62 protein-coding genes, 2 tRNA genes and 2 pseudogenes (1 of these 66 running past the window's edge) are annotated in these 53804 nt (G+C 71.3%); 35 read left to right on the top strand and 31 right to left on the bottom strand.

Translation table 11 applies throughout. The features are described from left to right. The 3 genes from E1298_RS47690 to E1298_RS50120 form a co-directional block, all read right to left on the bottom strand. Positions 1–769, bottom strand: the 5' portion of a protein-coding gene (locus E1298_RS47690) for a serine/threonine-protein kinase (protein WP_165975266.1). Its footprint begins 1103 nt before the window's first position; the window shows 769 of its 1872 coding nt (coding positions 1–769); the start codon lies at positions 767–769; the stop codon falls past the left edge of the window. Positions 770–862: 93 nt separating this feature from the next. Further along, the gene (locus tag E1298_RS50125; RefSeq protein ID WP_243725353.1) at positions 863–1057 is read right to left on the bottom strand and encodes a hypothetical protein; all 195 of its coding nucleotides are present in this window, start codon (positions 1055–1057) and stop codon (positions 863–865) included. A 270-nt stretch (positions 1058–1327) separates the two neighbouring features. Then, positions 1328–1483, bottom strand: coding sequence for an SDR family oxidoreductase (locus tag E1298_RS50120; protein ID WP_243725352.1), 156 nt, complete (start codon positions 1481–1483; stop codon positions 1328–1330). Positions 1484–1675: 192 nt separating this feature from the next. Here E1298_RS50120 and E1298_RS02740 point away from each other — a divergent pair, with 192 nt between their 5' ends. The 6 genes from E1298_RS02740 to E1298_RS02715 all read left to right on the top strand — a co-directional run bounded on the left by E1298_RS02740 (position 1676) and on the right by E1298_RS02715 (position 6116). Continuing rightward, complete coding sequence (locus tag E1298_RS02740; RefSeq protein ID WP_207944396.1) at positions 1676–2362, top strand: TetR/AcrR family transcriptional regulator; 687 nt, start codon at positions 1676–1678, stop codon at positions 2360–2362. Positions 2363–2515: 153 nt separating this feature from the next. Then, on the top strand, positions 2516–2845 hold the full coding sequence (locus E1298_RS02735) for a PadR family transcriptional regulator (RefSeq protein ID WP_131889125.1): 330 nt from the start codon (positions 2516–2518) through the stop codon (positions 2843–2845). 2 nt (positions 2846–2847) lie between these two features. Continuing rightward, positions 2848–3225: a DUF1048 domain-containing protein gene (locus tag E1298_RS02730; protein ID WP_131889124.1), complete on the top strand. Its 378-nt coding sequence runs from the start codon at positions 2848–2850 to the stop codon at positions 3223–3225. 411 nt (positions 3226–3636) lie between these two features. Next, positions 3637–4629 (top strand): ATP-binding cassette domain-containing protein, encoded by a 993-nt coding sequence (locus E1298_RS02725; RefSeq protein WP_131889123.1) that lies wholly within the window; start codon positions 3637–3639, stop codon positions 4627–4629. After that, entirely contained in the window at positions 4626–5429 is an 804-nt protein-coding gene (locus E1298_RS02720) for an ABC transporter permease (RefSeq protein WP_131889122.1), read from the top strand. Before E1298_RS02725 ends, E1298_RS02720 begins: the two co-directional genes overlap by 4 nt. A 210-nt stretch (positions 5430–5639) precedes the next feature. Next, positions 5640–6116, top strand: a complete 477-nt coding sequence (locus E1298_RS02715; protein ID WP_131889121.1) for a MarR family winged helix-turn-helix transcriptional regulator — start codon at positions 5640–5642, stop codon at positions 6114–6116. A gap of 7 nt (positions 6117–6123) precedes the next feature. On the opposite strand, the gene E1298_RS02710 is transcribed toward E1298_RS02715, so the two are convergent. The 4 genes from E1298_RS02710 to E1298_RS02695 form a co-directional block, all read right to left on the bottom strand. Then, positions 6124–7212 (bottom strand): NAD(P)/FAD-dependent oxidoreductase, encoded by a 1089-nt coding sequence (locus E1298_RS02710; protein WP_131889120.1) that lies wholly within the window; start codon positions 7210–7212, stop codon positions 6124–6126. 139 nt (positions 7213–7351) lie between these two features. Beyond that, complete coding sequence (locus E1298_RS02705; RefSeq protein WP_131889119.1) at positions 7352–8959, bottom strand: MFS transporter; 1608 nt, start codon at positions 8957–8959, stop codon at positions 7352–7354. Between the two features lie 180 nt (positions 8960–9139). Beyond that, the gene (locus E1298_RS02700; protein WP_131889118.1) at positions 9140–10237 is read right to left on the bottom strand and encodes a winged helix DNA-binding domain-containing protein; all 1098 of its coding nucleotides are present in this window, start codon (positions 10235–10237) and stop codon (positions 9140–9142) included. 16 nt (positions 10238–10253) lie between these two features. Continuing rightward, a complete protein-coding gene (locus tag E1298_RS02695) occupies positions 10254–10676 on the bottom strand; it encodes a VOC family protein (protein ID WP_131889117.1) in 423 nt (140 codons plus the stop codon). A 449-nt stretch (positions 10677–11125) separates the two neighbouring features. Between E1298_RS02695 and E1298_RS02690 the strand changes: the two genes are divergently transcribed. Together E1298_RS02690 and E1298_RS02685 are read left to right on the top strand one after the other, a co-directional pair. After that, entirely contained in the window at positions 11126–11704 is a 579-nt protein-coding gene (locus E1298_RS02690; RefSeq protein WP_131889116.1) for a hypothetical protein, read from the top strand. Between the two features lie 104 nt (positions 11705–11808). Then, positions 11809–12603 (top strand): GNAT family N-acetyltransferase, encoded by a 795-nt coding sequence (locus E1298_RS02685; RefSeq protein WP_207944395.1) that lies wholly within the window; start codon positions 11809–11811, stop codon positions 12601–12603. Here the strand turns inward: E1298_RS02685 and E1298_RS02680 are convergent. Next, the gene (locus tag E1298_RS02680) at positions 12596–13579 is read right to left on the bottom strand and encodes an ArsR/SmtB family transcription factor (RefSeq protein WP_131889114.1); all 984 of its coding nucleotides are present in this window, start codon (positions 13577–13579) and stop codon (positions 12596–12598) included. The two genes, E1298_RS02685 and E1298_RS02680, sit on opposite strands and share 8 nt — an antisense overlap. Before the next feature lie 59 nt (positions 13580–13638). Between E1298_RS02680 and E1298_RS02675 the strand changes: the two genes are divergently transcribed. Next, positions 13639–14874: an MFS transporter gene (locus E1298_RS02675; protein ID WP_207944394.1), complete on the top strand. Its 1236-nt coding sequence runs from the start codon at positions 13639–13641 to the stop codon at positions 14872–14874. 96 nt (positions 14875–14970) lie between these two features. Continuing rightward, the gene (locus E1298_RS02670) at positions 14971–16572 is read left to right on the top strand and encodes an ABC-F family ATP-binding cassette domain-containing protein (RefSeq protein WP_131889113.1); all 1602 of its coding nucleotides are present in this window, start codon (positions 14971–14973) and stop codon (positions 16570–16572) included. A gap of 25 nt (positions 16573–16597) precedes the next feature. Here the strand turns inward: E1298_RS02670 and E1298_RS02665 are convergent, their stop codons facing one another. Beyond that, complete coding sequence (locus E1298_RS02665; protein WP_131889112.1) at positions 16598–17578, bottom strand: helix-turn-helix transcriptional regulator; 981 nt, start codon at positions 17576–17578, stop codon at positions 16598–16600. A gap of 90 nt (positions 17579–17668) precedes the next feature. Between E1298_RS02665 and E1298_RS02660 the strand changes: the two genes are divergently transcribed. Next, positions 17669–18088 carry a VOC family protein gene (locus E1298_RS02660; RefSeq protein WP_131889111.1) on the top strand — a complete coding sequence of 140 codons (420 nt, stop codon included), beginning with the start codon at positions 17669–17671 and terminating at the stop codon, positions 18086–18088. A 7-nt stretch (positions 18089–18095) separates the two neighbouring features. Here the strand turns inward: E1298_RS02660 and E1298_RS02655 are convergent, their stop codons facing one another. Continuing rightward, positions 18096–20378: an ATP-binding cassette domain-containing protein gene (locus E1298_RS02655; protein ID WP_131889110.1), complete on the bottom strand. Its 2283-nt coding sequence runs from the start codon at positions 20376–20378 to the stop codon at positions 18096–18098. A gap of 82 nt (positions 20379–20460) precedes the next feature. On the opposite strand from E1298_RS02655, the gene E1298_RS02650 reads away from it, so the two are divergent. From E1298_RS02650 to E1298_RS02630, 5 genes are all read left to right on the top strand, one after another. After that, complete coding sequence (locus E1298_RS02650; RefSeq protein WP_131889109.1) at positions 20461–21267, top strand: TetR/AcrR family transcriptional regulator; 807 nt, start codon at positions 20461–20463, stop codon at positions 21265–21267. A 170-nt stretch (positions 21268–21437) separates the two neighbouring features. After that, a complete protein-coding gene (locus E1298_RS02645; protein WP_207944393.1) occupies positions 21438–22049 on the top strand; it encodes a hemerythrin domain-containing protein in 612 nt (203 codons plus the stop codon). Between the two features lie 131 nt (positions 22050–22180). After that, positions 22181–22642, top strand: a complete 462-nt coding sequence (locus tag E1298_RS02640; protein ID WP_131889107.1) for an SRPBCC domain-containing protein — start codon at positions 22181–22183, stop codon at positions 22640–22642. After that, positions 22639–22998 (top strand): ArsR/SmtB family transcription factor, encoded by a 360-nt coding sequence (locus E1298_RS02635; protein ID WP_131889106.1) that lies wholly within the window; start codon positions 22639–22641, stop codon positions 22996–22998. Before E1298_RS02640 ends, E1298_RS02635 begins: the two co-directional genes overlap by 4 nt. Before the next feature lie 17 nt (positions 22999–23015). Next, complete coding sequence (locus E1298_RS02630) at positions 23016–23459, top strand: SRPBCC family protein (protein ID WP_131889105.1); 444 nt, start codon at positions 23016–23018, stop codon at positions 23457–23459. 79 nt (positions 23460–23538) lie between these two features. Here the strand turns inward: E1298_RS02630 and E1298_RS02625 are convergent, their stop codons facing one another. The 8 genes from E1298_RS02625 to E1298_RS49255 are packed head-to-tail and all read right to left on the bottom strand — an operon-like array spanning position 23539 to position 28433. Further along, positions 23539–24078: a dihydrofolate reductase family protein gene (locus E1298_RS02625; protein ID WP_131889104.1), complete on the bottom strand. Its 540-nt coding sequence runs from the start codon at positions 24076–24078 to the stop codon at positions 23539–23541. 44 nt (positions 24079–24122) lie between these two features. Further along, a complete protein-coding gene (locus E1298_RS02620) occupies positions 24123–25910 on the bottom strand; it encodes a complex I subunit 5 family protein (protein ID WP_207944392.1) in 1788 nt (595 codons plus the stop codon). Next, positions 25907–26254, bottom strand: a complete 348-nt coding sequence (locus E1298_RS02615) for a sodium:proton antiporter (protein WP_131889103.1) — start codon at positions 26252–26254, stop codon at positions 25907–25909. Before E1298_RS02615 ends, E1298_RS02620 begins: the two co-directional genes overlap by 4 nt. Next, positions 26251–26940, bottom strand: coding sequence for an MnhB domain-containing protein (locus E1298_RS02610; RefSeq protein ID WP_131889102.1), 690 nt, complete (start codon positions 26938–26940; stop codon positions 26251–26253). The genes E1298_RS02615 and E1298_RS02610 overlap by 4 nt, the downstream gene beginning before the upstream one ends. Further along, positions 26937–27269 (bottom strand): DUF4040 domain-containing protein, encoded by a 333-nt coding sequence (locus E1298_RS02605; RefSeq protein WP_243725351.1) that lies wholly within the window; start codon positions 27267–27269, stop codon positions 26937–26939. The genes E1298_RS02610 and E1298_RS02605 overlap by 4 nt, the downstream gene beginning before the upstream one ends. After that, positions 27262–27549 carry a monovalent cation/H(+) antiporter subunit G gene (locus tag E1298_RS02600; RefSeq protein WP_131889101.1) on the bottom strand — a complete coding sequence of 96 codons (288 nt, stop codon included), beginning with the start codon at positions 27547–27549 and terminating at the stop codon, positions 27262–27264. Before E1298_RS02600 ends, E1298_RS02605 begins: the two co-directional genes overlap by 8 nt. Positions 27550–27564: 15 nt before the next feature. Beyond that, complete coding sequence (locus E1298_RS02595; protein WP_131889100.1) at positions 27565–27816, bottom strand: monovalent cation/H+ antiporter complex subunit F; 252 nt, start codon at positions 27814–27816, stop codon at positions 27565–27567. Beyond that, complete coding sequence (locus E1298_RS49255; protein ID WP_207944391.1) at positions 27813–28433, bottom strand: hypothetical protein; 621 nt, start codon at positions 28431–28433, stop codon at positions 27813–27815. Before E1298_RS49255 ends, E1298_RS02595 begins: the two co-directional genes overlap by 4 nt. A 151-nt stretch (positions 28434–28584) precedes the next feature. Here E1298_RS49255 and E1298_RS02585 point away from each other — a divergent pair, with 151 nt between their 5' ends. The 9 genes from E1298_RS02585 to E1298_RS50115 all read left to right on the top strand — a co-directional run bounded on the left by E1298_RS02585 (position 28585) and on the right by E1298_RS50115 (position 32763). Then, positions 28585–28854: a hypothetical protein gene (locus E1298_RS02585; RefSeq protein WP_131889099.1), complete on the top strand. Its 270-nt coding sequence runs from the start codon at positions 28585–28587 to the stop codon at positions 28852–28854. Positions 28855–28965: 111 nt separating this feature from the next. Next, a complete protein-coding gene (gvpJ, locus tag E1298_RS02580) occupies positions 28966–29406 on the top strand; it encodes a gas vesicle protein GvpJ (RefSeq protein WP_131889098.1) in 441 nt (146 codons plus the stop codon). Next, positions 29403–30185 carry a GvpL/GvpF family gas vesicle protein gene (locus tag E1298_RS02575; protein ID WP_131889097.1) on the top strand — a complete coding sequence of 261 codons (783 nt, stop codon included), beginning with the start codon at positions 29403–29405 and terminating at the stop codon, positions 30183–30185. The genes gvpJ and E1298_RS02575 overlap by 4 nt, the downstream gene beginning before the upstream one ends. A 7-nt stretch (positions 30186–30192) precedes the next feature. Beyond that, the gene (locus E1298_RS02570) at positions 30193–30426 is read left to right on the top strand and encodes a gas vesicle protein GvpG (RefSeq protein WP_243725357.1); all 234 of its coding nucleotides are present in this window, start codon (positions 30193–30195) and stop codon (positions 30424–30426) included. A 15-nt stretch (positions 30427–30441) separates the two neighbouring features. Next, positions 30442–30699, top strand: a complete 258-nt coding sequence (locus E1298_RS02565) for a gas vesicle protein GvpO (protein ID WP_131889095.1) — start codon at positions 30442–30444, stop codon at positions 30697–30699. 6 nt (positions 30700–30705) lie between these two features. Continuing rightward, complete coding sequence (locus tag E1298_RS02560; RefSeq protein ID WP_424923054.1) at positions 30706–31221, top strand: gas vesicle protein; 516 nt, start codon at positions 30706–30708, stop codon at positions 31219–31221. After that, positions 31218–32108 (top strand): GvpL/GvpF family gas vesicle protein, encoded by an 891-nt coding sequence (locus E1298_RS02555; RefSeq protein ID WP_131889094.1) that lies wholly within the window; start codon positions 31218–31220, stop codon positions 32106–32108. The genes E1298_RS02560 and E1298_RS02555 overlap by 4 nt, the downstream gene beginning before the upstream one ends. Beyond that, positions 32105–32308 (top strand): gas vesicle protein, encoded by a 204-nt coding sequence (locus E1298_RS02550; RefSeq protein WP_243725350.1) that lies wholly within the window; start codon positions 32105–32107, stop codon positions 32306–32308. Before E1298_RS02555 ends, E1298_RS02550 begins: the two co-directional genes overlap by 4 nt. Next, positions 32305–32763, top strand: coding sequence for a gas vesicle protein K (locus E1298_RS50115; protein ID WP_243725349.1), 459 nt, complete (start codon positions 32305–32307; stop codon positions 32761–32763). The genes E1298_RS02550 and E1298_RS50115 overlap by 4 nt, the downstream gene beginning before the upstream one ends. Here the strand turns inward: E1298_RS50115 and erm are convergent. Continuing rightward, on the bottom strand, positions 32717–33607 hold the full coding sequence (gene erm / locus E1298_RS02540; RefSeq protein ID WP_131889093.1) for an ErmE/ErmH/ErmO/ErmR family 23S rRNA (adenine(2058)-N(6))-methyltransferase: 891 nt from the start codon (positions 33605–33607) through the stop codon (positions 32717–32719). The two genes, E1298_RS50115 and erm, sit on opposite strands and share 47 nt — an antisense overlap. 472 nt (positions 33608–34079) lie before the next feature. Between erm and E1298_RS02530 the strand changes: the two genes are divergently transcribed. Beyond that, positions 34080–35018, top strand: a complete 939-nt coding sequence (locus E1298_RS02530) for an alpha/beta hydrolase fold domain-containing protein (RefSeq protein WP_131889091.1) — start codon at positions 34080–34082, stop codon at positions 35016–35018. Between the two features lie 113 nt (positions 35019–35131). Here E1298_RS02530 and E1298_RS02525 read toward each other — a convergent pair whose 3' ends face one another. Continuing rightward, a complete protein-coding gene (locus E1298_RS02525) occupies positions 35132–36589 on the bottom strand; it encodes a benzaldehyde dehydrogenase (protein WP_131889090.1) in 1458 nt (485 codons plus the stop codon). A gap of 225 nt (positions 36590–36814) precedes the next feature. On the opposite strand from E1298_RS02525, the gene E1298_RS02520 reads away from it, so the two are divergent. The 4 genes from E1298_RS02520 (at position 36815) to E1298_RS02505 (ending at position 39727) form a co-directional block, all read left to right on the top strand. Beyond that, positions 36815–38302, top strand: coding sequence for an MFS transporter (locus tag E1298_RS02520; RefSeq protein ID WP_131889089.1), 1488 nt, complete (start codon positions 36815–36817; stop codon positions 38300–38302). Between the two features lie 34 nt (positions 38303–38336). After that, entirely contained in the window at positions 38337–39317 is a 981-nt protein-coding gene (locus E1298_RS02515; RefSeq protein WP_131889088.1) for an isopenicillin N synthase family dioxygenase, read from the top strand. Positions 39318–39547: 230 nt separating this feature from the next. Continuing rightward, a tRNA-Cys gene (locus tag E1298_RS02510) sits at positions 39548–39623 on the top strand. Between the two features lie 31 nt (positions 39624–39654). Beyond that, positions 39655–39727 (top strand) — tRNA-Arg (locus tag E1298_RS02505). Positions 39728–39764: 37 nt separating this feature from the next. Here E1298_RS02505 and aac(3) read toward each other — a convergent pair. The 9 genes and pseudogenes from aac(3) to E1298_RS02460 all read right to left on the bottom strand — a co-directional run bounded on the left by aac(3) (position 39765) and on the right by E1298_RS02460 (position 46858). Next, positions 39765–40628, bottom strand: coding sequence for an aminoglycoside 3-N-acetyltransferase (aac(3), locus tag E1298_RS02500; protein ID WP_131889087.1), 864 nt, complete (start codon positions 40626–40628; stop codon positions 39765–39767). Between the two features lie 174 nt (positions 40629–40802). Beyond that, positions 40803–41816: an SMP-30/gluconolactonase/LRE family protein gene (locus E1298_RS02495; RefSeq protein ID WP_131889086.1), complete on the bottom strand. Its 1014-nt coding sequence runs from the start codon at positions 41814–41816 to the stop codon at positions 40803–40805. Between the two features lie 735 nt (positions 41817–42551). Next, positions 42552–43028 (bottom strand): SRPBCC domain-containing protein, encoded by a 477-nt coding sequence (locus E1298_RS02485; RefSeq protein WP_131889085.1) that lies wholly within the window; start codon positions 43026–43028, stop codon positions 42552–42554. A 25-nt stretch (positions 43029–43053) separates the two neighbouring features. After that, a complete protein-coding gene (locus tag E1298_RS02480) occupies positions 43054–43413 on the bottom strand; it encodes an ArsR/SmtB family transcription factor (protein ID WP_131889084.1) in 360 nt (119 codons plus the stop codon). A gap of 216 nt (positions 43414–43629) precedes the next feature. After that, positions 43630–43984, bottom strand: a pseudogene (locus E1298_RS49250) (Tn3 family transposase); the annotation flags it as partial. 194 nt (positions 43985–44178) lie between these two features. Then, the gene (locus E1298_RS49245) at positions 44179–44373 is read right to left on the bottom strand and encodes a Tn3 family transposase (RefSeq protein ID WP_207944389.1); all 195 of its coding nucleotides are present in this window, start codon (positions 44371–44373) and stop codon (positions 44179–44181) included. Further along, the gene (locus E1298_RS49240) at positions 44370–45065 is read right to left on the bottom strand and encodes a hypothetical protein (protein WP_207944388.1); all 696 of its coding nucleotides are present in this window, start codon (positions 45063–45065) and stop codon (positions 44370–44372) included. Before E1298_RS49240 ends, E1298_RS49245 begins: the two co-directional genes overlap by 4 nt. A gap of 465 nt (positions 45066–45530) precedes the next feature. Next, positions 45531–45992, bottom strand: a complete 462-nt coding sequence (locus tag E1298_RS02465; protein ID WP_131889083.1) for a VOC family protein — start codon at positions 45990–45992, stop codon at positions 45531–45533. Continuing rightward, positions 45989–46858, bottom strand: coding sequence for a sigma-70 family RNA polymerase sigma factor (locus tag E1298_RS02460; RefSeq protein WP_131889082.1), 870 nt, complete (start codon positions 46856–46858; stop codon positions 45989–45991). The genes E1298_RS02465 and E1298_RS02460 overlap by 4 nt, the downstream gene beginning before the upstream one ends. Positions 46859–46995: 137 nt before the next feature. On the opposite strand from E1298_RS02460, the gene E1298_RS02455 reads away from it, so the two are divergent. The 3 genes from E1298_RS02455 (at position 46996) to E1298_RS02445 (ending at position 48428) form a co-directional block, all read left to right on the top strand. Further along, complete coding sequence (locus E1298_RS02455) at positions 46996–47409, top strand: VOC family protein (protein WP_131889081.1); 414 nt, start codon at positions 46996–46998, stop codon at positions 47407–47409. Positions 47410–47576: 167 nt separating this feature from the next. Next, a complete protein-coding gene (locus E1298_RS02450) occupies positions 47577–47966 on the top strand; it encodes a VOC family protein (protein ID WP_131889080.1) in 390 nt (129 codons plus the stop codon). A 27-nt stretch (positions 47967–47993) separates the two neighbouring features. Then, entirely contained in the window at positions 47994–48428 is a 435-nt protein-coding gene (locus E1298_RS02445; RefSeq protein ID WP_165975265.1) for a YdeI/OmpD-associated family protein, read from the top strand. 1246 nt (positions 48429–49674) lie between these two features. On the opposite strand, the pseudogene E1298_RS02435 reads toward E1298_RS02445, so the two are convergent. Next, positions 49675–50130 (bottom strand): annotated as a pseudogene (locus tag E1298_RS02435) (transposase family protein); the annotation flags it as partial. Positions 50131–50380: 250 nt separating this feature from the next. On the opposite strand from E1298_RS02435, the gene E1298_RS02430 reads away from it, so the two are divergent. After that, on the top strand, positions 50381–50788 hold the full coding sequence (locus E1298_RS02430; RefSeq protein WP_131889079.1) for a VOC family protein: 408 nt from the start codon (positions 50381–50383) through the stop codon (positions 50786–50788). Positions 50789–51298: 510 nt separating this feature from the next. Here E1298_RS02430 and E1298_RS02425 read toward each other — a convergent pair. Continuing rightward, a complete protein-coding gene (locus E1298_RS02425; RefSeq protein WP_131889078.1) occupies positions 51299–52573 on the bottom strand; it encodes a vanadium-dependent haloperoxidase in 1275 nt (424 codons plus the stop codon). Between the two features lie 708 nt (positions 52574–53281). On the opposite strand from E1298_RS02425, the gene E1298_RS02420 reads away from it, so the two are divergent. Continuing rightward, on the top strand, positions 53282–53804 hold a 523-nt coding region (locus E1298_RS02420; protein WP_131889077.1), incomplete at its 3' end, for a GNAT family N-acetyltransferase.

Below are 53804 nucleotides of genomic sequence, written 5' to 3'. Positions count from 1 at the left end.
CCGCGACGAGCTCGCGCAGCCGCCCGGACATGTCGCCGAGGTCGGGCTCCTGGTTGAGGATGCGTTCCGAGACGGCGGGCAGCAGATCGTTGCCGAACGGCGGCCGGCCCGTGGCCATGAACACGATCGTCCCGGCCCAGGCGAACACGTCCGAGGCAGGCCCGGCGGGCTCGCGGCGCAGTTGTTCCGGTGCCATGTACGCCGGGGTTCCGACGACGACGTTGGTGACCGTCTGGGTCACGTCCAACGCCTTGGCGATGCCGAAGTCGATCACCCGTGGACCGTCCGGGCCGAGCAGCACGTTGGCGGGCTTGAGATCGCGATGCACGATCCCGACCTGGTGTATCGCGACCAGCGCGGTCGCCGTCCCGATCGCGATCCGGTCCAGCGCGCCGCCGGTGAGCGGGCCGCGCTCTCTGACCAGCTCGTGCAACGACGGCCCCGCCACGTACTCGGTCACGATGTACGGCCGGTGGCCGGCCACGTCGGCGGCCAGCACCTGCGCCGCACAGAACTGGGCCACCCGCTTGGCGGCCGAGACCTCGCGGACGAAACGGCTGCGCGCGGCCTCGTCCTGAGCCAAGGCGCTGTGCAGCAGCTTGACGGCGACCAGCTCACCGGGCTGACCGGTCCGATGGCCCAGGTAGACGGAGCCTTGGCCGCCGGCGCCCAGCCGGCCGACGAGTTCGTAGTCCCCAAGCCGTCGCGGGTCACCCGCTAGCAGGGGAGCGGCGTTGGCGGTAGTCCTTCGATCTCCCTCGACAGACATGTGCCAGAACCTAGACCGCTGATCCCGGGACCGGTCTCGGCCTTGTCCTGGGACCAAGATTCTCATGGCGGCCGGTCACCACGGGCGCTCGGCTCATCGGGAGCGCAGGGCGGCCTCCAGGACCTCGTGGACGGTCTTGGCGGGGCGGCCGATGACGGCTTCGAGTGAGGGGGCGGTGGCGTTGAACTCGCCATTGCGCGATGCCGCGAACATCGTCAGGGAGAACTCCGCCGCCGGTCGCGGCATCCCGCTGGCGACTGCTGCGGATGTCCACTCGTCGTCGTCCATGACGACCCGGGCGATGGTCCGGCCGGTGATGCGGCACGGCGAGCGTGCCGGTCTCCAATGCCGCGCCGATGTAATAACCCAAGGTGGAGGCATAGAACCCGTTGCGCAGGGCGGTGTAGGGGACTTCTTGCTGCTTGAGGTGCTCCTCGGTAGCCGCGTGGACCTTCTGCGGCGGGAAGAGCGACAGGGGAGAGGCAGCCTGGTGGCTGGTGTACAGGATGCGTTGGGCGCCCGCTCCCCGTGCTGCGTCGATGGCGGCCCTGTTGGCGGTCAGGGCGCCGTCGCCTCGAATGGCCGCGGAGACGACCAGGACGCGCTCGGCACCTCGCGCACACTGACGGCGATCCTGTCGGCCGGTACCCGCTCCAGCAGGCGGTTGACGATCAGCGACCCCAGGTGCCCGGTGGCTCCGGTGACGATCAGCATCGATGGCTCCAGTCTGGGATGTCTCCAACGGAACACAGAGAACGGTAACACTGATATTTCCGTTGGGTGCAATCGCGTGGACGTCCCGGAGTCCGACGGGCGCTGCCCGTATCTCCGCGCAGGTCAGCAGCGGCGGATCGGCAATATCGTCGATAACATCGCCTGTCACGTGTGGGCGATACCATCGTCTGCGTGACATCGAACGCGCAGCGGCGGGACATCACCCGGGACCGCATCATGAAGGCAGCGGCCGCCCTGCTGCGCGACCACGGGCCGGCCGCGGTGACCACGCGCCGCGTTGCCCACCAGGCCGGGCTGCAGCCTCCCGCCCTCTACCGCTTCTTCCAGGGCAAGGACGACCTGCTGGATGCCGCCGCCGAGCACGTCTTCGCCGAGCATGTGGCGAGCAAGCAGACCACCGCGCCCTCGGACGACCCGGTAGAAGACCTCCGCGCCGGATGGAACACCCAGATCAGCTTCGGCCTGGCCAACCCCTACGTCTACGGCCTGCTGCTCGACCCGGCCCGCGCACGCCACACCCCGGCACAGGCCAAGGGTGTACTGATCCTCGCCGAGCGTGTGCACAGGATCGCCGCCGCCGGACGGCTTCGGGTGAGCGAGGAACGCGCCGTCAATCTCATCCGCTCGGCGGGGATCGGAACCGTCCACACCCTGCTGACCTTGCCGCCAGAACAAAGCGACCCGCACCTGGCGGACGCCGCCTTCGACGCGGTCGCACGCGCCATCCTCGCGGATCAGCCCGCCGTCCCCACCCAGGACCCGGCGGCCGTCATCGCCGCCTTCCGCATCCTGCTGCCCGAACTGCCCAGCCTCAGCAAAGCCGAGGCCGCCCTCCTCGACGAGTGGCTGCGACGCTGATCCAGCACCGCGAACGGTGTGGGCGGGGAATGTGCGTACGCGCGGCGGCGGCTCTGGCTCGCGGCTCCACTATTCGGTGTTGCTAGGTACTAGTACTTGGTGTTACTGTCTACCTGTAGTCAGCATCACCGAGTAGCTGAGAGGGGGTGCTCTATGGGCAAGCAGATGACGGAGATGCTCAAGGGGACGCTGGAGGGCATCGTCCTGGCGATCCTGTCCGGCCGGTCCGCGTACGGCTACGAGATCACGGCGTGGCTGCGCGATCAGGGCTTCTCCGACATCGCCGAAGGCACCATCTACGCGCTGTTGGTCAGGATCGAGCAGCGCGGCCTGGTCGACGTGAAGAGGGTTCCGTCCGAGAAGGGGCCGCCGCGCAAGGTGTATTCCATCAACGCTCAGGGACGGGAATATCTCGAAGAGTTCTGGAGGACCTGGAGCTTCCTCGCAGAACGGCTCGAACAGCTCCGTGAAGGAGGCAGGTAATCATGTCCGATGACGAAAAGGGCGGCTTCATCTCAAAGGTGATCGGCCCCAAGCGGCGGTGGCGGGAGTACAAGGCGCGTGTGGCGCGGCTTCCCGAGAACTATCGAACGGCGGTCGACGCGATCGAGCGGTACATGATGCACTTCGTGCCGACCGACAGCGAGAGCAGTGTGACGATGTTCGAAGACCTCGCCGACCTGTTCGAACAGGCCGCGGCGGACGGAACCCCGATCCGCGAGATCGTCGGGCAGGATCCGGCGGAGTTCGTCGGGACGTTCGTCGAGAACTACTCCGAGGGCGGCTACGTCCCCGCCCGTGCGCGGAAGCGGCTGACCGATGCCATCGCGCGCGCCGAGCAGGAGCAAGTGGATCCCCGATGACCGCGCGCACGACCCGCGTACGGGGTTTCTGAGAACTCATACCCGAAGCTGGACGGTGGACCGGACGGTCAGGCGACCGGACCGGCCGACCTCAACACCTCCAACGAAACGATCCGGGTCGGTGCCGTTGACGACCCCGGCGTCTTCATGTTCTCAACGGCAACATCGGTGAGATGGCCGGTGAGCTGCGGCTGAACGCGGCCACCGGTGACATCGGCGGCTGGCCGACGCTACCGCCAAGACCGCCTAGAGCGCGGCCACCTGCACGCACTCCAAGAAGGCGTGCTGCGCAACCCCTGAACACCTGAGCAAGGCCCCCAGACCGCCGACGCGGTCATCGAGGCGCGCGCAACTACGGCGATATCGACATCCATCGATCCTGCCCCTCGAACATCAGCAAGGAGACCCCCTATGGGCGACGCGATCACAGCCGAAGGACTAGTCAAGAAGTACGGGAAGGTGACGGCGCTGGACGGCATGGAGCTGTCGGTTCCGCGCGGGACGGTGCTGGCCCTGCTGGGGCCGAACGGCGCCGGCAAGACCACGACGGTGCGGGTGCTGACCACGCTGCTGCGGCCGGACGCCGGGCGCGCCGTCGTCGCGGGCTGCGACGTCGTCCGCGAGGCCGCAAGGCTGCGCTCTCACATCGGGGTGTCCGGGCAGTACGCCGCCGTCGACGAGCACCTCACCGGCGCGGAGAACCTGGAGATGGTCGGGCGGCTTTACCATCTGGGCGCCAGGCGCAGTAAGAAGCGCGCCCGCGAGCTGCTGGAACGCTTCGACCTCACGGAGGCGGGCGACCGTCCGGTGAAGGGCTACTCCGGCGGCATGCGGCGCCGGATCGACCTGGCGGCGGCCCTGGTCGCCGACCCGCCGGTGCTGTTCCTGGACGAGCCGTCCACCGGTCTCGATCCGCGCGCCCGGTCGCAGCTCTGGGATGTGATCAGCGGGCTGGTCAAGGGCGGTACCACGCTGCTGCTCACCACCCAGTACATGGAGGAGGCCGACCGGCTGGCCGACCAGATCGTGGTGGTCGACCAGGGCCGGGCGATCGCGCGCGGCACCGCCGACGAGCTCAAGGAACGGATCGGCGGCAACCGGATCGAGCTGTCGGTCGCCGACCGCGGGCAGCTGGCGAAGGCGCGGGAGGCGCTGGCCTGGCTCGCCGTCGGCGCCATCGAGACCGACGCCGAGGGGCTCCAGGTCACGGTCCCGGTCACCGACGGCCCCGAGTCGCTGCGCCTGGCCCTCGGCCGGCTGGCCGAGCAGGGCGTCACCGTCCGGGACGCCGGACTGCGGCGACCCACGCTGGACGACGTCTACCTCACCCTCACCGGACACCGGGCACCCGGTGCCCAGCACGCCGACGCCAACGCCGCGCAGGCCCAGGAGGTCACCCGATGAGCGCGCTCACCCTCCCGATCATCGACGGGCTGACCATCGCCAAGCGCAACGCCATCAAGATCAAGAGGTCTCCGGAGCAGCTCCTTGCCGCGATCGCGCTTCCCATCGTGCTCATCCTGCTGTTCGCCTACATCTTCGGCAGCGCCATCGACATCCCCGGCATGTCCTACAAGGAGTTCCTGCTCCCCGGCATTTTCGTCCAGGCCGTGATCATAGGCGCGCAGACCACCGGGTACACGCTGACGCTGGACCTGCAGAAGGGCATCTTCGACCGATTTCGCACGCTGCCGATGGCGCGGTCGGCGGTGCTGATCGGCCAGACCCTCAGCGACCTGCTGATGAACCTCAGCAGCCTGACGGCGATGGCGCTGATGGGCCTGGCGGTCGGCTGGCGGGTGCACACCTCCCCGCTTGAGGTCCTGGCCGGGTTCGGGCTGCTGCTGCTGTTCGCCTACGCCTTCTCCTGGTTCACCGCCACCGTCGCGCTGACCCTGCGCACCCCGGAGAGCTTCAGCGGCATCGCCAACATGGTCTCGCTCCCGCTGGTGTTCCTCTCCAACGCCTTCATCGACAGCTCCCAACTGCCCACACCGCTGCGCGTCGTCGCCGAGTGGAACCCGGTCTCCAGCTTCACCCAGGCCGCACGCGAGCTCTTCGGCAACACCAGCACCGCGATGAAGACCTCCGACGCCTGGCCCGTCCAGCACGCCGTCCCGGCCTCGCTGCTCTGGGTCGCCGTCATCCTGACCGTGTTCGTCCCGCTGGCCACCCGCCTCTACAAGAAGTCGGTCAGCAACTGACCACGGCCGGCCGCTCGGCACAGCAGCGGCCGCCGCAGCCGGCCGGGCCTCCAACCCCGAACTGGAGGCCCGGCCGGTCGAGCCGGGCCCGCATGGCATTCACGGCTTGCGGTGCGACGAACGGGTGGCCGCCACACCTCAGCGGGCACGGCGCTGGTGTCCAGTTGTTCGTGTCGCGAATCAGAAGTGGCTCTGGTCTACGATGGGTGAATGGGAAAGGCCGAGGGTGCGCAGATGGGGGTCGTCACCGCGCTGGTGCGCGCCTCCTTTCTCGTCAATGCCGTGTATGCGGAGTCGAGCCGGGAGTTCGGCCTGACCCCGCAGCAGGGGCAACTGCTGTGCGTCCTGATGCCGCAGCCGTACGGCATGGGCGAGCTGGGCGGCGTGCTGGGGCTGGCGAAGTCGAGCCTGACCGGCCTGGTGGACCGCTGCGCCCAGCGCGGCCTCGTGCGGCGCGAGCCTGATCCGGAGGACGCGCGCGCTGTTCGCGTGGCGCTCACCGCCGAGGGCGGCGGGATCGCCGAGGAGTTCTACGCCGAGACCTGCCGCCGGGTCGAGAAGCTGACGACGAACCTCGGCGACGACGACCGGGGCATGCTCGCCGCCCTGCTCAGCCAGGTGGTGCACGACAACGAGGTACCGGTCGTCTTCATGGAGGTCGACACCCGCACGATCTGCCCGCGCTGACGCCGGGTCAGGCCGTGCCGAACAGCTCGGCGAACCGTCCGATGAACAGGTCCGCGCCCTTGTACTCGCTGACCGTTCGCGCGGACAGGACGGCCGGGCCGTCGGGGGAGGGCATCTGCCCGACGCCGCCGCCCGGACCGAGCGGGAGCAGGATCGACGGGATCTCGGACGGCCGGTAGACGGCCGTGGGCGCCTCGCCCTTCACCTGGGCGAGGATGTTGTCCGCCACGACCCCGGCGTGCTTCATGGCGTGCCCGGCCATTTTGGCCTCGTCCAGGTCGGTGATGTCGCCGAGCGCGTAGATGTGGCCGTGACCTGCGACGTTGAGCGTCTCGGTCACACGGACCCGTCCCTGTGGCGTGCGCGTGGCGACCCGTCCGTCGGCCAGGTAGTCGCCGTTGACGCTGACGCCGTAGCAGCGGAACCAGATGTCGGCGGAGATCTCACCGCGATCGCTCGCGACGGTGAACGTCTCCGCCACGCCCGGCGCGGTCGGCGGCTGCGCGGCGAGGGAGGTGTCCAGCCGCAGTTCCACGCCCAGCGCGTCGAGCTGCCGGTGGAGATCGTCTCGCATCTCCGGCGCGAAGCCGGGCATCAGCCGGCCGCCCTGCTCGACGATGGTCACGTGCTTGTCCGGCCACACCGCCTTGATCTCGCCGGACAGCTCCAGGCCGACCGGCCCGGCCCCGACGATCAGGACCCGTCCGGCGCTCGCGAGCTCCTTGTGCGTGCCCCTGAGTCGCTCCAGTGCCTCTCCGGCGGAATCGGCGTCCATCTTGGCCGGGTACGGGTAGTCGGAGCCGGAGGCGAGGACGAGATAGTCGGCGTCGACGCGCTCGCCCGAGGCCAGGGTCACGCCGCCGGGATCCACCGAGACCACGCGGTCGCGGATCACCGTGCCGCGCCGGAGCAGCCTGTCGTACGGAAAGAACATGTTGCCCGCCCAGTCCGGCTGCACCAGCGCGCGCAACGCCCCCGCCGAGTGGACGAACGCGTCCTTCGGTTCGATGAGGACGACGTCGGCGTCCTGATCCAGCGCCTTGGCGACGGCGGCGCCGCCGTAACCCCCACCTATGACCGCAACGAGACGTCCCATTCTTCACTCCCGATAACGTCGCTATTCGTGGCACGAACTATAGTGGTTCGTATCACGAACAGCAACGCAGCGGGGTCGCCGGACGTCGTCAAAGCCTCCGCGGCGGGTGAGGGGATGGGAATGGGCTGTCGTAACGGTGCTAGGCGGAGGTGCTCGCCTCGGCCGTGTCGTGCGCGCCGGCCAAGGGTTCGGCTGGACGGCGTCGTACCAGGGCGCACGCGGCGGCGCCGATCGCGATCACGGCGATGGGCAGTGCCAGGGTCGGCCGCATCGCGTGGACGAACCCGTGCTCGAACGCCGACGCGGCCACCTGCTGGATATGGTGGGCGAGATTCGCCGGTATTCCCGGCTGCGGCTTGAACGCCCCGCCCGTCTGCCCGGCGCCTACCTCCGAACCGCCGTTGTCGAAGCGGGCCATGAACTGGCCGCGCACGCCGGGCGGAAGGCCGGCGGCCCGCTTGGCCGCCTCCTCGTGGAGCGAGGCGGCGAGGCGGTTCTGCAGTACCGCGCCGACCGCGGCGCTGCCGACGACCGTGCCGATCTGCCGGATCGTGTTCAGCACGCCGGACGCGGCCCCGGCCATCCTGGGCTCCACGTTGTACATCGCGACCGTGACCATCGGGCCGAACACGCAGCCGATGCCGACCCCGGCCACGATCAGGGCGGGCTGGAACTCCCACCACGCGCGGCCGACGCCCGTGACCCAGGTGAGCCAGGCCATGCCGGCCGCGAACAGGGCCAGGCCGCTCATCAGGATGTACTTGCCACCGGCCCGGTCCGCCATCCGGCCCGCGACCGGTGACAGGAACGCCGACACCACCATCGCCGGCGCCATCACCAGCCCGGCCTTGAGAGCGCTGAAGTCCAGCACCGACTGCAGGTAGAGCATCACCGGCAGGAACAGACCGATCATCCCGACCTGGACGGTCGCGGCCACGAAGCTCATGACCGCGTAGTCGCGGTCGCGGAAGAGCGCGAAGGGCAGCAGCGGTTCGCGGCCCTGCCGGGCGCCCTGGTAGATCAGGAACACCACCAGCAGCAGCGCGGCCCCGCCCAGCAGCGCCCAGATCCCGGCGTTCCAGCCGTACCGCTGGCCCTCGGTGAGCCCGAAGGTCAGGCACAGCAGCATCGCGGTGGCGAGCGCCACACCCGGCAGGTCCAGCTTGTGGCCGGTGCCGTGCCGGACGTCCGGGACGAGCGTGACGGCCATTGCGAGCACGGCCGCGCCGATCGGGACGTTCACGAAGAAGATCCAGCGCCAGCCGGCCGTGCTGACCAGGAGCCCGCCGAGCGTGGGCCCGGCGATCGTGGCCACGCCCGCGACCGCGCCCCACACACCGAGCGCCGTGCCGCGGCGCTCGGCCGGGAACGTGCCGATGATGATCGTCATCGTCTGCGGCGTCAGCGCCGCGGCGCCCAGCCCCTGCAGGGCCCGTGCGGCGATGAGCTGCGCCGGATCCTGCGACAGGCCGCACAGCACGGACGCCGCCGTGAACAGCGCGACGCCCCCGATGAACATGGTGCGCGGCCCGCGGACATCACCCAGCCGGCCGAAGGTGATCAGCAGCGCGGCCAGGACGAGGATGTAGACATTGATCACCCACAGCACCGCGTCCAGCGACGCGTCCAGGTCGTCGATCATGCTGGGGACGGCGACGTTGACGGCCGTCAGGTCCAGCAGCGTCATGAAGAATCCCAGGCTGAGCGTCAGCAGCACCGCCCAGGGATTGCCGCGCCATCTGCTCATTCCTCTCCCTCCCGCGGTGTGTCGGTTCTTCGGGGCCTGGAGGCTCCGCAGCCGTCGCTCATGGTGGCGATGCTAGCATAGTAGCTAGCTACCAAATTAGCTCCGAAGAAGCCGTGCGCGCCCGTTCCGCCGCCCGGATCCGCCGGGTGAGGTGAGGCCCTGCCGGCCCGCCGGTGTCGCTCAGCGGGGCGACGCGGCGATCCGCACGCGGTGGCTGCCGTTGTCGGACAGGAACGACGCCAGCGCCCGCCCCTGCTCGGCCACGGCGGTGCGGTCGGCTCGGGTGAAGCGGCGCAGCGGGGTGACGACCACGGTGTCGGCCTCGACGGTCCAGGTCGCGGAGACCCGGCCGTCGACCAGGACGACGCGGGCACCGGCGACCGACAGGCCGCGGTCGGCGTCGTCGATGATCCGGCTGCGGTCGTGGTAGCCGAGAATCGCGTTGTCGAACGCCGGCAGGAACCGCACCGGGGCCGGTGTGCCGGGATCGGGACGCGGCGCGTCGGGGAGGTCCAGCAGCTCCCGTCCCCGCTCGTCGCGGAAGGCGACCAGCTCCTCGCGTATCGCGGCGACGGCGGCCGGCAGCCCGGCGAGGCCGCTCCAGGCGCGCAGGTCGGACGTGGTGGCCGGGCCGAACGCGGCGAGGTAGCGCCGCACGAGCGCCTGGCCCACGGGGTCGGAGGCGTCCGGGGACGGAGGGTCGATCTCGCGCCCCAGCCAGGACGAGAGCATGGCGTTGCGCACTCCCGCCTTCGTGCGCCAGAGCCCGCGCGGCGGCAGCTGCACCATCGGGATGACGGTGACCAGCATTTCCCCCAGTGCCCGCGGCCCCGGCTCCGGCCAGCGGTCGGCGAGCGCCCGCCCGAGCCCGGTCATCGAGCGGGGCTCGCCGTCGGCCATCACCGCCCGTCCCGCCGCCGCGAGCTCGCCGAGGTCCACCCCGGCGAGCTCTTGGCGGTAGACCCCGAGGACGCGCTGGCGCAGCATGGCGTCGTGGCGGGCCCGCCAGGCCAGGACGTCCTCGGCGGTGAGGAGGTGGACGGTGCGGCGCATGAGGTGGGTCCGCACCACGTTCCGCCTGGCCAGCAGGTCCGACAGCGCCGCCGGGTCGAACGCGCGCAGCCGGGACCAGAGCCCGACGAACGGCTCCTGCGGCTCCTGTGCTTGCAGACCGCCGAGGTGCGCGACGGCGTCGAGGACCGGCATGTCGGCGTGTTCCAGCAGCAACTGACGGGCGAGCGTCGCGCGATTGAGCGCCCGCGTGTCGAGGACGGTCATGCTCTATGCCTACCGCTCAGCCGTTGTATTCGCTCGCGACGTCCACGACCCAGACGACGCCGAAGCGGTCCTTGAGCATGCCGTAGAGGGGAGCCCACTGCGCGGGCGCCAGCGGCTGCACGATGGTCGCTCCTGCCGAGAGCCTCTCCCAGTACGCGGTGACCTCCTCGGTGCTCTCGCCGCGCAGGGAGACGAAGAACGAGTTCTTACCCTGGTCCCAGGGCATCTGCGAGGGCACGTCATAGGCCATCACGTGGAAGCCGTTGTCCGCGATCACCTGGCCCCACATCACCTGGTCGGCCTCGGCGGGGTCCTGCACGCTCCCAGCGTCCTTGTAGGTGACGACGGCGAGGTCGCCACCGAACACGGACCGGTAGAACTCAAGCGCCGCACGCGCGTCGCCCCGGAAGTTCATATGAGTCACGGACTTGACAGACATCTTGGGCTCCAGCCTTCGGTTTCGTTCCTGGACGCCGGGGAGTACCCGGCCTGAGACCATAGTCGCAGGGGAAGCGGTCAGATCCTGTCCGCTACTCGCCGCCCGGAAACCCGATAAGCCAGGTCCACCGGACGCGCGGTGCGGTGCCATTGGAACGAACCAATTTGCTTGAAATGCACGGAAATGCCCGGCTAAACTCATCGTCCATGATCGCTCTCCGCCATGATTCGCATCGCCCCCCGCCGAAGTGCCCGGCAATTTCGCCCGGTTGGGAAACGGCATCTCCGGCGGTGCTCAATTTATTCAGGCGGCGGCACGCCACGCGGGCCCTGGCCGGGGTCCTTTGCCTGGTCGGCCTGATCGGCCTGGGAGCATGTGATTCCTCCTCGTCCACTGCGGAGTCCTCGCGCTCCGCCCGGCCGTCAAAGGCACCCGTTCCGTCCGCGCCGATGGCCGTTGAGAAAGACCCTTCCGGTCTTGTCACGCGAGTGCCCGATATTGGTCAGGTGGCCTCCAGATCGATCCCGCCTGAGGTGGCCAAGGGCCGGTACCTGGCTGGTCCCTACAACGACCCGAGGGGGGTCCAGTCCTTCTCTTGGAAGGTCTTCGATGCCCGGCAGAACCGCAACCTCACACTGGAGGTGGCCAGAAAGCCGAGTATCGCGGAGGCGAAAGTCAAGGCCATGTACGTCCGGAGCGCGGTCGCGGGCGCTCATGTGCAGGAAGGGCGCCAGGTGACCGACACCGGCCCGGCCGAAACGATCCCGAACCTCGCGGACGAATGCCTCGGCTTCCGAATCTCGCGCAAGAATGCCGCGAGCGCGATTCCGCAGGATGGCGGCCAAAAATACTCGATGAGCGGCCGGTATCTCTACTGCCGCTTCAAGAATGTGAACATCGTGATCGACTGGGAAGGCTTGGACTACGCCCGCCCGAGGACGATCGACTCCGGAACCGGGTTGAACCAGGCCGCCGCCGACCGCGATACACGGCGTCTCGCCCAGGCCATTGTCGGGGCGTTGCGCTAGCGCGAGGATACCCGCCTCCTCGACCAGGGCCCGTGGCGTACTAAGGTCTGAGGGTGGATGTTGGCAGGTCACCTCTCTTTTGCGATACCGCCCTCGCCGAGCGCGTGGAGCGGGTCGAAGCGCAGTTGGTCGCCAAGGGCAGTGAGGCCGCACGCCGCCGCAGGGCGGACGCGGTGGGCTTCGTCATGCCCGTCGCCGGTGGCGTGGCGAGCTTCGCCGAAGAGAACTCGCCGCTCAACAAGGTCGCTGGCCTCGGATTCGGCGGGGTGCCGAGCGCGGCCGTCCTCGATGAGGTCGAGCGGGCCTTCGCCGATTGCGGCTCTCCTGTGCAGGTCGAGCTCGCCCACCTGGCCGATCCCGAGATCGGCGCCCTTCTCACCGGACGGGGCTACCGGCTCGTCTCGTTCGAGAACGTGCTCGGCCTGGCCCTCAAGGGCGAGCGCGGACGGGTCGCGCCGCCGGGGGTCGAGGTCCGTCCGAGTGGTGACGAGGAGTTCGAGCCCTGGCTGGACGTCATCGTCGAGGGCTTCGCCCACCCCGACACACAGGGGGTCCGCTCGCACGAGGATTTTCCACGCGAGGTCCTCGCGAACGCCATGCGCGATCTCACGGCCGCGGCCGGGGTCGTGCGCTACGTCGCGCTCCATGACGGGGCCGTCGCCGGCGCCGCGAGCTTTCGCGTGGCGGACGGCGTCGCGCAGCTCACCGGTGCGGCGACCGTGCCCGCGCACCGCCGCCGGGGTGTCCAGACCGCGCTGCTGGCGGCCCGGCTCGCCGATGCCGCGGCCGCCGGATGCGACATCGCCGTCATCACCACGCAGCCGGGGTCGAAGTCGCAGCAGAACGCGCAGCGCCAGGGCTTCGACCTGCTGTACACCCGGGCCATACTGATCAAGTAGCCCGGTCGCCGTCCTGCTGGGCGCCGACCAGGACGTCGCCCGCGGTCGTGCGGTAGTACAGGACGGAGCGCCCGGCGCGGCGGCGCTGGACCAGGCGCGCATCGAGCAGGATCCTCAGGTGGCGCCCCACCGATCCGAGGCCCTGGCCGGTGAGGGCGACGAGCTGGGTCGTGCTCTTCGGCGAGCCGAGCTGGACGAGGACGCCCGCGCGGGCGGGGCCGAGCAGGCGGCCCAGGGCCTCGGGGGCGGGGGTGCCGGTCTCGGCCAGGGCACCCGAGCACGGGTAGACCACGGCGAAGCGGCTCCAGTCGTCGGTCCAGGAGGCCCAGCCGTGGCGGGGCGTGACCGGGACGAACATCAGCTGCGCCTTGCCCAGGTCGCGCGGCGGGTTGTCGTGCGTGTTGACCTGTAGGCGGCTGCCGCCGAGCCAGCGCATGCCGGGGCGCAGGTCGTCCAGTGCCCCGGCCCAGCCGCCCCGGGACAGCTGCGCGGTGCGCGCGACGATGTCGGCCTCGATGATCCGGCGGCGGCGCGGCCAGGAGGGGAGCACCAGCCGCGTCCAGATCCACTCCAGCAGGTCGGCGGCCCGTTCGGGCAGGTCGGAGCGGTGCAGCTCGGCGGGGACCGGGCCGCCCAGCGACAGGACGAGGTCGTCGCGGGCCCTGCCCGGAGGGGCGCCGCGGACCAGGGCCACCTCGTCCGCGAAGGTGCCCTCGCCTTCGTGGGCGGGCGTGGGGGTCAGGAAGTCGGCGTTCCAGGTGGGTCCGAGGGCGGCCCGGACGAGCAGGGCGGTGATCGGGTCGCCGGACAGCCGTTCCCGGTAGGCGGGGAGGTGGACGTCGAGCCACGCGCGCTCGGAGGGGTGCGCCGCCGTTCCCCGCTCCAGGGCCTTGAGGGTCGCGATCGTCTCGGCCAGCGGGGACACGACGAACCGGCTCCCCGCGAGAGTGTCGGTGTTGATCTGCCACCAGCCCATGGTTTCGCCCCCCTGCGAAACTCTAACGCCCGGGGGCCGGTGCGCCGGAGACTCCGGCCATGCGCACGTATCGAGAGCTCTTCCGGACACCGGAGTTCACGCCGCTGTTCCTGGCGTCCGCCGCGCAGGTGGCGGCGCAGACGGTGAGCGGGCTGGCCCTGGCCACGATGGTGTACTCGGCGACCGGGTCGCCGCTGCTGTCGTCGCTGGCGATGTTCGGACCGTCCCTCGCCCAGGTGATCGGCGCGGCGACGCTGCTGTCGGCGGCCGACCGGCTGGCTCCGCGCGCCGCGCTGACGGGGCTGTCGCTGCTGTTCGGCCTGGCCACCGCGGCCCAGGCCGTCCCGGGGATGCCGGTTTGGGGGATCTTCGCGATCGTCCTGGGCCTGGGGGTGACGGCGTCGCTGGGCGGCGGGGTGCGGTACGGGCTGCTCAACGAGATGCTCGCGCGGGACGGCTACCTGCTGGGCCGCTCGGTGCTGAACATGTCGAACGGCATGATGCAGATCGTCGGGTTCGCGGCCGGGGGAGTGCTCGTGGCCACCCTGTCGCCGCGCGGGACGCTGCTCACCGGCGCGGCCCTGTATCTGGGGGCCGCCGCCGTCGCCCGGTTCGGCCTCGCCCGCCGTCCGCCGCGCGCCGGGGGACGGCCGTCGCCCGCCGACACCTGGCGCAACAACGCCCGGCTCTGGTCGTCCAGGCCCCGCCGTTACGTGTATCTCGCGCTCTGGGTGCCGAACGGGCTGATCGTCGGCTGCGAGTCCCTCTTCGTCCCGTACACGCCCGAGCACGCGGGGCTGCTGTTCGCCTTCGGCGCGCTCGGCATGCTGGCCGGGGACACCCTGACGGGACGGTTCGTCCCGAAGCACTGGAGGCGGCGGCTCGACGCCCCGCTGCGGCTGCTGCTGGCGGCCCCGTTCCTGATCTTCGTGCTGCGCCCGCCGCTTCCGATCGCGGTGGCGGCCGTCACGCTCGCGACCGTGGGCTACGGCTCCACCCTGCTGCTGCAGGACCGCCTGATGGCCCTGACGCCGGACGAGCTGAGCGGGCACGCGCTCGGGCTGCACTCGTCCGGGATGATCGCCATGCAGGGGGTGGGCGCCGCGCTCGCGGGAGCCGTGGCCCAGAGCACCTCGCCCGCGACGGCGATGACCCTGATGGCGGTGGCCTCCGTCGCCGTCACGGTGGCGCTGGCCCCCGGCCTGCGGTACGACCGTGCGGCCACCGCGCCCGAGGACGCGCCCCCGCCGGAGCCTGCTTCCCAAAATCAGGTGTGCGACCCGCAGGAGGCTTGATTACACTCGGCCCCATGTCGACGCCCCGGATCTCCTAGCTCGGACACACGCTTCACGTCACCCGTGTGTCCTTGAGCTATTCCGGAGCGTCATCCAATGCTTGCTTTCCGTGATGTCGACGTGCGCGTCGGCTCCCGGCTCCTGCTGTCGGGCGTCACCGCCCACATCGCCCCCGGCGACCGCATCGGCCTGGTGGGCCGCAACGGCGCCGGGAAGACCACGCTGATGAAGGTCCTGGCCGGGGAGGTCCCGCCCGCCGCCGGTGCCGTCACCCGGACCGGGCCGGTCGGGTACCTGCCCCAGGATCCGGCGGCGGCCGATCCCGCGATCACCGTGTCCGGCCGCGTCCTGTCCGCGCGCGGCATGGACGAGGCCGTGCGCGCCCTGCGCGCCGCCGAGACCGCCCTCGCCGAGGCGGGCGGAACACCCGCCGAGGAGCGGGCGATGGGACGCTACGCCCGCGCGGAGGCGGAGTTCCAGGCCCGCGGCGGGTACGCCGCCGAGGCCGAGGCCGCCCGGGTCGCGGCGGGGCTCGGGCTGCCCGACGGGGTCATGGCCCGCCCGCTCGGGTCCCTGTCCGGCGGGCAGCGGCGCCGCGTGGAGCTGGCGCGCGTCCTGTTCGGGGAGCGGGGCACGCTGCTGCTGGACGAGCCGAGCGACCATCTGGACGGCGACTCCATCGCCTGGCTGAGGGCCTTCCTGGCCGGGCACCCGGGCGGGCTGGTGGTGATCAGCCACGACACCGGTCTGCTGGACGCCGTCGTCAACCGGGTCTGGCACCTGGACGCCGACCGGGCCGCCGTCGACGTGCACAACACCGGCTGGCGCACGTACCTCGCCGACCGGGACGCGGCCGAGCGGCGCCGGGCCCGGCGCCGCGCCGCGGCCGAGCGCAAGGCGGCCTCGCTGCACGCACAGGCCGGCAGGATGCGGTCGAACGTCGCGACCGCCGTCCGCGCCCGGGACATGGCCCGCCGCGCCGACCGGATGCTCGCCGGGACGGAGCCGGCGCGGCGCGCGGGCCGGGTCGCGCGCTTCCGGCTGCCCGATCCGGCGCCGAGCGGGCGGATGCCGCTGGGCGCCGTCAGCCTGGCGAAGTCCTATGGGGACACGCCGGTGCTCACCGGCGTGGACCTGGCCGTCGACCGGGGCGGCCGCCTGGTCGTCCTCGGCTTGAACGGCGCGGGGAAGACCACGCTGCTGCGGATCCTGGCCGGGCACGAGCGGCCGGACTCCGGACGCGTGGTGCATGGCCACGGGCTGCGGCTGGGCTACTTCGCGCAGGAGCACGACACGCTGGACCGCGCGCGGACCGTCCGGGAGAACCTCGCGGACGCCGCGCCGCACCTGACCGACGGGGAGGCCCGGCGCGTCCTCGGGTCGTTCCTGTTCGGCGGCGACGACGCCGACAAGCCCGCCGGCGTGCTGTCGGGCGGGGAGAAGACGCGCCTGGCGCTGGCCGGGCTCGTCAGCTCGGGCGCGAACGTGCTGCTGCTGGACGAGCCGACCAACAACCTCGATCCCGCGTCGCGCGGCGAGGTCCTCGCGGCGGTCGGGGAGTACCGGGGCGCGGTGGTGATGGTGACCCACGACGAGGAGGCGGTCGAGGCGCTGCGCCCCGACCGCGTCCTGCTGCTCCCGGACGGCGTCGACGACCTCTGGAACCCCGGATACGCCGACCTGGTCGCGCTCTCCTGACCGCACGGCGCCGCCGAGCCGGGCGTCAGCGGGTCCTGAACGCGTGGACGGCGCTCGCCGCCCGGTCGGCGATGGCGCCGAGGTGCTCGGCCAGCTCGGGCGGGTCGAGCAGGGTGTAGTCCACGGTCAGCAGCGTGATCCGGTAGGCCAGGAAGTGCATCGAGTCGGACTGGGTGTGCAGCAGGCACGACCGGTCGTCGGCCGCCTCCAGGACGCCCTGCCAGGCGGTGACGTGCTCGGCCGCCTCCTCGATGGGGACGTGCAGCCGCAGCCGCGCCCGGATCGTGCCGGAGCCGCCCGCCAGCGAGTCCATCGCCCAGGACATCGCGTCCACGCCGCCGGGCAGCTCGCGGGCGGGGACGCGGACGCCCGTCCGCGACGGCTCGGCGATCCGGTCCGCGCGGAACAGCCGCCAGCCGGCCCGGTCCTCGTCGTAGGCCACCAGGTACCAGCGGCGGCCGGTGGCCACCAGCCGGTGCGGCTGCACCAGCCGCCGCGCGGTCTCCCCGTCGGCCCGGGTGTAGCCGAAGCGCACCTTCTCGCACGTGACGCAGGCGGCGGCGAGCAGGGCGAGCGCGTCGGGATCGGCGGGCGGGACGCCGCCGTCCTGCGGGGGGAGTGTGACCGCGGCCTCCGACAGCGCGCTCACGCGGTGCCGCAGCCGGTGGGGGAGGACGCGTTCGAGCTTGGCCAGGGCGCGCAGCGAGGCGTCCTCGATGCCGGTGATGGCGACGGTCGCGGCGGTGCGCAGGCCGAGGGCGATGGCGATGGCCTCGTCGTCGTCCAGCAGCAGCGGCGGCATCGCCGCGCCGGCGGTGAGCCGGTAGCCGCCGGTGTTGCCGTGGGTGGCGTCGACGGGATAGCCGAGCTCGCGCAGCCGGTCGATGTCGCGCCTGATCGTGCGGCCGGTGACCCCGAGGCGCTCGGCCAGCTCGGTGCCCGACCACTCGCGGGGGGTCTGCAGCAGGGACAGCAGCCGCAGCAACCGTCCGGATGGATTCCGCATGTTTCTCATCATGGCGTCCTACTAGGACGTTCAGTGACCTATTGGCGGTCTAGTGTCAGTGATGTCGAACCGAAACGAGGGGAGCACGACATGTTGCGAGGATTCGCCACCATCAGCTTCTGGGCGGACGACCTGGACGCGGCCAAGCGCTGGTACTCCGAGCTGCTGGGGATCGAGCCGTACTTCGAGCGCCCCGGCCCGGACGGCCGTCCGGCGTACTACGAGTTCCGCGTCGGGGACTACCAGCACGAGCTGGGCCTGATCGACGCCCGGTTCGCGCCGGGCGGGCCGCCGACCGGGTCCGCCCCGGCCGGCAGCATCATGTACTGGCACGTCGACGACCTCGAAGGGGCGGTCGAGCGGCTGCTGTCGATGGGCGCGAAGGAGTGCGAGCCGCGCACCGAGCGGGGCCACGGATTCGTCACCGCCTCCGTGATCGACCCGTTCGGCAACGTCCTGGGCGTCATGTACAACCCGCACTACGTGGAGGTGCTGGCCTCCCTCCGGTGACCGGCGGTCAGGTGGCGGCGACGTAGTCGCGCAGGTGGCGGGCGGTGAGCGAGTCGCCGCGGGCGACCAGCTCGGCGGGGGTGCCGGTGAAGACGACCTCGCCGCCGTCGTGCCCGGCGCCGGGGCCGAGGTCGATCAGCCAGTCGGCGTGGGCCATGACCGCCTGGTGGTGCTCGATGACGATGACGGTGTTGCCGTCGTCGACGAGCCGGTCGAGGAGGGCGAGGAGCTGGTCGACGTCGGCCAGGTGCAGGCCGGTGGTCGGCTCGTCCAGCACGTAGACGGCCGCCTTCTCCGCCATGTGGATGGCGAGCTTGAGCCGCTGCCGCTCGCCGCCCGACAGGGTGGTGAGCGGCTGGCCGAGCCCCAGGTAGCCGAGGCCGACGTCGGCGAGGCGGTCCAGGACGGCGCGCGCCTGGCCGGTGGTGAAGAACTCGCGCGCCTCGGCGACCGGCATGGCCAGCACCTCGCTGATGTCCTTGCCGCGCAGCTTGTAGGTCAGGACCTCGGGCGTGTAGCGCTTGCCCTCGCACTCCTCGCAGACCGACGCGACCCCGGCCATCATCGCGAGGTCGGTGTAGACGAGGCCGATGCCCTTGCAGCCCGGGCAGGCGCCCTCGGAGTTGGCGCTGAACAGGGCGGCCTTCACCCCGTTGGCCTTGGCGAACGCCGTCCTGATCGCGTCGAGCAGGCCGGTGTAGGTGGCCGGGTTGCTGCGGCGCGAGCCGCGGATGGCGGACTGGTCGACCACCAGCACGCCGTCGCGGCCGGGCAGCGACCCGTGGATCAGGGAGCTCTTCCCCGACCCGGCGACGCCCGTGACCACGGTGAGGACGCCGAGCGGGATCTCGACCGACACGTCCTTGAGGTTGTGCAGGTTCGCGCCCTTGACGGCCAGGTGCCCGGACGGCTCGCGGACCTCGTCCCGCAGCCGGGCGCGGTGGCCGAGGTGGCGGCCGGTCAGGGTACCGGACGCGCGGAGCCCCGCGACGTCGCCGGCGAAGCACACCCGCCCGCCCGCCGAGCCCGCGCCGGGGCCGAGGTCGACGACATGGTCGGCGATCTCGATCGTCTCCGGCTTGTGCTCGACGACCAGGACGGTGTTGCCCTTGTCGCGCAGCCGCAGCAGCAGGTCGTTCATCCGCCGGATGTCGTGGGGGTGCAGGCCGATTGTGGGCTCGTCGAACACGTAGGTGACGTCGGTGAGGCTCGACCCCAGGTGGCGGACCATCTTCACCCGCTGCGCCTCCCCGCCCGACAGGCTCGTGGACTCGCGGTCGAGGCTGAGGTAGCCGAGCCCGATCTCGACCAGGGCGTCCAGGGTGCCGCTCAGGGTGGCCAGCAGCGGCGCGACCGACTCCTCCTCGATGCCCCGGACGAACTCCGCCAGATCGCTGATCTGCATGGCCGCGCAGTCGGCGATGTTGAGCCCGGCGATCCGGCTGCTCAGCGCGGCGGGGCCGAGCCGGGCCCCGCCGCACGCCTCGCACGTGGTGAAGGTGACCGCGCGGTCGACGAACGCGCGGATGTGCGCCTGCATCGACTCCCTGTCCTTGCTCAGGTAGAGCCGCCGCACCTTGACCACGAGTCCCTCGTAGTTGGTGTTCATGCCCGCCGCCTTGATCTTGGTGGCGGGCTTGTGCAGGAGGTCCTCCCACTGGGCGGGGGTGTAGTCGCGCAGCTTGACGTCCGGGTCGAAGAGGCCGGAGACGGCGAAGAGCCTCCAGTACCAGGAGTCGACGGCGAAGTTCGGGACGGTGATGGCGCCCTCGTTGAGCGACAGGTCGCGGTCGACCAGCTGGTCGACGTCGATCCGAGTGGCCCGGCCAAGGCCCTCGCATTCGGGGCACATGCCCTCGGCGCTGTTGAAGCTGAACGCGGTGGACATGCCGACGTGCGGGACGCCCAGCCGGCTGAAGATGATCCGCAGCATGGTGTGCGCGTCGGTCGCCGTCCCGACCGTCGAGCGGGAGTTGGCGCCCATCCGCTCCTGGTCGACGACGATCGCCGCGCTCAGGTTGCGCAGCGAGTCGACGTCGGGACGGCCGAGGCTCGGCATGAACGACTGGATGAACGCGGTGTAGGTCTCGTTGATCAGGCGCTGCGACTCGGCGGCGATCGTGCCGAACACCAGGGAGGACTTGCCCGACCCCGAGACCCCGGTGAAGACGGTCAAGCGGCGCTTCGGGATGTCCAGGCTGACGTCCGCGAGGTTGTTCTCCCGGGCGCCGCGGACCTCGATGACATCGTGACTGTCGGCGGCCCTGCCACTCGGCGCTGGCTGAGTCATCACATTCCTTCGCTCGGCTTGATAGCTTAGGGGGTAAAGAGTTCGAGTACCGACATTAGTTTATGGCATAAGGAGTCGCGCCGTGGTCGTCTTCGCCGGGCAGGGGGACGCGCGCCGCTCGATGGACCTGCTGTGGAGCGGCGAGGAGCGGCCCCGGGCGTCCGGTCCCGGCCCCAAGCCGGGGCTGAGCGTCGACCTGATCGTGGACACCGCGATCGCCGTCGCCGACGCGGAGGGCATGGCGGCGCTGTCCATGCGCGCCGTGGGCGAACGGCTCGGGCGCACGGCGATGGCCCTCTACACCTACGTCCCGGGCAAGGACGAGCTGGTCGACCTCATGTACGACCGCGCGCTCGCCGAGCTGCCCACCGGCTACGACCTGGGGGCGGGCTGGCGCGCGGCGGCCACGTCCTGGGCCGAGGACTCCTGGGCGTTCTACCTGCGGCATCCCTGGGTGCTCCAGGTCTCGCAGGCCCGCCCGGTGCTGGGCCCCAACGAGTACGGCGTGCTGGAGACGCTGCTGCGCGTCCTGACCGCGACCGGGCTGCCGGCGCCGGAGGTGCGGCGCGCGGTCTCGACGCTGTCGAGTGTGGTGCGGGGCGCGGCGCAGACGGTCGCGGAGTCGCGGCAGGCCGTCCGCGCCACCGGGCTGACGGAAGAGCAGTGGTGGTACTCCCGCACGGAGGTGCTGCTGAAGGTCGCGCCCGACTTCGCCGAACGGTTCCCGACGGTGGCGTGGCTCTACACCGAGAGCGCCCCCGCCGAGCCCGCCGAGCCCGCCGACGACTGCGTCCCCTACCTGGAACAGGCGGCGCGGGCGGCGTTCGAAGGCGGCCTCGCACTGGTCCTGGACGGCGTCGACGCGGCCATCGCCCGGAACGGAACCTGAGCCGGAACCCGGGCGGGCATTCCGGGAGAGCCGAGGGGGCAGGCGGCCGCATGTGGCCGCCTCCACGCGGGCGACCTGGCGGCGAGGTGTGAACCTGGTCTCGGTTCGAGCCGGCATGTCACAAAGGCGGGTGCCGGTGCCTCTGTATTTGTATGAAGACAGTTGGGACCTTGCCACGCGGATCGATCGACCTCGCCCTCCTCTACGCGGCGCACGACGCCTTCCGCCGGGACCTTGAGCGGCTCGCGGCGGCCGTCGCGGCGGGCAAGGCCCGCGCCCCCCACGTCCGCGAGGGCTGGGAGAACCTCAAGGAGCAGCTCCACCTGCACCACGAGGTGGAGGACGCCGAGCTGTGGCCGCGCGTGAGGCGCGCGCTGGGCGGACGGCGCGCCGAGCTGGCCGTGCTGAAGCAGACGACGGCCGAGCACGCGCGGCTGGAACCGCTGGTCGTCGCGGTCGACGCCGCGCTGGAGGACGGCGTCGACCTGGCCGGCGCGGTGGACCGGCTCCGCACGGAACTGGACGTCCAGCTGCGGCACGAGGAGGTCAGCGCGCTGCCGCTGGTCCGGTCGGCGCTGAGCGCCGAGGAGTGGACGGCGTTCGCCGAGGCGGTCCGGCAGCGGTGCGAGAAGGGCACCCAGGTGCTCATCCCGTGGATCGTGGACGGCATCGCGCCGATCGAGCGGAGCCGGTTCCTGACCGCCCTGCCCATGACCGTGCGGGAGCTCAACCGGATCTCCTGGGAGCCGCGCTATCGCAAGCTGCGCCTATGGACCGTATAAGCCGACGGCATCCCGGTCAGCCTCAAGCCGCGTCATGTGGCCTCTAGGCACCTTTATGCAACCAGCGGTTGCGCATGCCAGGTGGATCGGTTAGCGTGACGTGCAACCAAACATTGCAGAAGGTGGCGAACATGGATTTCGGAACGATCGAGCGGGAGATTCACATCGACGCCTCACCCAAGGTCGTCTTCGACGTGGTGAGCAGTCCCGAGCACCTGCGCGAGTGGTGGCCGGACGAGGCGGAGTACCCGGCCGTGCCCGGGGGAGCGGGGCGGATCGGCTTCGGGGACTTCTCACAGGGCGGCACCTGGGTGCAGTTCGTGGTCGTCGACGCCGTGCCGCCGCGGCTCTTCTCCTTCCGGTGGACCCACCAGGAAGGGGAGTCCGCCGCGCCGGACAACTCGTTCCTGGTCGTCTTCGAGCTGGAGCCCGCCGGCGATGGGACCGTCCTGCGGATGACCGAGAGCGGCTTCCGCGAGCGCGGCTGGGATGAGGCGAAGGTCGCCACTGAGTACGCCGACCACGTCACCGGCTGGGACTTCTATCTGCCTCGGCTGCCTGTGTACGCCGCGAAGGTCGAAGCGGGCGCATGAGCGTGATGGTGGACGACGACCTCTGGTCGGCGGTCGGCGACCCGACCCGGCGCCGGATGCTCGACCTGCTGCTGAGCGAGGGCGGCGGGACGGCGACCAGCTTGAGCGAGCACCTGCCGGTGACCCGCCAGGCCGTGGCGAAGCACCTCGCCGTCCTCGACCGGGTCGGCCTGGTGCACGCCGCCGCGGCCGGCCGCGAGAAGCGATTCCGCGTCGATCAGGCCCAGCTCGCCCGCGCCGTCGCCCAGCTCGCCGGCGTCGGCGCCGCCTGGGACGCCCGTCTCCAGCGCATCAAGCGCATCGCCGAGACGATCCAGCGCGGCAAGGACACCAGCGAGCAGACCGAGAAGAAGTAGGAGAGAGGAGAACCGAGATGGCGGACATCCTTCACCGCATCGGCGTCGAGCGGTCCTCGCCGGAGCAGGTGTACGACGCGCTCACCACCCTGGACGGCCTGTCCGGCTGGTGGACCGCGCAGACCTCGGGGAAGACCGGCCCCGGCGACGTGATCGAGTTCCGGTTCCGGGAGGGCGGATTCGACATGAAGGTCGCCGGGCTCGATCCAGGGCGGCTCGTCCGCTGGGACGTCGTGGACGGACCGCAGGAGTGGATCGGCACCAGCGTGCAGTGGGACCTCCGCCAGGACGGCGACTACACGATCGTGCTGTTCAAGCACGGGGACTGGCGTGAGCCGGTGGAGTTCATGCACCACTGCAGCACCAAATGGGCCACTTTCCTGATGAGCCTCAAGCAGCTCCTGGAGACCGGAGAAGGCGCCCCCGCTCCGCGCGACGTGAAGATCAGTGACTGGCACTGACCCAGGACGCCCAGGAGGTCCGGACGGTCCCGCGCTTCCGGGCGAGGCGGCCGTCCCGGGCGAGGGCTATTACCTGTAGTCAGCCGTGCGTGACGGTGTAGGTCGACTGGACGAGCCCAGCGCCCAGCACCCGCGTCGAGCGGTGGACGAGGTCGATGTCCCGGTCGAGGGCGCCGAACAGCGGCAGGCCGCCGCCCAGTAGGACCGGGACCGTGGTGATCGTCAGCTCGTCCAGCAGTCCCGCGCGCAGGAACGCCTGGACGACCTGGCCGCCGTCGGCGTAGACGCGGCGGGCGCCGCGGTCGGCGAGGTCCTTCACCAGCGCGTCCAGGTCGCGGTGGACGGTGATGCGCGGGTCGGCGTCCTCGGGCAGCCGCGTGCTGAGGACGGCCACGCGCTTGCCCTCGTACGGCCAGCCCCCGAAGGTGAGGACCTTCTCGTAGCTGCCGCGCCCCATGACGAGGGTGTCGATGCCGGCGGCGAAGGCGTCGTAGCCGGTGTCGCCCGCCTGTTCGCCGCGGCTGGTGAGCCAGCCGATGTCGCCGTCCGCGCGGGCGATGTACCCGTCCAGGCTCGTGGCGATGAAGACCGCGGCGGTGAACGGACGGTCGGTGGTCATGCGCGCCTCCGTTTGTGAATGGCTATTCATTAACTATAGCGCGCTCACAGAGAGGACGTGAGGAGTGCCAGGACGGCGACCCCGGCGGTGAGCCAGGCGGCGTAGTCGCCGATGTGGCCCGAATGCAGGGCGTGCAGGCGGCGGGCCGCTGCGTCCGTCGCGGTCCTGAGGGGATGCAGCAGGGCGAACCGCGGTGGCCCGGCGGCCGAGCGGCGCAGGGCGTGGACGGCGATCAGCACGGCGAGGACGAGGGAGAGCGCCGAGCCCGCCAGCCCGGGGATCGTCCACGGGTCGGCGGGCGTCGCGTGCGGGTGCGGGACGCGGCCGTCCAGGACCAGGCCCGCGTAACCCTCGCGGTCGGCGAACATGGCGGCGGCGGTGGCGACGGGCCCGCCGGGGAGCAGGCCGATCAGCAGCGCCCCGGCCATGAGGACGGCTCCCGGCGTGACCATCGTCCAGGGCAGGGTCCGCAGGATCGTGCGGGTCTCGGGGCCCTCGTGCCCCTCGTCCGGTCCCTTGGCGGGGTCGTCGTCGGGCGCGCCGCGGAACACTCGGAGCCACACCCGCAGGACGGCGCCCGCAGTGAGCGCGGACGAGACGATGGCGACCGGCGTGAACCACCACCAGCCGAGCTGCTCGGCGGCGTGCTCGGTGACCGAGTGCCCGGCCCACAGGCCCGAGGGCGGCAGCCCGGCCAGCCCGGCGGCACCGAGCAGGAAGATGGCACTGGTGACGGGCATGCCGCGCCCGCGTCCGCGCAGGTCGTGCTCGTCGACGGTCTCGTGCCGGTTGAGCAGGGCGCCCGCGCCGAGGAACAGGGCGCCCTTCACCCCGGCGTGCCCGGCGAGGTAGTAGGCGCTGCCCGCGAGCGCGTCGGGCGTCTTGACCGCGACGCCGACGAGCAGCAGCCCGACGTGGCTGATCGTGGAGTAGGCCAGCAGCCGCTTGATGTGCCGCTGAAGGACGCACATCACGGCGCCCAGCAGCGCGGCGGCGGCGCCGAGGACGGCGATGGCACCCGTCGGGACGAGCCCGTCGAAGATCGTCCAGTACGTGCGGGCGACGCCGTACACGCCCAGCTCGACCATGACGCCGGAGAACAGGACGCAGACCGGCGTGGGCGCGACGGCGTGGGCGTCGGCGAGCCAGAAGTGGAACGGGACGGCGGCGGCCTTGACGAGGTAGCCGGTGCAGATGAGCACGAAGGCGGCGGTGACGAGCGCGTCGCCGCGTCCGGTCCCGGCGAGGTGCCGTCCGATGGCGGCGAGCCCCAGCTCCCCGGTCCGGGCGTAGACCAGGCCGATGCCCGCGAGGGTGAGGTAGGCGCCGAGGGAGGCGATGATGCCGAAGTTGAGGGCGCCGTGGACGGTGGACGGCTCCTCCGAGCGGTAGCCGGTCAGCGCGAACGCGACGACGCTCATCAGCTCGAAGAACACGAACGCGTCGAACAGGTCCCCGGTGTAGACGAACGCGCACATGGCGGCCAGGAACAGCAGCATGAGCGTGTGGAAGATCGCCTGGACCTCGGTGAAGAACCGCCAGGAGAACACCAGCGCCGCGAGGGTGAGCACGGCGGTGGTCAGGGCGAGCGCGGCGGCGAGCGGGTCGGCGGCCAGCGGGATGCCGACACCGCTAGACGGTCCCCATCCGCCGAGCCAGGTGACCTGGGCGCGGTGGGGCGAGCGCAGCAGCGTGACGGTGGCGAGCCCGATGACGGCGCCGACGGCCAGGACGGCGGAGGCGTCCACCACCAGCCGCGGCAGCCACCGCCCGGCCGCCGCCAGCAGCGCCGCGACCAGCACCGGCACCGCGACGGTGAGCTGGAGGATCACGATTCGAGGGAGCGCAGCTCGCCGGGGTCCAGGGTGCCGCGCCGCTTGGCGACCTGGACCGCGAGGGCGAGCAGCAGCGCGGTGACGGTGGCGCCGACGACGATGTCGGTGAGCGTCATGGCCTGGACGATCGGGTCGGTGACGGGCCGTCCGCCGGGCGGGCGGTCGGAGAAGACGGGCGCGGTCGCGCCGGACCGGTATCCGATGGCCAGCAGCAGCACGTAGGTGCCGGACTGGGTCACCGACAGGCACACCACGGCGTGGATCAGGTCGCGGCTGGTGACCATCCCGTAGATCCCCACGAGCATGATCCAGCCGGCGGTCAGGTAGGGCAGGTGGCTCATGGCGGCTCCGGGGGTTCGCGGACGAGCAGCGCCTGCTCGAAGAACTTGCCGATCAGCAGGACCAGGGCGCAGCCGACCTCGGCGCCGACGGCGGCGTTGAGCGCGGGCACCTGTCCGGCGGCGGCCAGGCCGAGGGCGACGAACGCCCCGGCGGCCAGCGCCTCGGCCGACTCGAACACCGGGATCGGCCGGAGCCGCTGCAGGGCGGGGTAGTCCCCGGCGAGGTAGAGCAGGTGGATGGCGGTGCCGAGGACGACGCCGCCCTGGAAGCCCCCGCCGGGCGACTGGGCGCCGTGGGCGATGAGGTAGACGCCCGCCATGAGGGTGAGGGGCAGCAGCAGGTAGCCGATGATGCGCAGCGCGTCCGACACCTCGGCGGGGCCGTGCCGGTGCGAGGCGCCGGCGTCCTCCTCCTCTTTCCGGACGACCCGGAGCAGCACGACCGCGCCCAGGGCGGAGGCCAGCAGGATCAGCTCCTCGCCGATCGTGTCGAGCGCGCGCTGGTCGAAGTTGACCGACGACACGGTGTTGCTGGTGCCCTTCCCGAGCGCCTCGCGGACGGCGCGGTCGCCGTAGGGGTGCACGGGCCCGCCGAAGTCGGGCAGGTCCAGCGCGCCCGCGGTGAACAGCGCCGCCGTGCCCACGGCGCCGGCGGCGAACAGCAGGGTGCGGGCGCGCGCCTTCATCGGCGGGCTCCGTCCGGGCCGCCGCCGCCCGCCTTCCCGTCCTCGCCCTCGTCCTCGCCGGTGTTGTCTCTGTGATGGCGGGTGGCGTGCAGGGCGAGGATGACGATGAGCGGGACGACGACCGTCCCGACGCCGATCTGCGACATGGCCACGTCGGGGGCCTGGAGGATGAGGAACAGCAGGCCGAGGGTCAGCCCGTAGCCCGACAGCACGATCGCCTGCCGGGCGGGGTCGCGGGTGAGGACGACCGCGGTGGCCATGAGCGCGACCAGGCCGAGCCCGGCGACGATCAGGGTGTCGGCGAGGGGGCCGGAGAGGGCGTCATTCACGCGACGACCTCCCCACGGCTTGCCCGGCCGTCACCACGGTGGCGGGGCCGGTCGCGGCGAGCAGCGCGGCGATGACGGCGAGCTTGGCGACGTCGTGCCAGGACGACCAGGACCGCAGCGCCAGCCCGGCGAGCAGCAGCGGCGCGGCCAGGACGGTGACGGGGGCGACGACGTGCAGCCGCGCGGCGGCGCCGCGGGTGAAGGGCAGCCGCAGCGCGGTGAGGACCGCGACGGCTGCGCCCGCCCAGATCAGCGCGTCGGCGAGCAGGGTGCGGCTCATCGCTCGTCCCTCCCGTCACAGCGTCCGGCTCAGGAACCGCGCGAACACCAGGGAACCGGCGAACGACAGCAGCGCGAGCACGAGGGCGACGTCCAGATAGGCGGGCCGCCCGTACGCGGCGGCGAGCAGGGCCAGCGCGAGGGTCACCAGCGGCCCGGTGACGATGAGCCCGGCGAGGCGGTCCGCCGGCCGTCCGCGCAGGGTGGCCAGGAGCGCGGGGAGGAGACCGCCGAGCATGACGGCGAGGGCCGGGACGGCGGTGTTCATGCCGGTTCACCGTTCTTGCCGCCGGGCTCGTCGGCCTCGTCGGCCTCGTCGGCCTCGTCGGCCTCGTGGACCAGCCCGGTGTCCTGTAGCCGGCGCTCGAAGGACGAGGGGCCGGGGCGGAGCCGGTGGACGCGCAGCGTCCCGTGCTCGGGGTCGACGCCGCCGACGTAGGTGCCGGGCGAGGTGGAGACCAGGAGAGTGGCCGTGCCGCGGTTGGCCGCGCCGGGGGCGACGCCCAGCCGGGTCCATCCGCCGCCGGACGCGCCGCGCAGCACGACGCGCGCGGTGTCGGCGACGATCTGCGCAGGCAGCCGCGCCAGCGGCGGGAGCAGCCGGTAGGGCGGGACGGGCCGGCGCACGGGGACGAGGTCGGCGGCGGGCTGTCGGCCGCCCTCGGGGTCGGCGGCGGTGCCGGTCGTGACCAGCGCGCGGCGCGCGGCGACGGCGAGGGCCGCTCCGGCGGCGGCCGTCAGGGCGGCGACGGTGATCTCGGTGACGGAGATGGCGGAGACCAGCGCCAGGTAGGCGGCGAGGAGCGCGACCCACCACGCCAGCGGCTCGGCCGCGCGGCGCGCGAGGCCGGGCCGGAGCAGCCTGGTGGGCAGTGGCGTCGTCATGGGTCTCGCATACCCCGTCCGACGGTTCCAATCTTGTCGGCCCTGGCCTGGGGCCATGTTTGCCGGTGGCGGGCCGGGTAGGGGCGCGGGGTGCCGCCGCGCCCGCGCGGCGGCCGACCGGACGCGGATCCCCCCGATGGAAGGAAGAGAGATGAAGACCCCCTCGGCGCCGAGCAAGGGCTCCGACCAGATGAAGAAGGGCTCCGGCCAGCTGAAGAAGGGCGCGCGGAAGGCCGGCGGCGAGGTCACGGATCTGCCGGGCCAGGTCACGGCACTGCCGGCGCAGGTCACCGCGCTGCCGGGCCGCGTGGCCGGGCTCGTGCGGCTGCTGACCCTGCGCAAGCTCCTGCGCGCCGTCCCGGTCGTCGCGGCCGCCGGCGCCGGACTTGCGATCGGACGGCGCACGGCCCGCAAGCGCTGACGTGACCAGCACCTGACCGAAACCCGGGGGCCCGTTTAGAGAGATCAGTGGGGGTAGGTGCTGTGGACATCCGAACCCCCACCCCCCAGAACCCCCAAAGGAGTGGATGAGATGACTGGGCCGATCGCCCAGCAGACTTCGGGCAGCAGCACCGTCCAACGCGGCGGCGGCGGTAGCAGCAGCCTCGCCGACGTCGTCGACCTGATCCTTGAGAAGGGTCTGGTCATCGACCTGTACGCCCGCGTGTCGCTGGTGGGGATCGAGATCCTCACCGTGGACGTGCGGATCGTGGTCGCCAGCGTGGACACCTACCTGAGGTTCGCCGAGGCAGTCAACCGGCTCGACATCGCCCACGACGGCACCTCGCAGGGGCTGCCGCAGTTCGTCGAGGGCATGCAGGAGTCGGGGGCGAAGAAGAAGACCCGGGGCGCCCTGGAAGGCGCCGGCGAACGGCTGAAGGAGACCTTCGGCTCGTCGGACGACTCCGGTGAGGACGAGGACAAGGAGCCCGCGCGGCGCCGCTCGTCCCGTAAGAAGGAGGGCGACGAATGACGACGCCGCAGCCCTCCGAGCCCCTCGAAGACCAGATCCCCCAGTACGTGTACGGGGTGACCCGCGTCGACGCGAAGCTGCCCGGCGACGTCACCGGCCTGGACGACAAGCCGGTGACGCTGGTCGCGGACGGCGGCCGCTGCGCCGCGCTCATCAGCGACCTCCCGCACGACCGGGCGCTCGGCGAGCGCGCCGACCTGGTGGCGCACCAGCGGGTCCTGAACGCGCTGATGGACGCGGGCATCGTGGTGGTGCCGTTCCGGTTCGGCGCCGCGCTGGCGAACCGCGCCGCCGTGCGCAAGGAGCTGCTGGCCGGCAACTCCGACCGCCTCGGGCAGGTCCTGGACCAACTCGAAGGCCGGCTTGAGATGCGGCTCAAGGCCACCTACGTCCAGGACACGGTGCTCCGCGAGATCATGACGGACGAGCCGGAGATCGCCCAGCTCGCCGCGCGGCTGCGGGAGGTCCCCGCCGACGCCGCCGACGCGGTCTACTACGACCGGGTCCGGCTCGGCGAGCTGATCGCCCAGGCGATGGAGCGGCGCCGCGAGCACGACGGCCAGATCCTGCTGGAGTCGGTCGTGCCCGCGGCGGAGGCGTTCGTCCGCAAGACGCCCGCCCGCGAGGAGGACGTGCTGGACGCCTCCTTCCTCATCCGGTCCGGCAGCCGCGAGGAGCTGGAGCAGGCCGTGGAGAAGCTCGGCCAAGCGCACTCCGAGCGCATCCGGATCCGGCTGATCGGCCCGCTTCCGCCGTACGACTTCGTCCCGGAGGCGTGACGTGGGGATGTTCACCGGCCTGCTGACGCTGCCGCTGGCGCCCGTCCGAGGCGTGGTGTGGCTGGCCGAGGTCCTCACCGAGCAGGCGGAGGCGCAGCTGTACGACCCGGGGCGCATCGCCGCGGAGATGCAGCAGATCGCCGACGAGGCCGCCGCCGGTGAGATCACCGAGGAGGAGGCCGCCGAGCGCGAGGAGGACCTGATCCGCCGGCTGAACGAGGGCCGTGCGCGGCGCCGGTAGGCGAGGAGGCCAGTGATGATGTCCGCGGCAGAGGCCGCCAAACGCGCGGTGGAGCACGTCACGGCGATGACCGGGCGCACCGCCGAGAGCGTGGTCGGGATCGAGCGCACCGAGGACGGCTGGCGCGTCCGGGTGGAGGTGGTCGAGACCCATCGCATCCCCGACTCCGCCGACATCCTCGCGGCCTACGACACCGAGGTCGACGGGGACGGCGAGCTCGTCGCCTACCGGCGCGCCCACCGCTACCCCCGCGGACGAGTCGAGAGGGACTGAGGACCATTGAGCGAGATCTCCTGGACCGGCGGGTCGTCCGCCCGGTCGATGTCGGGGCCGCCGCCCGGCCCGCAGTCGGCCAACCTGGCCGACCTGCTGGAGCGCATCCTCGACAAGGGCATCGTGATCGTCGGGGACGTCCGGGTGAACCTGCTGGACATCGAGCTGCTGACGATCAAGCTGCGGCTGCTGGTGGCCTCGGTCGACAAGGCGAAGGAAATGGGCATCGACTGGTGGGAGCACGATCCGACGCTGTCCTCCAAGGCCCGGCGGAACGAGGCCGAGCAGGGCGCCGGGCAGGGGAACGGCCAGGTGGGCGGCGGTACGGAACGCGATCTGCTGGAGGAGAACCGGCTGCTGCGCGAGCGCCTCGCCGCCCTGGAGGCCGGCGCGGCGCAGGACTCCGGGGCGGCCGGCGCCGCGTCCGCTGAACGGGGCGGGTCCGCCGAACGGAGCGCGGACGGCGAGAGGGGCGCGTACGCCGAGCGGAGCGCGGGCGGCGAGCGGGGAGGCGGCTCGTGACCGATACCGCCGTCTACCTGTACGGGGTCGCCCGCGGGCTCGACCCGGCCGCGCTCGACGGGACCGCGGGCGTGGCGGGCTCGCCCGTCCGCGGCGTCGTCGCCGACGGGCTGACCGCGCTGGTGAGCACCGTCCGCCTGGACGACTACGGCGAGGCCGCGCTGCGCGCCAACCTGGAGGACCTGGCGTGGCTGGAGGAGACGGCCCGCGCCCACCATGACGTGGTGGACCGGGCCGCGCGCGCCGCGCCGACCGCGCCGGTGCGGATCGCCACGATCTACCGCGACGACGCGCGCGTGGCGGAGGTCCTCGCCGCGCAGGGCGACCGGTTCGGCGAGGTGCTGGACAGCATCACGGGCCGGTCCGAGTGGGGCGTCAAGGCGTACGCGCGTTCCGAGGCGCTCCGGCCCGGCGGCCCTGCGGACGCGGAGGCCTCCGACCCAGATCCCGGTGGGGGGCTCGCGCCAAGAGCCGAGTCTCTCACCGGCCCAACCACAGGCACTGGTACCGCCGGGGGAGAGGCAGGCGGCACCGGCACCGCGTACCTGCGGCGCCGGCAGAGCGAGCAGCGCCGCCGCGCGGACGCGGTACGCCGGATGGCCGAGCGGGCCGCCGACATCCACGCCGAACTCGCCGACCACGCCGTCGCGGCGCGCCATCACCCGCCGCAGGACCCGCGCCTGTCGGGCCGGGCGGGCACGCAGATCCTCAACGTCGCCTACCTGCTGGACGACGAGCAGGCGGACGGGTTCCTCGCGGTGACCCGCGCGCTGGGGGACCGGCTCGCCGCCATCGAGGTGGAGGTGACGGGGCCGTGGCCGCCGTACTCCTTCATCGACACCGGCGAGGTCACGCCCGGTCCCGAGCCCGAGGACGCCGCGCGGTGACGGCCGTCCTGGACTCCGGCGGCGGCGCGCCGATGGAGCGGGTCGCGCTGGTGGACCTGCTCGACCGGCTGCTGGCGGGCGGGGTCGTCATCACCGGGGACCTGGTCATCTCGATCGCCGAGATCGACCTGGTTCATGTGTCCCTGCGCGCGCTGGTCACCGCCGTCCGCGACGAGATGCCGTATTTGGAGGACGTGTGAGCCGAGTTCCCCACGACCATGACCGGGAGCCCGTGACCGGCGAGGTGTCGGTGCGGGACCCGGTGGCGGGCGACCCGTTCACCGACGACATCCTGGCCGGCCGCACCGGCGGCGCGGCCTCCCCGGCCCCGGTCCGGGCCGCGCCCGCCCGCAGGCCCGGACCGTCGTCGTCCTCCCCGGTGATGCAGCGGCTGCGCACCGACCCGGAGACGGTGGAGCGCGACCTGGTGAAGCTCGTCCTCACCCTGGTCGAGCTGATCCGCCAGCTGATGGAGCGGCAGGCGCTGCGCCGCGCCGAGGGCGGCGGCCTCACCGACGAGCAGGTCGAGCGCCTCGGCCTGGCGCTGATGCGCCTGGACGAGGCGATGACCAAGCTCAAGGACCACTTCGACCTGGACGACCACGACCTCAATCTCGACCTGGGCCCCCTCGGCCCGCTGCTGCCGGAGGACTGAGCGGCGGCAGCCCCTCCAGGACGCGGAACAGGGTGAGCCACTGGTCGGGGCGGACGAAGGCGACGACGGTGTCGCGGGCGAGTCCGGCGGCGCGGAACGCCGCGTCCAGGCGCGCCTTGGGATGCGCTTGGCGAAGTGAGGCGTGCAGGGCGCCGCCCTTGCCGCCGAACCCGAGTTCGACGCAGCGCGTGTAGCCGTCCATGGCGCCGGACGGCAGGAGCGGCCGTGCGCGCCGATCCAGCCGGAGGACGGCGGAATCCACGCGCGGGACGGGACGGAACCTGTCGCGCGAGATGCGTCCGGCCATCCGCCAGGAGAAGACGGGCCACGTCTCGACGGTCAGGCGGCTCCAGCGGCCGTAGTCCCCGGTGCGCTTGCGCGCGTATTCGAGCTGCGTGACGAGGGTCGCGGACACCAGGCCGGGCGCGCTCAGCGCCCAGCCGACGATCCTGGACGTGGCGGCGTACGGGATGTTGCCCGCCAGGTGGAACGGTCCGCCCGGGGGCCGGGCCCGCAGGAAGTCGCCGGTCACGCAGGTGACGTTGCCGAGGTCGCGGCAGCGGTCCCGCAGCCGGGCCGCCCATACCGGGTCGAGCTCGTAGGCGATGACGCGGTCGGCGCGCACGGCGAGGGCCGCGGTGATGCGGCCGTCCCCGGCGCCCGCCTCGACGACGAGGCCGCCGGGCCCGTCGCCGACGGAACGGGCGTAGCGGCGGATGGCGTCGCGGTCGGCGAGGAAGTTCTGGGAGAGCTCGCGCCTGGCGCGGTCGCGGGCGGTCCGCCTATCCGGGGCGCGGCGCGCGCGCGAAGTGCGGGTGGTGCGGTGCCTGGAGTCGTGGTTCACGGTCGCCGTCCTTGGCGTCCGGCCGTGGAAGGGCCGGTAGGACGGACGGGCGCCACGCGATGGCGGCGCGCGCAGAACACGTGCCCCACCGCTGGAAACGCTGCATGCGGCAGACGTGGTGGCGGTGGTGGCCGTGATGGCGGTGTGCGTGCAGGCGTGCGCCAAGGTGCCCGGCGGACCCGTCCGAGATGGTCATGGACGCTCGGAGTCCCTGGACACGCGACTGGGCGGCGCGGTGTTCAGCGGGCACGGGCCCGCCAGTTGGATCAGGCGTCGGCGCGCACTGGGCGGTCCAGGGCAGGGCGACGCTCACGCAGCCGAATGTAGGCGGCGGCATGGGCGGTCCCCTGGACCGCGCTCTCTATGAAACCGGCCATGAGGCTGAGCATACGGCGACCGTCCGCGACCTCCAAAAGGATTTCCGGGCGCCGTAGGCTGGCGGACGTTCGCCCGCCTGCCGTCCGGGGGAGTCATGGGCCGCGATCCCGAGTATCTGGCGTTCATGCGCCGCCGCCTGGCCGAGGGGTCCGCCGAGCCCGCTCCTGCGGGCCGGCGCCGCACGATCGAGGACGCGCGCCGCGAGCACGCCGCCGATCTCGCGCGGTCCCCGCGTCCGCCCGTCGATGTGGTCCAGGACCTGGTCGTGGACGGCCCCGCCGGGCCGCTGGCGGCCCGCCTGTACCGGCCCGGCGGGGACGATCCGGTCCCGGGGCTGGTGTACTTCCACGGCGGCGGCTGGGCGCTCGGCGATGTGGAGTGCTACGACCCGGTCGTCCGGGCGCTGGCGGTGGCGAGCGGTGTCGCCTGGGTGTCGGTGGACTACCGGCGGCCGCCCGAGGACCTGTTCCCGGCGGCGCTGGACGACGCCGTCGCCGCCGTCCGCTGGGTCGCGGCGCACGCGGCCGGGCTCGGCCTGGACCCGGCGCGCCTCGGGGTCGCGGGCGACAGCGCGGGCGGGCAGCTCGCCGCGGCCGCCGCGTCCCTCCTGCGCGCCCCGGACCCCGCGCGCCCGGCGCTCCAGGTACTCCTCTACCCGGCGCTCGACCTGCGAGAAGAGCCGCCTGACCCGCCCGACCCCGACGCGCTGGAGCTTCCGCCGTCCGGGATCAGGCGCGTCCTGGAGGTGTACCTGCGCGGCGTCGACCGCACCCGGCCGGACGTGTCGCCGCTGCTGGATCCGGACCCGCGCGGGCTGCCCCCCACGGTGATCGCGACGGCGGAGTACGACCGGCTGCGCCCGCAGGCGGAGGAGCACGCGGCCCGCCTGCGCGCGGCCGGGCTCCCGGTCACGCTCATCACCGGGACGGGCCTGGACCACGGCTTCCTCGGCTGGAGCTCGTTCGCGCGCCGTCCCGCCGAGGCCGTCGCCGAGATCGGCGCGGCCGTCCGCGCCGCCCTCGCCGGAGGCTGACCCAAGCCCTACAGGCCACGGTCTAGGACGTCCCCGCCGCGTGGCCCGCGCCTGGTCGGGGACGGTCGACGACCGGGGAGGACCGGGTACGGCCGGTCCTCCCCGGAGTCCGGTCAGAACGGGTGCGGAGCGATCTCGCCGCGCATCGTCACCCACTGCGTCTCGGTGAACGCCTCGATGTTGGCGGCCGGTCCGCCGAACCGCGACCCGTTCCCCGAGGCCGCGAGCCCGCCGAACGGGACGACCGGCTCGTCGTTCACCGTCTGGTCGTTGATGTGGACCAGCCCGGTCGGGACCGCGTCGGCGATCTTCATCGCCTGGCCGACGTCGCCCAGGATGCCGAGCGAGAGCCCGTACTCGCTGTCGGCGGCCAGCCTGACCGCGTCCTCGGCCGTGGCGAACGGCACGACCGGCGCGACGGGCCCGAACACCTCCTGCGCGTACGCGGGCATCGTCGGGGTGACCCCGGCGAGCACCGTCGGACGGTAGAACAGGCCCTCGTGGGTCCCGCCCGCCGCCAGCCGCGCGCCCGCCGCGACCGTTCCGCGCACCAGCTCGTCCACATGCGCGAGCTGCCGCTCGTCGATGATCGGGCCGAGCGCGACCGGCCCGGCCGCCGGGTCGCCCACGGGCAGCTTGTCGGCCTTGTCCGCGAGCGCCGCGACGTACTCCTCGTGCAGGCTCTGGTGGACGAGGTGCCGCCCGGTCGTCATGCAGATCTGCCCCTGGTGCAGGAACGATCCCCACGCGCCCGCCGACACGGCCTTGGACACGTCCGCGCCGGGCAGGACGATCAGCGCGTTGTTGCCGCCCAGCTCCAGGTGCACGCGCTTGAGCAGCCGCCCGCACACCTCGCCGATCTTGCGTCCGGCGGCGGTGGAGCCAGTGAACGACACCACCCGCACCTCCGGCGCCGCCACGACGGCCTCGCCCGCCTCCAGCCCGCCGGGGAGCATGTGCAGCAGGCCCTCCGGAAGACCCGCCTCCTGGAACACCCGCGCCACCGCCACGCCGCCGCAGACCGCCGTGCGCGGGTCCGGCTTGAGCAGCACCGCGTTGCCGAGCGCCAGCGCCGGGGCCACCGACCGCATGGACAGGATCAGCGGGAAGTTGAACGGCGCGATCACGCTCACGACCCCGGCGGGGCGGTGCCGCGCCAGGCTCCAGCGCGGCTGCGCGGACGGTAGGACCAGGCCCTGCGGATGCGAGGCCAGCGCCGCCGCCTCGTAGCACAGGTTCGCGACGAAATGCGCCTCCAGCTCCGCCTTCGGCGGGATCGAGCCGGCCTCCCGGACGATCCAGCCCTGGATCTCCTCCGCGTGGTCCTCGAACAGCCGCCCGGCCCGCCGCAGGATCGCGGCGCGCTCCTCGTAGGGGCGGGCGGCCCACTCCCGCTGCGCCGCCGCGGCCGCCGCCGCCGACCGGGCCACGTCCGCGCCGTCCGCCTGCCCGAGGACGCCGAGCGTGCCGCCGGTCGCGGGCTCGACGACGTCGTACACGCCGCCCGAGCCGGCGCTCCAGCCGCCATCGAAGATCTTCCCGGTCCACACGCCGGAATCGAGCAACGCCACCGTTCCTCCTCAGCTACTCCCCGAGACCCGCAGGGTGGTCACGGGCCCCCTGCCCAAGCCTCACCATGTCACGCCGCCAGGGGAACATCAGCTTTCCACTGAATGGAAATCCCTTGAATCGCCGGGTTCGACCGCAGGTTGAAGGTTCCGCGCCCGCCGACCCTGATCGATCGGCCGCAGGCGCCGGAAAGTCTCCGGCACGACTTCAACGGAACGCTTGAAGACATGAACGAAGACGAGTCCGCAGGGAAGACCGAAGAACGCTCTGGCCGGCGGTGGTGGGCGCTCGCGGTGGTGAGCGCTGCACAGCTGCTGGTCGTCCTGGACGGGACGATCGTGAACATCTCGCTGCCCTCCGCGCAGCAGGCGCTCGGCATGTCCGACGCCAGCCGGCAGTGGGCGATCACCGCCTACGCGCTGGCGTTCGGCGGGCTGCTGCTGATCGGCGGCAGAGTAAGCGGCGCGCTCGGCCACCGCCGCACCTTCACCATCGGGCTGGTCGGCTTCGCCGCCGCGTCCGCGCTGGGCGGCGCCGCCGCCAATCCCGGCATGCTCTTCGCGGCACGGGCCATGCAGGGGGTGTTCGCCGCGGCGCTCGCCCCCGCCGGGCTGTCGCTGCTGACGACCCACTTCACCGAGAACCGCGAACGCGGCCGCGCGTTCGGGGTGTTCGCCGCGGTCGGCGCCGCCGGATCGGCCGTCGGGCTGGTCGCGGGCGGGCTGCTCACCCAGTACGCCAGCTGGCGCTGGTGCCTGTACATCAATGTCCCGATCGCGCTGCTGGCCGTCCTCGGCACCGCTCTGGTGGCGCCCGACCGTCCGGGACGCGGCGGCGGACGGCTGGACATCGGGGGAGCGCTGCTCAGCGCCGCGGGCTTCGCCGCCGTCGTCTACGCCTTCAACCAGGCCGAACCGCACGGGTGGGGCTCGGCCAGGGTGCTGGCCCTGCTGATCGGCGGGCTGCTGCTCCTGGCCGCCTTCGTCGCCGTCGAGCTGAGGGCCGCCGACCCGCTGCTGCCGATGCGGATCCTCCTGCACCGGGCCCGCGGCGGGGCGCTCATCTCGATCACCCTGATGTTCGTCGCGATGTTCGGCTTCTACCTGTTCATGAGCTACTACACGCAGACGGTCCTCGGCTACTCACCGGTCGAGGCGGGCCTGACACTGATCATCAACGCCGTCGCCGCGCTGGTCGGCGCCACCCTCATCGCCGGCAAGCTGCACGGTCGCGTACCGCCCGCGGCGCTCATCGTCCCCGGCCTGCTCGCCGCCGCGGCCGGGATGCTCCTGCTCACCCGGCTCACCGCGGGCAGCGAGCACGTCCTGCCGCTGTACCTGGCGCCCGCGCTGATCCTCACCGGCCTCGGCCTGGGCTGCGTCATGCCCCCGACCGCCAGCCTGGCCACCGCGAACATGCCCTGGCAGGACATCGGCGCCGCGTCGGCGGCCTACAACGCCTCCCAGCAGCTCGGCGCCGCGCTCGGAACGGCCCTGCTCAACACGGTCGCCGCGACCGCGACCGCCTCCTACCTGTCCAAGACCGCACACCCCGCGCCGACCGCGGCCACCGTGCACGGCTACACCACCGCCCTGGCGGTCGCCTTCGCGATCCTCCTCGCCGCGGCGGCCATCGCCGCGTACCTGACCAAGACCCGCACCGCGCCGGCATCCGCGGGACGAGAGAAAGAACCAGAGACCGCACCTCTCGCATAAGACCGGTCTCGTCGTACAAGAAGGGAAACGGACAATGGTCCACCAGCAGGCGACCGTGATCGTCGATGGCTTCGTGCCGGTCATCGACCTATCGTCCAGGGACAGCACGCAAGGACGCGCCGCCATCGCCGAGGCCATCGACAGGGCGTGCAAGACCTCGGGCTTCTTCACCATTGTGGGCCACGGAGTGCCGCAGGAACTCGTCGCTCGCATGTACATGACGACGAACACCTTCTTCAAACTGCCCGAAGCCCAAAAGGACCTGGTGGCGAACCGTCCAGGCGTATCCGGGTTCCGCCGATTCGGGGGAGCGACCGCCCAGAGCCTCGGCGGCAAGACGCCCCCTGACCTCTGCGAAGTCTTCGCGGCACATGTGACGGGGGAGTTGAGCGACGCGGAACGCGCGAAGCTCGGCGACTACTGGGCCTCGTGGAAACTGGCCAACATCTGGCCGGACGCACCTGCCGGCTTCAGGGAGACCTGGCACGAGTACATGAACGTCATGACGGCGTTGTCCGAGGACATCATGCGCTTGTTCGCGCTCGCGCTCACCCTCGACGAGGACTTCTTCGCCGACAAGTTCGACAACCACGTATCGTCACTCACCGCCAACTACTACTACCCTCAGGTCGAGGCGCCTTTGCCCGGGCAGATGCGGAGGGGCGCGCACACCGACTGGGGCAGCCTGGCCGTCCTCTACCAGGAGGACGATCTCGGCGGCCTCCAGGTCCTCCAAGGGGGAGACGATTGGCGGGACGTCCCGGCCATCCCGGGCAGCTTCGTGGTCAACATCGGTGACCTGATGGCCCTGTGGACGAACGAGCACTGGGTGTCGACCATGCACCGAGTGGTCAATCCCGAGCGCGGAAACACCTCCTCCCGCCTCTCCAACCCGTTCTTCTACCTGCCCAACCACGACACCTCCATCGAACCGATCAGCGCGGGGCACCAGCGGCCGGACGCCCTGACGGCCGGGCAATGGATCTCGGACAAGATGCAGAAGACGTTCTCGTAACGCCTGACATGCGCCGGGGTGGATCGACGGAAACCTGTTGAAACCGTCCGGGCGTCCGGGCACACTGATCAGCAGACGCCGACCACCGGAGGGAGCGGGCCATGGACCAGCACTGTTGCCACGGCACCTGTGCCCGACACCGGCGGGCGGCCCCGTGACATCCGCGTGAGCGCACACGCGATGGCCGCCTTCCGGAACCGGAATGGCGGCCTTTGTCTTCACGGGCCCCGGGCGCTGTAGCCGAGTGGTTCAGGCAACGGTCTGCAAAACCGTCCGACGTGGGTTCGAATCCCACCAGCGTCTCCACCCCGCCCCTCGTCACCCGGGGGCGGGGCCCCTCCTCGTAGCTCAGCGGAAAGAGCGCCGGCCTCCGAAGCCGGAAATCGCAGGTTCGATCCCTGCCGAGGAGACCCGGCACCGGCGGCCTGCTCCTCTAAGGAGCGCGCCCTAGCCGTCGCCCGCCGGTCCCGCGAGTTTGCTCTCGATCCAGTTGACGCCGAAGTCCACGACGTCGGCCGCCTCGAACAGGTAGCTGGTGCCGGCGCCGACCCGGCCTTGTCGTCCGTGCCCGGCGGCGAGCATGTCCCGGGCGATGACCTCGAAGGGCTCTTGCCCCTGCGGCACGACGGCGCTGTAGTCGAAGGCGCCGTCCTCGGAGTCGATGTCGTGGAAACGCCGCCAGACGCGCTCGCCGTCCACGGTGATGGGCTGCTGGTAGTCGACGAACCGCTTCCCCGGCGCCTTGGCGAGGGCCTCCGCGTGGTGCAGGAGGGTCAGAGTGTCCAGCGGCGCGCCCAGCAGCAGCACCCGGCCGCCCCTGGCGACCAGGCGGGCCAGAGGACTGCCGGGACCGTGCGGGTCGTCCCACGGGTGATCATCCATCAGGACGTGGGCCGCCGGGCCGAGGGCGGCGAAGCCGGCGTCGGGGTGGCGGCTGCGCACCGCACCCGGGCAGCGGCGCAGGGCCTCCGGCAGCCGGCCGTTGTTGTGGTCGGCCTCACTGACCTGCGGGTCGTAGGCGGGGTGCTCGGCGCGCAGGGCGGCCTGCCAGTCCTCGGGCCAGTCGGTGAAGTCGTAGGGCGGGGCGTCGTTCCAGCCGCAGGTGACCATCAAGGTGCCCTCCGCGCCGACGGTGTCCCGCAGCGCGTTGATGATCGTCTGCGGGCCACCGGCGACGTACCCCAGCGCCGACATCCGGGTGTGGAACATCACGATGTCACCCTTGGTCAGGCCCAGTTCGTCCAGCTCACGGCCGAGCCTGCCGCGGGTGACCGGACCATCGGAGCGCTTGAGGAGGTCTAGCTCATCCATGATCAAAAGGTAGGCGCAGCCCCCGCGACCGGCCAAACACTTTTTGATCTATCCCTGAGCCGTCCCTCCGCGAAGCCGACCGTGTCGTCGGCGGGGTGCCGCCGCACTTCCGGCGCGCCACCCAGCGACAGTCGGCGTCGGCTGGGTGGCGGAACGGAGGAGCGGGTCGTTAGGTCAGATGCCGCGTACGGAGGCGATGGTGAAGGGAAGCTGCGGGATGCCCGGTCCCGTGGGGCCGCCCTTGTCGAACTGGGAGCGGACCACGTACAGCCTGCCGTGCTTTCGCAGCAGGGTCGTCGGGGTCTGCAACGCCTGGTCGGTGATCCGCCGGGTCATCCGGGCCGTCCGGCCGTCCGAGCCGATACGCCACCGGCTGATCGCGTTGGCGTCCTTGATGGGGTGGGCCGCCCACAACGTGCCATTCTGCAGTTCCATGCCGTCGCCGGTAGCAATGTCTCCTCCGTGCAGGGCCACCTTGTCGATCGTGCCGGAGGGCAGGCCGATGCGGTAAAGGTCGCCGCCGGTCATGTCCACCGTCAGCAGGTAGCGTCCCGACGGCTCGGCGACGATTCCGTTGAGGGTGATCGTGTCGGGCCCATGCGGCTCCACGACCGTGGTCAAATCGAAAGCGGGCGTAAGCGGTGTCTCACCGCCTTGCTCACTGGCCTTCGCAAGCTCTGCGGGCGTGACGCGGTAGACCACGGTCCGCCGGCTGTCGGTGATGTAGGCGGTGCCGTCCGGCGTGATGGCCATGTCGTTGACCAGGCGTGCCCCTTGGCCGGTAACGGTGAACCGGGCCAGCAGGCGCTGGCTGGGGATGTCGTACACCGCGACCCCGGTGAGGCGGTCCACCACCCACAGGCGCCTGGCCCGGTCGACCTCCAGCCCGAGAGCCTGCGAGCGCCCGTCCCCGCGCGCGGGCAGGAACTCCTTGGCGACCCGCTGCCCGGGCGTGGCCTTGAAGACCGCGCCGCCCTCGTACGACCCGATATAGAGATCGCCGGTGGACGGATCGGCGGCGATTCCTTCCGGATAGACCCGGTCACCAGGAAGTTCGTACGCCGTGGAGATCCGGACCCGCCCGTCCGCGGTGGACCCCGCCGCCTGCGCGGCGGAGCCGAGGAGCAGCGGTGCGGCAAGAGTCGCGACAACGATGGAATAGCGTCGAGCTGCGCGGTACATGGTCACCTTTTCCAGGAGAATTATTGGACGCCGGCTTCAAGAGCGGCGGCGGTACGCGCCGATGAGGAAGCAACGCGCCGACGGCCTCGGCGTGAGCATCGAGCACGGCGAACGTGTCCGGCCGAAGGGGTTGCCTCCCAGGCATGACGGCGGCACATCGAGCGCATTACCGCTCCCTCCGTCCCTCCGGACACGATGTTCAAGACTTGTAGCAAGCAAAGGGTTCCCTACGAGGCAGGCTAAGTAGACGGTCCGTTCAGTGTCTACGTAGTACGTACATTGTCCGATGTCGGACAGACTTCCAGACGAGGCCGCACCTCGATCACGTCGTCCTGGAGTTCCTGAAGCCACGGCGAGCCGCAAAGTAGGCGTTGACGCCTGCTCAAGGGCCGCTCCCGCGGCCCGGTGTTCATCACTCACCGCCGGGGCCGGGCAAGGTGCTCGGGCCGCGTGATGTCTGTCCCGACACCGGGTGCGCTCGGCTCTCTGGGGGCAGGCTCGTGCGCTGCTGGACGCGCATACCGCGCCGGGTGGGATCCGCACGAGTTTCGGTATTCGGCACTGACCCATCTGGGCGAGGGCGGCGCGAGCCTGCTGATGCTGATGTCAGCGCCCTCTGGCCGCTGCCTGCTGGTCGGTGGAGTCCAGGTAGCCGGTCCGGCCGTGACCCTGGATCGTTACCCGCTCGTCGGCGGATGCGAGAACGCGGGGCCGCGCCGGGGGCCTGATGCCCCGGGCGCGTCAGGTCGCCGCGAGTACGTCGCCGAGGCTGGCCAGCAGGACCGCGCATCCCTCCTCGGCGAGCTCGGCGGAGTGACCCTGGTGGAAGTAGGCGCTCTGTTCGGTGTAGGTGAGGATCGCGCCGTCTCCGGCCGGGGCGATCTGGACGGTTGTCAGGGCGGCCGACGTCGGTGTGCCGTCCATGGCCATCCGGTAGGCGAACACGACGCGCGTGTCGGGGACGATGTCCTGGAAGACCGTCTCGGTGTGCACCCGGGGGCCGTTGCCGACACGGAACCTTGCGGTCTCCGTCCCGCCGACGCGGAAGTCCATGGCGAACTCATCGACGTGCATACCGTCCAGTTCCAGTGACCAGCGGCGTTTGGTCGCCTCGTTGGCGAACGCCGCGAACACGCGGGCGGGCGGTACGGGATAGGTCCGCGCCAGGCTGACGGTGCTGTGTGCGACCGGCGGGGTCGCGACGACGTTCTCGCTCATTATGGTCTGCCTTTCTGTTCGGCTGTCAGGGCTGTTCATCGGTCTGCCGGGGGCCCTCCGGGCGGCCGCCACGGGCGAGGACCTCGCCGAGACGGTCGAGCCGGCGTTCGGCCGGCGTCCGGCGCGCGGCGATCCAGTCGGCGAGCGCCTCCAGGCCGCCGGGTTCCAGGCGGCAGGTCCGCACCCGTCCGACCTTCTCGGTGCGGATCAGTCCGCACTCCTCCAGGACCTGCAGGTGCTGCACCACCGCCGCGAGGGTGATGTCGAACGGCTTGGCCACCTCGCTGACGGTGGCGGGTCCGCGCCCGAGCCGTTCGACGATCGCCCGGCGGGTCGGCTCGGCCAAGCCTCGGAGGATGGCATCGACACCCGCACGCTCAACCACAGACTTAAGTATTGCCCTGCGCAGCCCTATGGTCAAGTACACGCTTAACTGTCAGGCCGGACGGGTTCTGATCAGCAAGCCGGTCTCGTGGGCGGCTGATGCCACGCCCCATGGCGGCACCTGTGGTTGCGGCGTTGGCCGGTGCCTCATTGTTGGTGCCGCCGGGCCGATGGGCCTCACGGTGCGGGATTCAGCGGCCGGAGCCCGCAGGTGGGGCTCAAGGAGTTGGAAGGAGTAGCGGCCCATCATGTTGATGTGGTGCCGCACGAACGGCGACAGCCGGGCCACGTCCTCCTCGCGCACGTCGAGCCCGCCAGCGCGCAGGTGGGCCGAGCGCGCCGATCTGGTCTTCCATGCCCTCGTGGTAGTTCTGGTAGAGCTGCCCGTTGCGGCCGTGGAAGACCTTGTGGGCCAGAGCGTGGCGGCCTTCTTGCAGGTCGGCCTGGGCCTTGATCTGGTGGCGATAGCCGGGCTCGTCGGCCATCCGCAGGATGTGCAGGGTCTTGGCGATGCGGCCGTAGTGCGCGATGGCATCACCCAGCGGGGTGGGGCGGCCGTCGCGTGACAGCATCCGGATCACGTCGTAGCCGCGGACCGCTGTAGGACGAGAGGTGTCGGTCACGATCATCTCGGGTCGGCGGCCGCCGTCGCGGTCGTCCAGCACGTCCAAGACGTGCAGCGAGTCGCGCGGCGTTGGCCGCCCGGTAGGTGGCCAACCGCAGATACATCGGGTCGACGTGCGTGAGCCGATCACGGGTCAGGGCCTCAGCCGACCCGATGACCGGGGGTGTAGCCGATGTTGCAACCGTGGGCGACCAGCAGCGCGGCAATAGTGACGTGCAAATCCGCCAGGCGGGCCTCGCCGCCGGTGATCGAGGTGAACTCGGTGTCGGCGCCGGCCCAGGCGAACACCTCCAGCAGGACCTCGGGCAGGTCCACCCGCGGCAGCAACGCGTTCACCGCCGTCCGCAGTTCGGCCGGCGAGGCCGGCTCGGGCTGGCCAGCACCTGGGGCCGGGCCTGCTCCCAGGCGTGGGCGGCCAGCAGCTTGGCGCGCGGGTCGCCCCATCTGGAGGAGTTGCGCGCGAAGATCTCGCGGCGGCGCAGCATCCGGTGGAAGTGCTCCAGCACGCAGAAGGTGTAGGCCTTCCAGCCGACCGTCCCGGCATCCAGATGTGGCGGCGACAGCACCAGCCGCCGCCACGAGCCGACCGGCAGACCGGTGTCGATCTCGCCGGGCGCGACCTTCTTGCGGCCCGACAGGCCCGGCAGCGACTGCAGCGCTTTCAGCACCGGCAGCCCCTGCGGGGTGGCGCCGAAGTGCACCACGGTGGTCAGCTGCTCCAGGAACGGCCGCACGGTGGGGAATCGGGTCACCAGCTGAACCCGCCACGCCTCATCGGCGTCGGAATCCAGTGGCGGCGCCGGCTCGCCGATCGCCGCCAGCGCTGCGGCCGGCTCCCGGCGCGGCACCACCGCCTCGATCCGCTGCCACACCGCCTCCATGCTGTCGGCCAGCGGCGGAAGACAGTTCCCCGACCTGCCGACCGCCCGCGCCGTCCAGGGCCCCACGGAAGGGGGCGGTTGCCTCGGTGACCTGCCGGGGTCATGGCTGTCGGCGGTGCTCAGCGCCTCGGCGGTCAGCTTCTTCAAGTGGCCCGATCAGGTCCTGCTTGGTGGCGAAGTTCCGGAAGACGGTGGCGATGCTGACCCCGGCCCTGCGCATGTCCGGCGGCCGTCCCCGCGCGGCACGGATCACGAGCGCACAAGCGCCCACTCGTCGCACCGCAAGGGGCCGACAACCTTCGGTCGCCAGCGCGACGCGGACTCCCCGGCGGCGCGAATGTTCGGTCAGTGGGGGCCGGCAGAGCGGGTCCTCGGCGGCGTCCCCTTCGAGCCGGTGCAGGCTTCTTCAGTCTCTGCCACCAGAGCCCGCAGGGGCCAAAGCGGGCCTCTCGTCCGGCGGTCTCGTAGACCATCCGCCCCCGGACAAGATCGAGACGCTCCTCCCAGGTCGCAGACCGGGGGCGCCATTTCGGGTTCTTGTTTCGGAACTCGCTGACCCCGTCCGCCACGGCACAGGGGTGACCGCCGTCGGGGTCCGGGCGCGGCCCGCGTTCAGGGTGTCCGGGGGTCCGGGGCGGCGTGTGCCCGGTTCACCTGCCGCGGCTGGGTGAATCGCAGCATGTTGCCGGAGGGATCGAGGAAGGCGCAGTCACGGACGTCGTCGGGCCGGCTGATCGGTTCCTGCATCACCTCGGCGCCCGCGGCCTCGATGTGCTCGAAGGTGGCGTCGCAGTCGTCGGTCACGAAGACGAGACAGCCCAGCAGGCTCTTGGCCATCAGGTCGACGATCGCCTGCCGGTCGGCCGGCGAGACGACCGGGTCCGCGCCGGGGGATTGGAGGAGGATCTGCACGTCCGGCCGCGAAGGCGGGCCTACGCTCACCCGCCGCGTCCCCCCGAGATCTGCGGCGGCGCGCACCTCGAAGCCGAGCACGTCACGGTAGAAGCCGAGCGCTTCGCCCAGGTCGTGGACGGTCAGAGCGAACGACGAGAGCTTGAGATCCGCGCGGGTCAATGCCGCTCCTTGTCGTCGGCGGGAAGAATGACGATGTCGAGGTCCCGGATCCGATCCGGATCGGTGTCGATATCGATCCGGGTGATCTTGTCGTCGACGGTGAAGGTGATGACTGCCTTGGGACGGCCCAGGTGCGACCAGACGGCCGCCGGAACGCCGTCCACCAGCGCGAGCCGGGCGGCCTGGGCTCGTCCGGCGAAGAAGCCCGCCACCTCCTGGCCGCCGCGGAGATCGCCGACCACGGCGTCCGGATCGAGCAACTCAAGGAGGGCGGCGAAATCCCCGCCGCGGGAGGCGGCCAGGAAGGCTTCGACGATCTCCCGCTTCGCTGATCGCGCGGCATCGGATGCGCCCGCCGCTCCTTGCACCCGGCGCCGGGCCCGGCTGGCGAGCTGCCGGGCCGCCGCCGGGGAGCGGTCGATGATGGCGCCGATCTCGGCGAATGACAGGGCGAAGACGTCGTGCAGGACGAACGCGAGCCGCTCGGCCGGAGCCAGCGCGTCCAGTACCACCATCAGCGCGACGCCGACCGAATCGGCCAGCAGCGCCTCGTCCTCAGGGCCGCCCTGTCCGGTCGGGCGGACGCTCGCGTGCTGCGCGTGCGGCTCAGCCGGCAGCGCCCCGGCCGACTCCTCACGCCGGCTCCGGCGTGCCTCAAGCATGTTCAGGCAGACCCGCGCGACGATCGTGGTCAGCCACCCTCCCGGGTTCTCCACCTGGCCGGTGTCGGCGCGGCTGACCCGCAGCCACGCCTCCTGCACCGCGTCCTCGGCCTCGCCGGACGAGCCGAGCATCCGATAGGCCACCGCGTGCAAGCGGTCCTGATGCTCGGCGAACCGCTCGCCCACCCAATCCTGCTCAACCATCTGTCACATTCCTCCGTCTAGCCGGTCATTACTGATTGACCGGCGAACCCACGCCGATGTGACGGCCGGGCCCGGCCCTGGCTGTCCGGCCTGCCGGTTCAGGCGGCACGAACACCTCAGCACTAAGGAGACAAGCCATGAAAGCGCACGTCAGCTCGATCCTCCTCGGCGTCCAGGACATGGAAGCGTCCAAGCGGTTCTACACCGAAGGGCTCGGCTGGAAGGTCAAGGACGACTACGGCATCTCGGTGTTCTTCGAATCGGACGGAGCCTCGCCGGTCGGCTTCTACGGCCGCGAGGGCCTGGCCGATCAGGTAGGCACCAGCCCGGAAGGCAGCGGCTTCAGCGGACTGGTCCTCACCTACGTCGTCCGCAGCGAGGCGCGGGTCGACGAGATCATCGCCGAGGCCCAGAAGGCCGGCGCCACGATCCTCAAGCCCGCCGGCGCCCTGCCCTGGGGCGGGTACGGCGGCACCTTCGCAGACCCGGACGGCTACATCTGGAGCCTCGGCTACAGCGCCCAGGGAACCGACCAGCCCTACGCGGAATAGCCGTCGTCGGGCGGCGGCCACTGCCGGGCACTACCGGCGTGCACGAGGAGGTTCGGCGTCGGCACGGGCTCGTGTCGACGCCGAACCACCACACGTTGCTGGACGAGCCTCTCGCGCCGCAGTGGCCGGTCAGGCGGCACCTACACCGAGATCACCAGGAGAGAACCGTGTCACTGCAGGTGAGCACCATCATGCTCGGCGTCAAGGACCTGGCCCGCGCCAAGAAGTTCTATGAGGACCTGGGCTGCAAGATCGACAAGGACACCCGCCATTTCGTCTCGTTCAGCCTGGGCGAGGGATCCTCGCGGCTGGCCCTCTACGAATGGGAGGCAGCGGCCCAGGACGCCGGCGTCTCCGCGCAGGGATCCGGATTCCGTGGCGCCTCATTCCACTTCAACCCCGACTCCAGGGAGGTCGTGGACGAGATGATGCACAGCGCGGTGGCCGCCGGCGGCAGCGTGGTCAAGGAGGCGGCCGCCGCTCCGTGGGGCGGGTACTTCGGCTACTTCAGCGACCCGAATGGCTACCTGTGGAAGGTCACCACCTATGCCTCATGACCCGCACCGATCGGCAAGGAGCACCCCGTGAAGTTCCGCGCCCTCGTCGAGCCACCCGAGCCCATGCGGGGGCTGGAAGTTCCGGCCGAGGTGGTGGAGGCGCTCGGCGCGGGCGCACGGCCGCCGGTGACGATCACCGTCAACGGGCATTCCTGGACGAGCCGCGTCGCGATCATGCGCGGCCGTCACCTCCTCGGCCTCAGCAACGCCAACCGGGCCGCCGCGGGCGTCGCGATCGGTGACGAGGTCGAGGTCGAGCTGGAGCTCGACACCGAGCCGCGCGTCGTCGTCGAGCCCGCGGACTTCGCCCGGGCCCTCGACGCCGACCCGGCCGCCCGCGCCGCCTACGACGATCTCGCGCACAGCCACAAGCGCGAGCACGTACGCGCCATCGAGAGCGCGAAAAAGCCCGAGACGCGCCAAAGGCGTATCGAGAAGGCCATCACCACCTTGCGAGGCTGAAACCCGAAAGAACGACTCCGTCGGCAATTCAATCGCCGCACGGAGGCCCGACCCTGCCCGACCTCTGGAAGAGACGCAGATGTCGAAACACCTGAAGACCGGCCTGTACTGGTTCGAGGCCCTTGTTCGTGCTCACCGGCGCGGTCACCACCCACATCGTCAATCACGACCCAGTGGTGGAGAGCTGGGCAGCGCCGACCCATCTCGTCATCATGGGCATCTTCGCACTGGCCAACTGGCCCGCCGACAGGCGCCACCTCCTGCGGGCTCCCGCCCCATAGAAAACCCGAACACCCCACCCAACGAAATGACAATCCGCCTGCCAGCACTGCAGCCGAACCCGACTGCATCCCTCAAGAGCGGTCCTTCACACCCCCAGACCGGCCTGGACGGCGCCTGATCGCGACGGCCTCCTCGTCGTCCAACAGGAGCGGGGGCATCGCGACCAGGCGGTACCCGTTAAACGGCCCAGGGCAGCGAGGCACGCCCTGGGCCGTTGGGTGCCGAGGCTAACGAACTACCGCTACTACCTGTGAATGGTGGCGCATGCCTTGTAGCGCCTTCCGTATTCCCACCAGGAGCAGACCTTCGAGCCGTTTGGGAAGTTCCAATTGACTGATTGCCATCCTGTCGATTTACTCCTCCCCCCACAGTGCGTTCCGGAGTAGCCCCACAGCAGCCGGCTCTTGCGGATCTCGATGTGCGCCCTGAGGCAACCGCGGTGGTGTTGCCTGGTGAATCGCGCACGGACCTTGTCGACATGGAGCCTGCGGCCCTTGACGTCGATACAGGTCGAGCCGGAACTGCCGGCGTTCCCCTTGCATTTTGTGGCGGAGAGTATCTGTAGCTCACCCGGAGTGCCTGATGTGGCCGCTGGAAGGTACGTGGCGACGCGAGAGGTGACCATAGCGGCCGGAGCCGAGGCGTAGGCGAACTGGTGGCCGGATTGGCCGGCACTGCGTTCGCCGGCTGCCGATGAGGTGCCGGTAGTCAGAGGGGCCAGCAGTGCGCCTGAGGCGCCCAGGACCGCAGCGCGGCGAAGCCATCGTTGACTATCCACGTCAACCTCCGTGACCTTGAGGGATAAGGACATCGGTACCCTACGGCCACTCGCGATCATGCACATCGTGGAAATCCGGTACTTCAGGCATGCGTTGAGACTGGTGCAAACGCCTGTCAATCAGGGATATCCCTGATACAGGTCGGGCGATCCGTGTGACGCGTCAGAACTTGCAGTGAGCCTTTTTCATCGTCGGCTGGTTTCGTGTTTTTGCAGGACGGCGATGGCCTTGACCAGGTGGCGGCCTTGCAGGGGTTGCAGCGGAGCTTGCGTAGCGCCTCCCATGACTTGAGCTGAGCGTTTGCTCGTTCGCCTGGTCCTCGGAGCCTGGCGTAGGAGCGGTTGGCCTGCTTCTGGGACTCGGGTTTGTTCTTGCCCTTGTACGGCGTGACGACGACCGGGGTGTCGGCCCCCCGAGAGCCCTTGTCGGCCAGGGTGATGATCCCTGCGAGATGACCTGCACGTTCATGTCGTGCACGTGGTGCTTGGCCGAGTAGTACGGCCCGTACGCGGTCGGTGTGAATGAGGGTGCCGTCCAGGACCAGCAGGTGCAGCCCCTTCTTCTTGGGCCTTCTGCAGTGCCCGCGTCAGCTCGGGGGAGCGGGCCGACAACAGCGCCACGCACTCCTGGACGTACCGCCAGGCCGTCGTCGTCGACACCTTGAACCCCTGCGGGACCCCGCCGACGACCTCACCGGCATCCTCGCCGTGGCCAACGAGCTGGACCACCTGGCCTCTTCCCAGGGGGCATCTGGGCGGAGCCAGGTGCGGCGGGCCGGCGGTTTCACCTGACCGCGCCCGTCCCCCCGACCAGGGGTAAATCCCGCGTTAGACGACTGGACGCTGCGCTGCGCAATGTCGGCTACCTCTTCCCCTGTGGCAAGATCGCCTGATGCTACAACTCACGGATTTCATCATCGACTGCCCGGACCCGATGAAGCTGGCGGCCTTCTATGCCGCAGTGACAGGCCGCCCCATCAAGAACAGCCACGACAAGGACAACTGGGCCGGCATCGCCTTCGGCGAGATCGAGCTGGCCTTCCAGCGGGTGGACAACTACCGCGCCCCGCGCTGGCCCGACAGCGAACACCCCAAGCAGTTCCACCTCGACTTCGAAGTGGACGAGATCGAGCCCGAACAGCGCCGCGTCGTCGAACTCGGCGCGACACTGCAGAAGGACATCATCGGACCCGAGGGCTACGGCTGGCGGGTCTACACCGACCCGATCGGGCATCCCTTCTGCCTGTGCCGCAACAAAGGGGTCACGTGGACCGACAAAGGGGTGGTGTTTCCCTACTAAGAGCTTGTGGCCGACTCGCCGCCCACCTCGCCGAGACCCGATCAGCGGGCGGCAGGCCCCTTGGGACCCACGAACCGCAATCGTGAGCACTCACCCAGCTACGTGGCGGCTGGGGACGCCTTCGGGAGAAGCCCGCCAAGATCCCGCGCCCCGAGGGCAAGGCGGGCACCGAGCTGATCATCATGCGCGAGGACGGGCGCCCGTTCGACCGGTGGCGGCTCACCACCGCGCTGCGCCGCGCCGCCCGCGCCGTCGGCATCGACCCGGCCGGGCTGCCCCCGCACGTGCTGCGCGACCGCCGCCACCCTGCTACTGGACGCTGGCTTCCCGGTAGAGGCCGTCCAGGAACTCCTCGGCCACGCCTCACCGGTCACCGCTGTGCAGGGTACCCAGGCCGGTGTGACCGGTCAGCTTGCAGAGGTGTGGGCATAGGTGTCTGGCGGGTCGGTGATCCCTTCCTGGGTGCTCCGGGCTGGCCGGTGCAGATGGTGAACGGGCGCCGCCGGTGGGTCAGTGATCGCGGCGGCCGAACGCGTGGTCGAGGACGTCGTGGGCGACGACCGCGCCGAGCCGTTTGCCGTCCTCGGAGGCGCGGCGGTAGTGCACTCCTGCCCAGATCCTGGCCTCGACCAGCTCAGCCATGGCCTGGGAGAGGCTGTCGTAGTGGCGGGTCGTGCCGGAGTCGGCGCTGTAGGCGCTGAACGAGACGTCGTCGCGTCCGTAGAACTTGCGCAGGCCCGTCGTGATCGCCGAGGTGAGGCAGGCGTGGCCTGACGGGTACTCCGCTGACGGCGCGGTGATCCGCAGCGGCGTCCAGGCCGGATCGGCGTGGGTGGCCGGGTTGCCGTCGGTGTCGGCCAGCGGGATCGCCGTCACCGGTCGCCAGAAGCGCCAGAACTTCTTCTCCTTGTAACAGGTGATCAGCGCGTCGGCGGCGGACACGTCGACCATCGCGAACATGCGGGCCGTCTGAAGGGTGCTGAGCCGGTGGGTCGTGGCGAGCCGGCGGATGATCGACCACTCCACCAGGCGCGGGTCGTCCCACCAGGTCGCGGCCTGGGTCTGGTCGGGCGTACGCACCGTGCTGGTGGCCGAGCCGAGGGCCTTGACCTCGTTCAGGTCGCGGGCGTAGGCGGCGCTCCTGAGGGCAGGCGGTCCCGGGGTGCGGTAGTCGCCGGGACGGATGACGAACGGCTCCAGGGTGGCGAACCAGGCTCCGATCTGGAGAAAACCTGGCGGGGTCGGCCGCCACTGGCCCGGGGCGGTGCCGACGGGCCAGGTCGCGTCGGAGAAGGCGCCGTCGTCGCGGCGGGCATCGATCATGGCCGCGGCCGAGGCCTCGCCGACGGCGATGCCGCCGCGCTTGGAGCGGCCGTCGGGGATCGCGACGAGGGAGTCGTGGTACTGCGCGCGCAGGGAGTCGGCCTGGCCGGGGAAGAGCCAGAGGAGCACACGATAGGCCGCGGTGGCGACGGCCGCGGGGGTCGAGTCGCCGGGCCGGCTGCGGGGGGCGATCAAGTACGGCTCGTACGGGGTGCCGGCGATCGCGTTGACCGCGTCGTACACGGCGCCCTGCACTATCGCGAAGCTGCGGACGGTCGTGGTCGGTGCCTGCCTGGCGACCTCGTAGATGGCGGTCTGGGCGTGGATGTCCCAGGTGATGACGGCGTTAGGTCCGGCGCTCGGCCTGGCCTGCGCTGCGGTGGTCGTCAACGCCACCGGAGCGGTCACGGTGAGCGCGACCACGACCGCCAGCGCCCGCAATCTGCGAAATTGTCCAGACATACGAACACGATGCGTCACGGTATCCCCATCGGCTGATCGGTGCCGGCTCACATAAGAAGTACCAGTGTCCAACCACAATGGAGCCTGGGCAATGAGGGGGTCTCACTGAATTCTCGAAGGTGGCGCGTTCGAAGTGGAGTTGGACGAGTGCGCTCAGGCAACATGCCTTAGGTGCGCTGCTGTGATCCACGCAGCGACTTCGGCAATCGGGAAGCGACAGGCCAGAATGGGCCATTCGCGTAACTCAACCAATCAGGGTCAATCGGTGATGGCGGGTCCGGTGTTGAGGGCGGGACCTGTGGGGTCAGGCATGGGTCGAGCGCACCGGGAAGCGCGCCGACATCCCGACATGCGCCTGGGCCTTTCAGAGGAGGCCCGCTCTCTCGGAGAGGACTCGTTCGAATTCGTTGGCGGGCCAACTGGCTATGCCTGGCGCTATAACCATCACCGCGCCTCACTCACGGCAGGTCCAGCGCCGATGTGTCGCGTTCGGGGCCATGTCGCGCTTTGTCTTGACCACCTGCGCCGACGGCCGCACCTATGAAACCGCGGAACCAGATCAACCTCGGCTGCGCCCGGACAGCGGTCTCTCGACCGACCCGCTGCCCACGATGGGCTCAGGGCATACCCCGTTGCCCTGAGCTGGTCGCCACGTAGAGGTGCCTTTCATCCGGTCACACGGAGCCGAGCGGAGGGCATATTGGGGGCATGAGTGGATCGGGGTGGGTGCGGATCGAGCCGTGGGACGAGTGCGGCCTTGCTCTGTTGCGCCGCGTCAACGTGCCTGAGATGAAGGAGCATCTTGGCGGGCCCGAGAGCGAGGAGCAGGTGCTCGCGCGGCATCGGCGCTATCTGCGCGGTGACTCCATGGGTGGGCAGATGTACCGCGTGGTGGCCCTGCCTGAGGGGGAGCCCATTGGGACCGTCGGGTTCTGGGGGCGCCTTTGGCGGGACGAGCCGATCTACGAGAGCGGCTGGAGCGTTCTGCCCGAGTTCCAGGGACGAGGGCTCGCCGTCGCCGCCGTTCGCGAGGTCGTCGCGGCGGCCCGCGCGCGGGGCGGGCGGCGGTATCTGCACGCCTTTCCGTCGGTGGACAATCCGGCGTCCAACGCCGTGTGCCGCAAGGCCGGGTTCGCGTTCGTGAGCGAGTGCGAGTTCGAGTTTCCGGCCGGTCGGCTGATGCGATCCAACGACTGGCGCCTCCTGCTCGGCTGGCGGGCGGGCGGGTGGC

The organism is Actinomadura rubrisoli (genome assembly GCF_004349215.1).
Lineage (GTDB): Bacteria > Actinomycetota > Actinomycetes > Streptosporangiales > Streptosporangiaceae > Spirillospora > Spirillospora rubrisoli.
This window is presented reverse-complemented; position numbering and strand designations above follow the sequence as displayed.

What these genes read in the sequence shown, in the direction of transcription:
- E1298_RS02700 (WP_131889118.1), bottom strand. Translation starts at nt 10,237, where the DNA reads ATGACCGTCCTCGACACGCGGGCGCTCAATCGCGCGACGCTCGCCCGT.
- E1298_RS02675 (WP_207944394.1), top strand. Translation starts at nt 13,639, where the DNA reads ATGCGCACGTATCGAGAGCTCTTCCGGACACCGGAGTTCACGCCGCTG.
- E1298_RS50120 (WP_243725352.1), bottom strand. Translation starts at nt 1,483, where the DNA reads ATGCTGATCGTCACCGGAGCCACCGGGCACCTGGGGTCGCTGATCGTC.
- E1298_RS02695 (WP_131889117.1), bottom strand. Translation starts at nt 10,676, where the DNA reads ATGTCTGTCAAGTCCGTGACTCATATGAACTTCCGGGGCGACGCGCGT.
- E1298_RS02460 (WP_131889082.1), bottom strand. Translation starts at nt 46,858, where the DNA reads ATGGTTGAGCAGGATTGGGTGGGCGAGCGGTTCGCCGAGCATCAGGAC.
- E1298_RS02660 (WP_131889111.1), top strand. Translation starts at nt 17,669, where the DNA reads ATGTTGCGAGGATTCGCCACCATCAGCTTCTGGGCGGACGACCTGGAC.
- E1298_RS02570 (WP_243725357.1), top strand. Translation starts at nt 30,193, where the DNA reads ATGTTCACCGGCCTGCTGACGCTGCCGCTGGCGCCCGTCCGAGGCGTG.
- E1298_RS02575 (WP_131889097.1), top strand. Translation starts at nt 29,403, where the DNA reads ATGACGACGCCGCAGCCCTCCGAGCCCCTCGAAGACCAGATCCCCCAG.
- E1298_RS02710 (WP_131889120.1), bottom strand. Translation starts at nt 7,212, where the DNA reads ATGGGACGTCTCGTTGCGGTCATAGGTGGGGGTTACGGCGGCGCCGCC.
- E1298_RS02610 (WP_131889102.1), bottom strand. Translation starts at nt 26,940, where the DNA reads ATGAAGGCGCGCGCCCGCACCCTGCTGTTCGCCGCCGGCGCCGTGGGC.
- E1298_RS50125 (WP_243725353.1), bottom strand. Translation starts at nt 1,057, where the DNA reads ATGGACGACGACGAGTGGACATCCGCAGCAGTCGCCAGCGGGATGCCG.
- E1298_RS02690 (WP_131889116.1), top strand. Translation starts at nt 11,126, where the DNA reads ATGGCCGTTGAGAAAGACCCTTCCGGTCTTGTCACGCGAGTGCCCGAT.
- E1298_RS49255 (WP_207944391.1), bottom strand. Translation starts at nt 28,433, where the DNA reads ATGACGACGCCACTGCCCACCAGGCTGCTCCGGCCCGGCCTCGCGCGC.
- E1298_RS02585 (WP_131889099.1), top strand. Translation starts at nt 28,585, where the DNA reads ATGAAGACCCCCTCGGCGCCGAGCAAGGGCTCCGACCAGATGAAGAAG.
- E1298_RS02630 (WP_131889105.1), top strand. Translation starts at nt 23,016, where the DNA reads ATGGCGGACATCCTTCACCGCATCGGCGTCGAGCGGTCCTCGCCGGAG.
- E1298_RS02425 (WP_131889078.1), bottom strand. Translation starts at nt 52,573, where the DNA reads ATGTCTGGACAATTTCGCAGATTGCGGGCGCTGGCGGTCGTGGTCGCG.
- E1298_RS02655 (WP_131889110.1), bottom strand. Translation starts at nt 20,378, where the DNA reads ATGACTCAGCCAGCGCCGAGTGGCAGGGCCGCCGACAGTCACGATGTC.
- E1298_RS02565 (WP_131889095.1), top strand. Translation starts at nt 30,442, where the DNA reads ATGATGTCCGCGGCAGAGGCCGCCAAACGCGCGGTGGAGCACGTCACG.
- E1298_RS02735 (WP_131889125.1), top strand. Translation starts at nt 2,516, where the DNA reads ATGGGCAAGCAGATGACGGAGATGCTCAAGGGGACGCTGGAGGGCATC.
- E1298_RS02515 (WP_131889088.1), top strand. Translation starts at nt 38,337, where the DNA reads ATGGTCCACCAGCAGGCGACCGTGATCGTCGATGGCTTCGTGCCGGTC.
- E1298_RS02530 (WP_131889091.1), top strand. Translation starts at nt 34,080, where the DNA reads ATGGGCCGCGATCCCGAGTATCTGGCGTTCATGCGCCGCCGCCTGGCC.
- E1298_RS02485 (WP_131889085.1), bottom strand. Translation starts at nt 43,028, where the DNA reads ATGAGCGAGAACGTCGTCGCGACCCCGCCGGTCGCACACAGCACCGTC.
- E1298_RS02615 (WP_131889103.1), bottom strand. Translation starts at nt 26,254, where the DNA reads ATGAGCCACCTGCCCTACCTGACCGCCGGCTGGATCATGCTCGTGGGG.
- gvpJ (WP_131889098.1), top strand. Translation starts at nt 28,966, where the DNA reads ATGACTGGGCCGATCGCCCAGCAGACTTCGGGCAGCAGCACCGTCCAA.
- E1298_RS02455 (WP_131889081.1), top strand. Translation starts at nt 46,996, where the DNA reads ATGAAAGCGCACGTCAGCTCGATCCTCCTCGGCGTCCAGGACATGGAA.
- E1298_RS02670 (WP_131889113.1), top strand. Translation starts at nt 14,971, where the DNA reads ATGCTTGCTTTCCGTGATGTCGACGTGCGCGTCGGCTCCCGGCTCCTG.
- E1298_RS02595 (WP_131889100.1), bottom strand. Translation starts at nt 27,816, where the DNA reads ATGAACACCGCCGTCCCGGCCCTCGCCGTCATGCTCGGCGGTCTCCTC.
- E1298_RS02625 (WP_131889104.1), bottom strand. Translation starts at nt 24,078, where the DNA reads ATGACCACCGACCGTCCGTTCACCGCCGCGGTCTTCATCGCCACGAGC.
- E1298_RS02715 (WP_131889121.1), top strand. Translation starts at nt 5,640, where the DNA reads ATGGGAAAGGCCGAGGGTGCGCAGATGGGGGTCGTCACCGCGCTGGTG.
- E1298_RS02680 (WP_131889114.1), bottom strand. Translation starts at nt 13,579, where the DNA reads ATGGGCTGGTGGCAGATCAACACCGACACTCTCGCGGGGAGCCGGTTC.
- E1298_RS02520 (WP_131889089.1), top strand. Translation starts at nt 36,815, where the DNA reads ATGAACGAAGACGAGTCCGCAGGGAAGACCGAAGAACGCTCTGGCCGG.
- E1298_RS02430 (WP_131889079.1), top strand. Translation starts at nt 50,381, where the DNA reads ATGCTACAACTCACGGATTTCATCATCGACTGCCCGGACCCGATGAAG.
- E1298_RS02640 (WP_131889107.1), top strand. Translation starts at nt 22,181, where the DNA reads ATGGATTTCGGAACGATCGAGCGGGAGATTCACATCGACGCCTCACCC.
- E1298_RS02600 (WP_131889101.1), bottom strand. Translation starts at nt 27,549, where the DNA reads ATGAGCCGCACCCTGCTCGCCGACGCGCTGATCTGGGCGGGCGCAGCC.
- E1298_RS02720 (WP_131889122.1), top strand. Translation starts at nt 4,626, where the DNA reads ATGAGCGCGCTCACCCTCCCGATCATCGACGGGCTGACCATCGCCAAG.
- E1298_RS02725 (WP_131889123.1), top strand. Translation starts at nt 3,637, where the DNA reads ATGGGCGACGCGATCACAGCCGAAGGACTAGTCAAGAAGTACGGGAAG.
- E1298_RS02635 (WP_131889106.1), top strand. Translation starts at nt 22,639, where the DNA reads ATGAGCGTGATGGTGGACGACGACCTCTGGTCGGCGGTCGGCGACCCG.
- E1298_RS02730 (WP_131889124.1), top strand. Translation starts at nt 2,848, where the DNA reads ATGTCCGATGACGAAAAGGGCGGCTTCATCTCAAAGGTGATCGGCCCC.
- E1298_RS02705 (WP_131889119.1), bottom strand. Translation starts at nt 8,959, where the DNA reads ATGAGCAGATGGCGCGGCAATCCCTGGGCGGTGCTGCTGACGCTCAGC.
- E1298_RS02665 (WP_131889112.1), bottom strand. Translation starts at nt 17,578, where the DNA reads ATGCGGAATCCATCCGGACGGTTGCTGCGGCTGCTGTCCCTGCTGCAG.